Origin of the sequence: Anaerostipes faecis, assembly GCF_910574135.1 — a bacterium.
GTDB lineage: Bacteria > Bacillota > Clostridia > Lachnospirales > Lachnospiraceae > Anaerostipes > Anaerostipes hominis.
Window position 1 is genome coordinate 1 of sequence record NZ_CAJSYK010000011.1, and the last position, 57671, is coordinate 57671.

The following is a 57671-nucleotide window of genomic DNA, read 5'->3' on the forward strand; positions in this document are numbered from 1 at the left end:
AATACTCAAAACATCAAGCTCACCTTCTGTTGATTGTTCTAAATTTAATATTCTCAAACCAATTCGTGTTAAATTTTCAAGGTACAAACAAAATCAGATATTTATTAATGTGTCTTTTGACACCCTAATCATAGGAAAGTTCTACGACCTTCCCTATGAAATAAAAACGCTCCGCGGGCTGTGCACAGATGCATAAGGAAATTATTTGACTGCGTCAAATCGCATCTGGCACGCAAAGTTGCCAAGCCCCTCAAAGAGTGAGGGGTTGGGGAGATAATGTGGGCTTGCACAATTTGTCACTCGATTTCTTCTGTCTCGATCATAAATTTGACACTGCCTTTTGTGCCTTTTGCTTTTTTGGTGAAAGTCTGGTATTTATCTCCCTGTTTTACCGTGTCATTGATCCGGTCCAGAGTATTTTGGACGTCATGGTCCATGATGTTTACCAGACGCTGGATGCCGTCCTGGTTAAACTGAATCAGGCCCGTATTGAGCGTGTCGGCACCTGTGTACAATGCGTCTGTGCCGGAGGAAAGTTTGCTGCCGCCGGATGCCAGCGTGCCGGTGGCAGAGCTTAACTTTTTGCCGCCGGATGCTGCAGTGTGGATTCCCTGTCCGAGCTGGTTTGTTCCGGATACCAGATTACTCTGTCCGGATGACAGATCTCCGGCGCCTTTATTCAGTTTCACTGCCGCCGAACGGAGGCTGGATGCAGCAGTGGTCAGTTCTCTGGTGTCCAGGCTGTTTAATTTTTTAAAGGATGCCTGAGTGGACGGATCGCTCAGTTTCTGGATCAATGCCTTTGCGGGAGCTAAGGAAGAGGATAAAGCCTTGCTCTGCTGGTCGATGGTATCATTCTCATCCTTCATTTTGCCCTGGATGGCCTGCATGGTTCCAATTGCTGTTCTAATATCACCAACATCAGCGGAATCAGAAACTGTTCCTCTGCCGAGCATAGCGGTGAGGCTGTCGATCTGTCCCTGAAGTGCCTGGCTGTACTGGATGTTGGCGCTTTTGATAGTTTCAAAAGAGGAAGTAATGGAGTCCAGTCCGGAAGCAAGCTCCTGAAGTTTTTGCCGGCTCGGAAGGCTGCCGGTCAGAGACTTTATGTTTTCCAGTCCGGAGGCGAGCTCCTTCATCATAGATGGAAGAGACTTTGTTTTCTTCTCCAGTTCGCTGGTCCCTGCCTTTAGATCCTTGGTGCCTTTGCTGAGCTTTTTGGCACCGGAAATAAGATCATCCTTTTTATCATCCAGAGTATTTAAGCCTTTGGACAGTTCTTTGGTTTTCTTGTTGAGGACTGCGGTGCCGTTTTTCAGAGTTTTGGAAGCATCCCTCAGCTCCTTAACTCCTGAGAGCAGTTCCCCGGAACCGTTTACCAGTTTCTCTGAGGCATTGGAGAGGGTGGTCAGAGAATCATTCAGTTCATCAATCGTATCAACTTTATCCAGGCCGAACTCTGAGAGAGTGTCGGCAGAAGCCACGGTTGCGGTCACTGTCATCTGAAAGTCCTTCACATCTGCGGTAAATTCAAAGGAATCCGGAATATCAAATTTTTGGCCGATGGCACTGTCTTTCAGCTTCAGGCTGTCTGACAGTCCGGGGAATGCCACGCCCATGAGAATGTGTTTGCTGCCGTCGGAAATATCCCTGGCGTTTTCCATTTTTACGTTTGAGAAATGCTCTGTGGGCAGTATAACAGCGGTGATCATGGTAAACGGCGTATAGATCCCGTTATGTACATCATGGTTTGTAAACTCATAGCGCACCCGAACTTTTCCGCTCTTTCCTATCAAATCCTTCGGGCTGATTTCTCTGCCGTCCAGGTAATAAGTCACCTGCATGGAGACCGGAAGTTCTTTGTCAGTCTTTCCCTGATAATAGATGTCATTGCCGTTGGCGTCCCAGGTGATGCTGTGTTTGCTGCCCTTCTGAAAAGTCTCGTCGCCTTTCACATTTTCAATGTCATTTAAATCGGTAGCATCTTTGAGTTTTGCCGATTTCTTTTTGTTTTTCAGCCAGTCGCTGACAATGACAGTCTGTGTATTGCCTTCTGCGTCTGCCTTTACATAGACAGTTTCCTCTTTTTCCTGGGAATCGGCCGCATATACCGGAGCTGCGGCCATTGAAGCGCACAAAACCAGTGAAGCCGCCATGGCCAAAGCCTTGCTCAATGTCTTTTTCCTCATGTTTAGTCCTCCTTTATTTCCTGAATATGGCCCATGCCAAATGTTGTCCTGCAAATCAATTTATCAAATATCATAAACATCGCCGGAAGGATGCACACAACGCTGACCGTACTGATGACGGCTCCTCTGGCGAGCAGAGTGCAGATAGAGCTGATCATATCGATCTTGGAGTAAAGCGCTACTCCGAACGTTGCTGCAAAAAAGCTGAGTCCGCTTGTAATAATAGAAAGCATGGATGTCTCATGGGCGATACGGATGGATTTTCGTTTGGTATTCCCACGGATGCGTTCTTTCTGATAGCGGCTGGTCATAAGGATCGCATAATCGACGGTTGCACCCAGCTGAATGGTGCCTATGACAATGCTTGCCACGAAGGGCAGTTCCTCTCCCGTATAATATGGGATCGCCATATTGACGCAGATGGCAAATTCAATGACGGCTACCAGAATAACCGGAAGAGATGCCGATTTAAATACGATCATAATAATGATAAAAATGGCTGCGATCGATGCGATGTTGACATTGCGGAGATCCACATTTGTCACATCGGCAAGATCTTTTGTAAGGGGAGCTTCCCCGATCACCATAGATTCTTTGCTGTAACTTTTTACGATGGTATTGATCCTGGCGATCTGCCGGTTGACCTGATCGGTTGCTGTTTTGTAGTCAGAACAGATGAACTCCATCTCATAATGGGGGCTGATCAGATTCTCACTCACTGTGCCCGGGATCATATCGGTCGGGACTGCGGAACCTACCACGGAATCCATGCCCAGGACCCATTTGACTCCGTCTACCTGTTCGATCTTTTTCTGCATCTGAGACTTTTCCTTTGCAGACATGCCGGATTTTAGCATGACCATATGGATATTGCTCATATGAAAATCGTCGCTCAGTTTCTTATTTGCAACGTTGCTCGGAAGAGACTGGGGCAGTGATTTATCAATGTTATAGTAGATCTGTGTGTTGTTATTTCCGTAAACGGCAGGAAACAAAAGGATCAGAAAGATCAAAACCGCTGCTTTGTAATGCTTCGTGATAAAGTGGGAGGCATTGGACAGGTCCGGGATGATGGACTTGTGTGTCGTCTTGTCAATCCATTTATCAAAGATCAGGATCAGGGACGGCAGAAGCGTTACACAGCAGACAACACCGATGACCACACCTTTGGCCATGACAATACCGATGTTCATGCCGAGGGCAAAGGTCATAAAACAAAGTGCGGCAAAACCTGCAATCGTCGTAACGGAACTGCCCGCAACTGACTTAAAGGTGTTGGAAACCGCATGAGCCATGGCTCTTTGCTTATCATTGTCAAACCGTACCTTGTTATCTTCATAGCTGTGGAGCAGGAAGATGGAATAATCCATCGTCACCCCCAGCTGAAGGATCGCCGTCAGTGCTTTCGTTATGTATGAGATCTCCCCGAGGAAGATGTTGCTTCCAAGGTTATATAAGATCGCGATGCCGATGCTTGCCAGAAACAGAACCGGCGTCAGCAGGGATTCCATCGTGAGGCACAGCACGAGCAGAGACATCGCCGCAGCGATTACCACATAGATTGGCATCTCTTCCAGTGCCAGGTTTTTAATATCCGTGACGATTCCGGACATGCCGCTGATAAAACACTGTTTGCCTACTACGTGGCGCATCTGGCTGACCGCTTCCATCGTTTCGTCGGATGACGTGGTGTTGTCAAACAGGGCGATCATCATCGTCGCATTCTTGTTAAAGAAAACATTCCGGATTTTTTCCGGCAGCATTTCCTTTGGAAAAGTGGTGTCTGCCAGGTCGTCGTACCAGAGAACCTTTTTTACATGGTCCACTTTTTCAATTTTGTGTTTGATCTTCTGGACGTCTTTTACCTTGGCGTCTTCCACGACGACCATGGAGAAAGCCCCGGTTCCAAATTCATCTACCATGATGTCCTGACCCTTGACTGTCTCCAGTGAATTGGGGAGATAGCTCAGGATGTCATAGTTGATCCTGGTTTTGGAAATGCCGATCAGTGATGGGATCAACAGCAGAACGGAAAGCAGAACGATCAATTTCCGATGCTTTGCGATCCATTTTCCAAATTTAATCATAATCAGTCCTCCTAAATGAATGACCAAAAGTCATTTTTCTTATTAATGGTATACTATAGAAATGACTAAAAGTCAATAATTATCCAGAATAATCTTTCGGTTTTTGAAAAATATTGACTTATGGTCAGTTTAAAGTATAATTATGTTATAAGAAGGCAAAAGCAAAAGGGGGATACAAGCCAATGAGTAAAGTAGAAGAAAATAAAAAGAGAAAGAAAACAGCGCTTCTTGACACGGCATATCACCTTTTTACACAAAATGGTTATCAGAAGACATCGATCTCGGATATCGTGAGTCAGGCAGGGGTCGCCAAGGGGACATTTTATCTTTATTTTAAGGATAAGACCGATATCCGGTATAAGCTGATCGCACACCGGGCCGGACTGATTTTTAAAAAGGCTTACAGGGATCTGGAGAGAGCAAAGATCCGGCTGTTTGAAGACAAGATCGTGTTTTTGGCAGATAATATTATTGATCAGCTGTACCGGAATCCCACGCTCCTGAAACTGATCTCCAAACATCTGGGATGGGGCATCTTTAAAAATGCGATCAATGAACCAATGGACGGAGACTATGAAAATATATATGAAGCTTATATGAATCTGATGAAGGAATCCGGAAGGGAATTTGAGGAGCCGGAAACAATGATCTACCTGATCGTGGAATTGATTTCCGGAAGCTGTTACAATGCGATTCTGTTCGGACAGCCCGTTACATTGGAGCAATTAAAGCCGTTTTTGTATAAAACGATCCGCAGTATTATAAAAAATCATCAAAAATAGTACGATGTACGTTATTTTAAGCAAACAACCACAGGAAATCATGATATAATGAGGGATACGAAAACTGTTAATCAGATGATGAAACCCTCATCAGTAGTTATAAGGAGTAATGAATGAAATCTTGTGGTATTTTGCTGCCTATCTTCAGCCTGCCGTCTTCGTACGGCATCGGGTGCTTTTCTAAAGAAGCCTACCAGTTTGTAGACTTTCTGAAATCAACAGGCCAGTCTTACTGGCAGATCCTGCCTTTGGGTACGATCGGGGAAGGGAATTCTCCATATTTATCCTATTCAAGCTTTGCGGGAAGCGTCTTATATATTGACTTAAAGCAGCTCCAGGCAGAAGGCCTCCTGACTCCTGAGGAATGTGACAGCTGGGACTTTGCCGACGGCGAGGACAAAGTAGACTACGACAGAGTCTTTATGTCCAGGGAGATCCTGCTTTGGATCGCATACAGTCGGTTCCGGGGAGGAAAAGACTACGAAGATTTCAAACATGTCCATAAAGAGTGGCTGGATGATTTCTGCAGATATATGGATTTAAAACAGCCGGGAAAAGGGAGAGAGTATTTTTGCTTTGTCCAGTACAAATTTTTGAGCCAGTGGCTGAAGCTGAAACAGTACGCCAATGCAAACGGCATCAGTATCATTGGCGACCTGCCGTTCTATGTGGCAAAGGAAGGTGCCGATTTTCAGGCACATCCGCAAATGTTTCAGCTGGACGAACAGGGAGAGCCGAGAGTCCAGGGAGGATGCCCGCCGGATGCCTTTGCAGAAAACGGCCAGCTCTGGTCAAATCCTGTCTATGACTGGGACTATCACAGAAGTACAGGATTTGACTGGTGGCTGAAGCGGTTAAGCCACAATTTCCTATTGTATGATGTGCTGAGACTGGACCATTTCCGGGGCTTTGACGAATACTTTGTCATTCCGGCAGATGCCGAGACAGCAGCAGGCGGCAACTGGGAAAAAGGGCCGGGCCTAGATTTTTTCAAGACATTGAAAGAGAGGCTTGGGGATGTGAAGATCATTGCGGAGGATCTCGGTTTTCTCACAGATTCTGTGAGAGAGCTGCAAAAGGAGATCGGCTATCCGGGAATGAAGATACTGGAATTTGCCTTTGGGGCATGGGATGACAGTGCGTATCTGCCGCATAAATATGAAGAAAACTGTGTGGTTTATACAGGCACCCATGACAACGATACGGTCCTTGGGTGGTATGGAGACATGTCGGAGGCAGATAAGAATTTCCTGCATCACTATTTAGACCACAGCACGATCGTGCGCACCGGAGAGGTGAACCTGGATCTGATTTCTCTGGCTCTTGAGAGCAGGGGAAATACGGTGATCATTCCGCTTCAGGATTACCTGGGACTCGGGAGCCGGGCCAGAATCAATACGCCTTCCACTGTGGGGGACAACTGGGAATGGAGAGTCACAAAAGAACAGCTGAACAGTGAACTGAGGAAAACGATCCTCACGCTGCATGACCGATACCGGTCAGAAGAAACTATCGGAGGAAACTCATAAGGAGCAGAAACCTATGGCGAAAGTATCCAAAAGAGTAACAAAGGAACGAGTGAGAAAAATCTGTGATATTCTGAACGAGACTTATACGACAGAATACAAATGTTATTTAAACCATGAAAATGCATGGCAGCTTCTGATCGCGACCATGCTCAGCGCACAGTGTACAGATGCCAGAGTCAATATCGTAACAGAAAAGCTGTTTAAAAAATATACGAGTTTGGAGGCATTTGCCCGGGCAGATATCAAAGAACTGGAGAGAGATATTTATTCCACAGGATTTTATAAAAATAAAGCAAAAAACATCATCGGAGCCGCAGGTCAGATCATAGAGCGGCACGGAGGAGAAGTGCCGGAGAGCATTGAGGAGCTGACGGCTCTGGACGGAGTGGGAAGAAAGACCGCCAATGTGATCCGGGGAAATATCTTTCATGAGCCGAGCATCGTGGTGGATACTCATGTAAAAAGGATCTCCAAAAAATTATATCTGACGAAGAACGATGATCCGGTGAAGATTGAGTATGATTTGATGAAGGTGCTGCCGAAAGAGCAGTGGATTCTCTACAATATCCAGATCATTACCCACGGAAGAAACATCTGTATCGCCAGACGGCCGAAATGCGGAGAATGTACCCTTAAGAGTGTCTGCCCGTCATGTGAGGTATAGCCTATGAAAGAGTACGTTGCCTTTGATTTGGAAACCACAGGACTTTCCGTGGAGGAAGATCAGGTGATCGAGATCGGTGCGGTGAAGGTCAAAAATGGTAAGATTGCCGGAAAATACAACTGCATTATCTATCCGGAACGGGAAGTGTCGGATTTTATTATCCGGCTGACAGGGATTACCAGGAAGATGCTGGACGGCGGAATCCCCATGCGCGAAGGCGTGGAGGGCTTCCTCGCATTCAGCGAGGGTTATCCGGTGCTGGGACATAATCTGATGTTTGACTACCGGTTCATGAAGACTGCGGCAAAGAGATTCCATTATGCTTTTGAAAAAGAAGGGGTTGATACCCTCAGGGCCGCCCGACTGCTGCTTCGCGGGCTGGAGAGCAAAAAGCTTTCGAGCCTCTGTGAGCATTATCACTATGTCAATCAGGCGGCTCACAGGGCCTATGACGATGCATTGGCAACAGCAGTCGTATTTGAGTCCATGAAGAGAGAATTCGGAGAGGACCAGAAGGTCTTTGTTCCGGAACCGCTTCAGTACCGTCCCAAAAAACTCCAGATGATCACGGCAAAGCAAAAACGGTACTTGAACGAACTGAGGAAATATCATAAAATAGAGGATAACGGCAGCATAGACGGACTGACAATGAGTGAAGCTTCCAAGACAATAGACGAGATTATTTCAAAATATGGGGTGATGCGATGAAAAAGAAAAGAATGATCGCCGGGATCATAGCAATCCTTTTGGTGATTGTAATGGTCGGCACGACAGTGGCCGGTTATTTAATGGTGTAATAAGGACAACAATTTTGCAGACGCGAACATTTTAGGAAGGATAGGTATGTCAAAAAGAATGAAAGCCGGCATTGCTGCCGGGATTTTAGCCGTAATCTGCATTGGTGTATTTGTATATATCAGTCAGACGGTAAAAGGGGCTACCAAAGATAATAAAATAGTCCGGGGGGTTATATTTGAAGGAAAATCCCTTGGAGGAATGACGAAAGAAGAAGCAAAAAAAGAGATTGAAGATTATATACAGAAGGAACAGGCAAAAGATATTACATTTTATGTGGACGGCAAGAAAGCAGTGACGAAACTTTCGAAGACAGGCGTTACATGGGATGTGGAGAAAACAGTAAAAGATGCCTATGACGTGGGACGTTCGGGAAGCATTATAAACCGTTATTCCCAGGTAAAGAAAGACAGGACAGTCGTAAAGACCGAGCGCAGATACGACCAGAAGACATTTGACAAGGAACTGGATTCTGCCGCGAAAAAGATTCTCTCAGAGCCTAAAAATGCATCTTTAAAGAGAAAGAATGGAAAGTTTGTCATCATTAAAGAAAAGACAGGGTATGCGCTGGACAAAAAGAGTACGTTTAAGGCATACAAAAAGCAGGTTGAGGCGGAAAGCTTCAAAGTACCTCTGAAAGTCACAAGAAAAAAGGCGGAGTATACCAGCGAAGACATGGCGAAAGTCAAAGATAAGCTGGGGACAAAGACGACCTATTACGGATCTTCGGCACCGGGAAGAAAAGGAAACGTTGCCAACGGCGCAAAGATGATTAACGGAACGGTCGTGTATCCGGGAGAGACTTTTTCCGTGTACAAAGCGGTTTCTCCGTTTACGAGTGAGAATGGTTATTATCTGGCAGGTTCTTATGAGAACGGTCAGACAGTCCAGACTTATGGAGGAGGGATCTGCCAGGTATCTACGACACTTTACAATGCGGTGATCCGGGCAGAGTTAAAGATCAAAGAACGCCATCCTCACTCTATGACGGTATCCTATGTGCCGAGATCTGCCGATGCAGCCATCGCGGGAACCTATAAGGATCTGAAGTTTGAGAACCAGTATGATTTCCCTGTATATATAGAAGGAATTGCCGACGGTTCTAATATCACTTTCAGCGTCTACGGACAGAAAACCAATCCGGACCGACACGTGGAGTTTGTCTCTGAGACAACTTCTGTGAGAAACAGTTCCGGGGAGAAAGTGATCAAGGACCCGACACTGGAAGAGGGTAAACGGATCGTAGAACAGGTCGGACACACCGGCTACACTGCCAAGCTTTGGAAGATCGTCAAGGAAAAGGGCAAGAAGACACAGAAGATTCTGTTTAATACGTCCAGCTATATGGCGACTCCGAACACGGTGAGAGTAGGAACCAAAAAGAAGGATAAGGACAAAGACAAGAAGAAAAAAGACGCGGATAAGAAAAAGAAAGACAGCAAATCGACTGAAAAATCAACGGAGAAATCTACAGCAAAGAAAAAGACTCCTGCGAAGAAATCAACAGAGAAGAAGAGTACTCAGGCAACTCAAACATCCAAAGAGAATTGATCAGGGGAAAATCATGAAGATAGGAAAAATTCCGGAAGCCACATTAAAAAAAGTTATATTAGAACAGCTGGGAACGAAGCGGGGCGAAGTCCTGATCGGTCCCGGCATTGGAGAAGACTGTGCGGCATTGAAGCTTGAAGAAGGAGAGGTATTCGTACTCTCCACTGACCCGATCACAGGAGCGGCCAAAGAAGCGGGCAGGCTGGCAGTGCATATCACCGCCAATGACCTGATTTCTTCGGGAGCCGAACCGGTGGGACTCATGCTCACAGTCCTGCTCCCTCCGGAGACGAAGGAAAAAGAACTCAGGCAGCTGTCGGCCGAGGTACAGGAAGAGTGCGTAAAGCTTGGCATTGCAGTGATCGGGGGGCACACAGAGGTGACCGATGCGGTCAGGCAGCCCCTTATTTCTGTCACCGGAGTCGGCAAGGTGAAAGAGGAAGAACTTGTGTCCACCAGTGGCGCCGCGCCGGGGCAGGATATCGTGGTGACCAAATACATCGGCCTGGAAGGAACCGGTATCATAGCCAGGGAACGGGAGGAACTGTTAAAAGAACGTTTTCCGGAAGAGTTCCTTGACGAGGCGAAGGCCTGTCTTGAACAGGTTACGGTTGTCCCTGAGGGGAAGATTGCGCGGAAGTATGCCTCCTCTATGCACGATATTACAGAGGGCGGAATTTACGGTGCTCTCTGGGAAGTGGCCCAGGCCTCGGGCGTGGGACTGGAAGTTTCTATCGAGGATATTCCGGTCAGGCAGCATACGATCGAGCTGTGTGAGTTTTTTGATCTGAACCCGTACCAGCTGATCTCCAGCGGTTCCATGCTGATCGTTACGGATCACGGGAATGCTCTTGTGAGAGAACTGGAACAGGAAGGAATCAAGGCCTCGGTGATCGGCCGTACCACAGATTCTAATGATAAGATCATTTACAGACAGGGTAAGGCGGCAAGCCTGGAAGCTCCGAAACAAGACGAATTGTATAAGATAGGAGAGAGATCATGGATCAAGAGCTGAGAGAATCAATATTAAAATTAATAGAAAAGAACAGCCGTCTGGACTTAAAAGAGCTGGCGGTTCTTCTTGATTCTACGGAAGTAGACATAGCCAATGAAATTGCCGAGATGGAAAAGGAACACATCATCTGCGGTTATCACACGCTGATCAACTGGGACCACACGAGCCGGGAACAGCTGACTGCCATGATCGAGGTAAAAGTGACACCGCAGAGGGGAGAAGGCTTTGACAAGATCGCAGAGCGTATCTACAATTTCCCGGAAGTAAAAGCGCTGTATCTGATGTCGGGGGCCTATGATTTCATGGTCATGCTGGAAGGAAAGACAATGAAGGAGATCTCTATGTTTACTTCATCAAAGCTGGCTCCTCTGGAGGCGGTATTAAGTACGGCCACTCACTTTGTCCTTAAAAAATATAAGGACCACGGAACGGTGCTGGAGGCAAAAAAAGCAGATAAAAGACAGGCGGTGACTCCATAATGAAAGATATGCTGTCTAAAAAGGCCGTGATGCTGGAACCCTCCGGCATCCGGAAATTTTTTGATATTGTGAGCGAGATGCCGGAAGCGATTTCACTGGGTGTTGGAGAGCCGGATTTTGACACTCCGTGGCGGATCAGGGAAGAAGGTATTTATTCTCTTGAGAAGGGCAGGACATTTTATACATCCAATGCCGGACTTGTTGAACTCAGAGATGAGATCTGCAGATATTTAAAAAGAAAATATCACATGCGCTACCGCAATGACGAAGTGATTGTTTCAGTGGGCGGAAGCGAAGGGATCGATGTGGCTCTGAGGGCAATTTTAAACCCGGGTGATGAGGTGATTGTGCCTCAGCCATCATTTGTCTGCTATGTGCCGTGTGTCATTATGTCCGACGGGATCCCGGTCACTGTGGAGCTTAAAGAGGAAGATAAGTTCAAGCTGACGAGAAAACAGCTTGAGGAGGTGGTGACAGATAAGACAAAAGCCATTATCATGTCGTTTCCGAATAATCCTACAGGCGCTATTATGACGAAAAGAGATCTGGAGCCTATCGCCGATTTTGCGAAAGAACATGATCTGCTGGTGATTTCCGATGAGATCTATTCCGAGCTTACATACGGGCACAGGCATGTCAGCATCGGTGCGCTTCCGGATATGAAGGAAAGGACCATCGTCATCAACGGTTTCTCCAAAGCATTTGCCATGACCGGATGGAGGCTGGGCTATGCTGCGGCTCCGAAAGTCATCATGGAGCAGATGGTGAAGATTCATCAGTACGGTATCATGGCGGCGCCGACTACGAGCCAGTACGCAGCGGTGGAGGCACTCCGAGCCTGTGATGATGAGGTGGAGGAGATGAAAAATTCCTATAACCAGAGGAGACGCTATCTGCTTCACCGATTCCGGGAACTGGGACTCGATTGTTTTGAGCCGGAAGGGGCATTCTATGCATTTCCGTGCATCAAGGAATTCGGTATGAGTTCGGAGAAGTTCGCCGAGGAACTGCTGAAGGAACAGAAGGTGGCCATCGTGCCGGGAACAGCTTTCGGCGCCTGCGGAGAAGGATATTTGAGAGTATCCTATGCGTATTCCATCGACGAGCTGAAAGAAGCCCTGAACAGGCTTGGCACATTTATTGAGAAGCTAAGGAGATAATCATGCTGCATATTGTTCTGCATGAGCCGGAGATGCCGGCCAACACTGGAAATATCGGAAGGACATGCGTTGCCTGCGGCGCGGTCCTGCATCTGATCGAACCGCTGGGATTTAAACTGAATGAAAAGATGATCAAAAGGGCAGGGCTGGACTACTGGGAGCACCTGGATGTGAGGACCTATGTGAATTTTGAAGATTTTCTTGAGAGAAATCATCATCCTAAAATTTACATGGCAACTACGAAATCCAGGCAGACCTATGGAGATGTTACTTATGAGGGAGCGGATGAAGATGTCTTTCTGATGTTCGGCAAGGAGAGTGCCGGCATACCGGAAGAAATCCTGCTTGATTACAAGGAGACGGCAGTCAGGATTCCGATGCTTCCTGAAATCCGTTCTCTGAACCTGTCAAACTCTGTGGCGATTGTCGCCTATGAGGTGCTGAGACAGCAGGGATTCGGCCATTTCCAGAGAGAAGGACAGCTGCACCGCTACGAGTGGTAGGAAAGAATGAAATTCAGGGATATTTGGGAATTAGCGAAGACAAGGGCGAAAGACAGCCTCTACACTTTGGTTATAATTGAAGTCATTATTATAATGATCGTCATGGGTCTTCAAACATGGAAAATAGGCTTAGTAATGTTGTTCCCTTTTCTGGCGCCTGCATTGCTGATACAAATTTCAAAACAGCTGCTGATGTTCATTTTTTGGACAGGAAATATTTTTGCTTGTATGATGACAGCTATGGGTGTGGAAGCGAACGTAGAATATATCTTTTATGTATTTCAGAATAAGTCAAAAGGAATCTTATGGCTGCTTCTGAGAAAAGTTTTAATGATGAATGTGTATTTGCTTTTGTTTTCTTGTACTGCCGATATTTTAAACATAACACTATATCTGAAGTCATCATATTGGTCATTAATTGAACTCATACTGGCTGTCATCGTCGTAGAGCTGCGTTATTTTCCCGCATTATATTTACTTCTGGACGGGGAAGAGCAGAACTGCGGTCCGGCAGTGCGGCGGGGAATCAGCATGATGCATGGTAATTACTTGAGATTAATCACGTTTTGGCTGTTTATCGGTCTGCTGTTCCTGGGAGTGGGCGTTCTGGTGGTCGCTCCATGGGTTCAGGTTTCTCTGGCCACTTTTTATATGGAATTAAAGCAGCAGGAAAAGATAAGAATACGCAGTAAGACGGAAGATGACATCAGACAGGGCAGTACATGAGAAATAAAAAGATATTTTAAATAAATTAAGAGATAAGAAGGAGATCAATCACATGGCAAAAGAAAAGAAGCTGGTGGAAGCCATCACTGCAATGGATGAAGACTTTGCACAGTGGTATACCGACGTTGTAAAAAAGGCAGAATTAATTGAATATTCCAGTGTAAAAGGATGCATGATCCTCCGCCCGAACGGTTACGCTATATGGGAAAATATCCAGAAGGTGCTGGATACCATGTTTAAAGAAACCGGGGTGGAAAATGTGGCAATGCCGATGTTTATTCCGGAAAGCCTTTTGGAGAAAGAAAAGGACCACGTGGAAGGCTTCGCGCCGGAAGTGGCGTGGGTGACTCACGGAGGGAATAAGAAGCTCGAGGAGCGTCTCTGTGTAAGGCCGACTTCTGAAACTCTGTTCTGTGATTTTTACTCTAATATCATCCAGTCTTACAGGGATCTTCCGAAACTATATAACCAGTGGGTTTCCGTAGTACGCTGGGAGAAGAGTACCAGACCGTTTCTGCGCACCTCTGAGTTTTACTGGCAGGAAGGACACACGGCCCATGCGACGGCGGACGAGGCTGAGGAGCGCACAGTCCAAATGCTAAATATGTACGCAGATTTCTGTGAAAAATATCTGGCAATTCCGGTTGTCAAAGGACAGAAGACGGAGAAAGAAAAGTTCGCAGGAGCCAATGCGACTTATACGATCGAAGCACTGATGCATGACGGAAAGGCTCTTCAGTCAGGGACAAGCCATAACTTCGGTGACGGGTTTGCAAAGGCATTCGATATTCAGTATACTGATAAGAATAACAAACTTCAGTATGTCCATCAGACATCATGGGGCATGTCCACACGTATTATCGGGGCAATCATTATGGTCCACGGCGACGATTCAGGGCTCGTGCTGCCTCCGAAAATCGCGCCGGTTCAGACGATGATCGTGCCGATCATGCAGAAGAAGGAAGGAGTTCTTGAAAAAGCAGAAGAGATCAGAGAACGTCTTTCTAAAAACTATAAAGTAAAAGTAGACGATTCCGACAAGAGTCCGGGATGGAAGTTCAGTGAACAGGAAGTTCAGGGAATCCCGACCAGGATTGAGATCGGACCGAAAGATATCGAAAAGAACCAGGCAGTGATTGTGCGCCGCGATACGAGAGAAAAAGTCTTTGTTTCCCTTGACGAGATCGAAACAAAGCTTTCAGAGGTGCTTGACCAGATGCAGAAAGACATGCTGGAACGGGCTAAAAAGCATTTAGAGGAGAATACTCACGAGGCAGGAAACTGGAATGAGTTTACGGAGATCATTGAAAAGCAGCAGGGCTTTGTTAAAGCAATGTGGTGCGGGGAAACCGAGTGTGAAGAAGCCATCAAGGACGAGACAGGAGCTACAACCAGATGTATGCCTTTTGTACAGGAACATCTCGGGGACGTGTGTGTGCACTGCGGAAAACCGGCTAAGAAGATGGTTCTTTTCGGAAAAGCATATTAAAGGAATTTTATGTTTAAGATTGTGATACCTGAAAAAGCAAAACAGATCATAAATCAGCTGGAACAGGCCGGCTACGAAGCATATGTCGTAGGCGGCCCGGTCCGGGACTGCATTTTGGGGAAATGTCCTATGGACTGGGACATTACCACATCCGCATCTCCTTACCAAGTAAAGGAGATTTTTTCATATACGATCGATACGGGAATTGCTCACGGTACGGTGACAGTCATGATGGGAAAAGAACCATTTGAAGTGACCACTTACCGGGTGGATGGAGAATACAAAGACCACAGAAGGCCGGAGGAAGTCTGTTTTACTAAATCCCTGAAAGAAGATCTGCTGAGAAGAGATTTCACCATCAATGCCATGGCATACAATGACAGGGACGGACTGATCGATTATTACGGCGGAGCGGAGGATCTCAAAAAGAAGACCATCCGCTGTGTGGGGGATGCCCGCAGACGTTTTGATGAGGATGCGCTCAGGATTTTGAGAGCACTGCGTTTTCAGGCACAGCTTGGATTTGTGATAGAAGAAGAGACAAAGCAGGCCATACAAAAACAGGCGAAGTTCTTAAAAGAAATCAGTGCAGAGAGGATTCAGACGGAGCTCACAAAGCTTCTCCTGTCCGATCACCCGGAAACGATCCTTGACGCATATGATCTGGGAGTTACAAAAGTGGTGCTCCCGGAATTTGACCGGATGATGGAGACACCTCAGAACAACCCCCATCACTGCTATAACGTAGGAGTTCATACGGTGGAGGCTTTAAAAAATACTGAGCCTGACCATATTCTGCGGTGGACTATGCTGCTCCACGATGTGGGAAAGCCTGAAGCCAGAGTCGAGGGAAAGGTAAAAGACAGCTTTCAGGGGCATAATATCATCGGAGAAGAGATGTCCAGGAAGATTTTGAGAAGGCTGAAATTTGACAACCAAACGATAAAGCAGGTGACCAGACTTGTATACTGGCATGATGTACGGTTCGCTTCTTTGGGTGAAGTCAATAAAAAGACTGTGAGACGCTGGGCCAGCAGGATTTCTGTGCCGCTGTTTGAAAAGCTTGTAAAAATCCAGCAGGCAGATATATCAGCCCAGAGCACTTTTATGCAGGAAGAAAAGCAGCGGATCCTTGACAGTACGAGACTGCTGTTTGAGGAAATCAAAGAGGAAAAGGACTGTCTTCAGGTGAAGGATCTGGCCCTTGACGGAAAGGATCTGATCAGTCTGGGAATGAAACCCGGCAAAGAAATAGGAGAAATGCTGACAGGACTCTTAGAACTTGTGCTGGAAGATCCGGCCCAAAATAAAAGAGAAGTATTGGAGCAGGCTGTCAGGGAGAAGAGAGGAGAGCTATGATCATACTTGTGATTCCGTTTTGTATTTTTCTTTACCTGTATATGATCTATCCGGGGAAGCCGAGAAAGCATCCGGTGCTGGAAACAAAATGCTTTGCACACCGGGGACTCCACGGTTTTGACGGGATACCGGAAAACTCCATGGCGGCTTTCAGGAATGCGGTCGTTTACGGATACGGGATTGAACTGGATGTACAGCTTACCAAAGATGATGTGATGGTGGTCCATCATGATTACGATTTGAAAAGAACCTGCGGCGTCAATAAAAAGATCCGTGATCTGACTTATCGGGAGCTTAAGAGATATTCTCTGATGGAGACAAAAGAACGGATTCCACGGTTTGCGGATGTGCTGGCTTTGGTAGACGGAAAGGTGCCGCTCCTGGTGGAACTGAAAATGGAGCACTGCGACCGGAAACTCTGCCGGCTGGCGGCGGAAGCACTGGATCAGTACCGGGGACTTTACTGTATGGAGTCCTTTCATCCGTTTGCACTGTTCTGGTTCAGACTAAACCGTCCGGAAGTCATACGCGGGCAGCTGTCCATGAATTTCAGAAAAGATCGTCATAGGGGGAATCAGCTTGCCTTCTGGGCAGAGCAGAATCTTTTGACGAATTTTGCGGCCAAACCGGATTTTATTGCATACAAATATATTTACTGGGAGGAGCCGTCCCTGAGGCTATGTCGGAAGATTTCCGGTATTCCGGTCTATGGATGGACTTTCCGGAGCAGAGAGGAATATGAAAAGTACCGCAGAAAGTTTTATGGATTTATTTTTGAAAAGTTTATGATATAATGTACGCGGAGCGTGAATATGATAACATTGCGCACTCGGAAGGAGATGTAAGTCAGATATGAAGAAAAATATCGCTGTGATCTTCGGGGGAAGATCCTCCGAACATGAGGTATCCTGTGTTTCGGCTGCCACAGTCATACGAAGCCTGGATGAAGAAAAGTATAATGTGATTTTAGTGGGGATAACAAAAGACGGCCGCTGGCTGCTTGTGGATAAATTAAAAGATATTGAGGACGGAAGCTGGAGAGAATCCAGGGTGAATGCGATCATCTCTCCGGATACGGAAGACAGGGCATTGGTACTCCTCGCAGAGGGTACATACCGGCTGCAGCCTGTGGATGTAATTTTCCCGGTGCTTCACGGTTTAAACGGAGAGGACGGAACGATCCAGGGACTGTTTGAGATGGCCCGGATTCCGTATGTGGGATGCGGAGTATTGGCTTCTGCAGTATCGATGGATAAGGTTTATACAAAGATTATCGTGGAGGATCTTGGAATCCGGCAGGCCCGGTTTGTCCATATCCGCAGGAGCGATCTGGACCAGATGGAGGATGCTCTTGACAGGGCGGAGGCAAAGCTTTCTTATCCGATGTTTGTGAAACCTTCCCGTGCAGGGTCTTCCGTGGGAGTTTCCAAGGCTGAGGACAGGGAAGGGCTTTCAAAGGCACTGTTAAAGGCCGCTGAACATGACCGCAATATTTTAGTGGAAGAGACTATCGTGGGAAGGGAAGTGGAATGTGCAGTCCTCGGAGGAAAAGAGATAAAAGCTTCCGGTGTGGGAGAAATTCTGGCCGCTGCCGATTTCTATGATTATGATGCTAAATATAACAACGAAGAATCAAAGACCCTGATCGATCCTCCGATGTCGGAAGAAACGAGAGAGGAGATCCGGAAATCCGCAGCTGATATTTTTAAGGCGGTGGACGGATACGGGCTTTCCCGTGTGGACTTCTTTATTGCAGAGGACGGGCAAGTAGTATTTAATGAGATCAATACCCTTCCCGGCTTTACGTCCATCAGCATGTATCCGATGCTCTGGGCGGCACAGGGAATCACAACTCCGGCCCTTGCAGACGAACTGATCCGTCTTGCGGAAGAAAGGTTTGAATAGAAATGAGCAATGTACATGACAATGCACCCATCGGAGTGTTTGACTCAGGGGTCGGGGGGCTTACCGTAGCCCGGGAGATCATGAGACAGCTCCCCGATGAGAGCCTGATCTATTTCGGCGATACGGCCAGGGTGCCCTATGGTACGAAGTCGAAAGATACGGTCATCCGTTATTCCAGGCAGATCGTGAATTTCTTGCTGAGCAAAAATGTAAAGGCTATCGTGATAGCCTGCAATACGGCCAGCGCCCTTGCCATGCACAAGCTCCAGCAGGAATATATCGTTCCCATGATCGGCATGGTGCGTCCGGGGGCCGTTGCGGCTGCCAGGGCCACGAAGAATCACCATATCGGCATCATTGGGACCAATGCCACTGTAAAGAGCGGCCAATATGGGAAGTATTTAAGGGAACTGAATCCGGATGTAACAGTGGTGACAAAAGCCTGTCCTCTGTTCGTGCCTCTCGTGGAAGAGGGACTGATCGACGACAGGATCACAGAAGATATGGTATCCAGATATTTGAGGGAGTTTGACCAGTATCAGATCGATTCCCTGATCCTTGGATGTACTCACTATCCTCTGCTTCAAAATCCTATCAAAAATTTTGTGGGCGACGATGTGACTTTGATTAATCCTGCCTACGAGACGGCAAAATCCCTGAAGGAACTGCTGAGAGAAAGGGAGATGGAAGCGGAAAGCGGCCATACAGCTGAGTATCATTATTATGTCAGCGATATGGAAGACCAGTTTTTGAGTTTTGCGGACCGGGTTCTGCCCTGTCATGTGGAAAAAGTACACCCTATAGATATTGAAAGGTATTAGAGGAGACAAATGAACAAAGAAGTGATTATCAATATTTCCGGTCTTCAGCTGGATGCCGGCACGGAAGAACCCATCGAATTGATGACGACAGGGGATTATTATCTGAAAAATGGAAAGCACTATGTCATATATGATGAGCTGACCGATGATTCCCAGGTCGTAAAAAACCGTCTCAAGATCAGCCCGAAAATCGTGGAAGTAACAAAAAAGGGAGCCAGCAGCTCCCATATGGTATTTGAGCGGGGAAAAGAAAACCTCACTTATTATGACACTCCTTTCGGAAGTCTTCTGCTTGGGATTAACACAAGCAAGATCGACTTTGAGGAGAAAGAGGACAGTATGGCGCTGCACATCGACTACGGACTGTCCATCAACTCAGATCATGTTTCAGACTGCTCCATCGACGTGTCCATTGCGTCCAAACAGCCGGAAAACAGAGACTGCACAGACAGTGCCCAGTAGGATTCCGCCGAGGACATCGGTTGGAAAATGTACATACAGATAGAGCCTGCTGAACGCGATCAGTGCTGCCAGGACAAAAGCTGGGATTCCCAGCTTTTTGTTGTATAAAAACAAGTATACGGCGGCACAGAAAGAAGAAGCCGTGTGACCGGACGGGAAAGAATACTGGCCCGGAGGCGGGATCAGCAGTTCGATATCCCGGTGAGTAAAAGGTCTCGCCCGGCCTGCGAGAGGTTTGATGATATGATCTCCCAGTATGTAAGTGACCAGCATGGCAATGAGCATGCCGACACCCGCTTTTCTGTATTTTTTTGTGAACGAAAGGATAACCGCGATCAGAATCCATATCGTGCCCGCGTCGCCTAAATGTGTGATCCTGGAGAAGAAATCATCCAGGAACGGGGTTCTTAAATGTGTTTGTATAAAGTTGAGTATTTCAAAATCCATAAAGTCTCCTCACTTTTTTACTAAATTATATCACAAAACCCGGCTTCGTGTTATAATATCAAAATGAATTACAACAGATAGAAGGAATGAAGATGATTACACTAGTTGCAAATAACATCGGAGTGGATACCTACCTTTGGCTCAGGGAAGCTGTAGGCTTTAAAAAGCTCTCAAGAACTCAGGCCGTGAAGGCGCTGAAAAACAGTCTTTATGTGGTGGCGGCCTATGCGGATGACAGGATCGTCGGCATGGGAAGGATCGTAGGGGACGGAGCGGTCATCTGCTATATTCAGGATCTCATGATACACCCGGACTACCAAAAGGCCGGAGTGGGGAGCAAACTGATTGAGAATCTGGTTGCTTTCGTGGAGAGTATCAGGGAGGATGATACGGAGATGATGCTGGATCTGATGTGTGCAAAGGGAAGAGAAGCCTTTTATGAGGCCCATGGTTTTATTTCCAGACCCAACGAGAGTCTGGGACCCGGCATGATAAGATACCTAAATGAAAGGAGAGCATAAAATATATGGAAGAGAAGAGATATGACCCTTATACGGGAGAAGAGATCAAACAGCCGGCGGAGGAAGAGTGCATTCAGGAAGAGACTGAGGCCGGGAGTGCAGCCGAAGCGGAGCAGAACCAGAATCAGACTGCTTCATCCGATACGATTGTAGTCGGTGAGAGCGGATACTATTATCAGGAGAACCGGCAGGCTGATTACCGATATCAGGGAGGCCAGACCGGCGGACCGGCATATCAGAGTCAGGAAGAGCCGCCTCAAAACAACTATGCAACGGTCTCTCTTGTACTTGGAGTCTTGGCGATAGCCCTGGCCTGCTGCTGTTTCCCGGTGTCATTTGTCCTCGGCATCGTTGCGATCGTATTATTTTGTATTTCCCCGAAATACATGGGAAAGAAGGACGGCAAGGCTGTGGCAGGTCTGATCTGCGGCATCTGTGGGCTGGTCCTCTCCATCATGATCACTGTCTTTGTGGCTGTAAATCTTGCAAGCGACGATTACGAAAGCTACATCAACAAGTATGATACCCATGACACCAATTCTGACGATGATGATATCTGGGATGATACGGACGATGTAGATACAAGCGACAACTGGGACGAAGAAATCTAAATGATGCAGAAGATCTGGAGATTCATCCCAACATTTCCATGTATATTTAAACTGGCCACCAACCTTTACTGCCCCGCCTGCGGAGGGACCAGGGCAGCACTGGCTTTTTTAAGACTTGATTTTTTGACATCGCTGAAATGCAATCCAACGTTTACCTATCTTGTCTTAATTGCAGGGTGGCTTGCCGTCGGGGCAGCGGTCAGGAAAACCGGAAAGGGAACCGGAGAGATTTTTCGGTTCCGTATGTGGATGCTGTATGTGGGACTGGCGATATTTTTTGGATTTGGAATACTCAGAGATATCGGACTGTATTTTTATCATTATGATTATTTGGGAGATTTTTATTAATTAAACTTGTGGTATATCGAAAGCAGTGCGGATACGAAAAAGATTCCGGCACTGCTTTTTTTATTTGTTTATGAATGATGTATACTTAGAAATAGACAAGAGACGGCAAAATCATCAATTTTTATATTCTAAAAGACAAAAATGAAGTGGTCAAGTTAAAATTTCCAGAAAGTTTAATTATGAAATAAAACTTAGAAGTTATTAAAAATTGTAATAGAAGATTAAAATAATAATACATTTTAGACGATTAAAATATTATCTAAATTACAGAAATATAAAAAATTGAATATAAATAGAAAATATATTGACAACTACATATATAGATGATAATGTTCAGATATATTAGGAGGAGGATAAATATGGATAGAAAAAGCTTAGGGAATCATATATGTTGGAGTTTCGTATTTATTATATTTTGTTATGCATTTGGTAGATTATATTCATTTATTGCAGATGGATTCTTAATAGAAAGGAAACTACAATATATTACAATTGCAATGATTTCTAAACCGGTTATGTATCTTATATTAGGGTTAATGTTTGGGATTTTGCTATATTTGGAGATATTAAAACCCGTTTCAAAAAAGCAAATGGTGATTGAAATGTTTATTGTAGAAATTCCAATTTTAACAACGGTATTAAACGAATTTGTAAGAGACATATTGGTAAATTATGGAATTCAAGTTGGGCGTGTTTTAGATAAACCGTTTCGTTCTGCAAGGTTAATTGCTGTAACATATGTTTTTTTATTATTCATTGTAAGAAGAAAACTGTTGTCCCGAAAGGAGGAATTATGCGATTGAGGAAAAAGAGTTGGTGTGTAGTGATGTTAAATGTTGGAATGTTATTCCCAACAATGGTGTATGGCAATGATAATTGCTTAACTAAAGATAATATTGAGACATCAGAAGTAGTCTCAGTTGAAAGAATTGAGAATGATAGGTTCTTAAGTGAAGTAAATTCAATACAAAAAGTGACTTCTGAAAAACTGAAATATCTTAGTCAATTTGCAGACATTCAAATTACAGAGTATGAAGACAATAGAGTTGAGTATTCTCTTATTCCCAAAAGACCTGAAAGAATAGAGACTTACAATAATGGGGAGCAGTTAAGCGAGTATGAAATGGTGAAGTTGACAGCAGTACCCAGCAATCAAAATGTAGAGATTGATTTAAATAGTGCAAAAAAAGCTTCTTATAGCTTTCAAGAAGGTGATGATGTACAAGAAACTATTACAAAGAAGCATTCAGATGTCAGATTAAGAGGAACATATAATTATACAGAAGGTATAGCAAAAGAACCAGGAGCTAGAGTTAAAGTTGCGTAGTACTCATATCTCCTTGTTTATACTAAATAAATATCCCGAATTTTCAAAATGTTTCATAAAGCAGATATTAAATAAATAAAATTCCAATTTCCTATTGACTTTATATGAAATGCTTTTTATAATACAACAAAACAATTCATAGCAATCATATAGGAAAAGGAGACAAAACCATGTATCAGAAGAAATCCAGAGAGGAAAGAAATTTAAAATTTGAAACACTGCAGCTGCATGTTGGGCAGGAGCAGGCTGACCTGACCACTGATGCCAGGGCGGTTCCCATTTACCAGACGTCCTCTTATGTGTTCCACAACAGCGAACATGCGGCGGCCCGGTTTAACCTGAGTGATGCGGGAAACATTTACGGCAGACTGACCAATCCAACCCAGGATGTATTTGAACAGCGTGTAGCAGCCCTGGAAGGAGGAACGGCGGCACTTGCTACCGCATCCGGCGCAGCAGCTATTACATATACTATCCAGAACCTTGCACAAAATGGAGATCATATTGTTGCGGCAAAAAATATTTATGGCGGAAGCTATAATCTTTTGGCCCACACGCTGCCGGAATTCGGAGTGGAAACAACCTTTGTGGACATTTTTAAGGACGGAGCCGTGGAAGCCGCCGTCAAAGAAAATACAAAGGCAGTCTTTATTGAAACATTGGGCAATCCCCATTCAGATGTGGCGGATATTGAGAAGATGGCAGAGATTGCACACAGACATCGGATCCCACTTGTGATTGACAATACATTCGGGACTCCTTATCTGATCCGGCCTATCGAGTACGGAGCTGACATCGTTATACATTCGGCAACCAAGTTCATCGGAGGACATGGAACTGCCATCGGAGGAGTCATTGTAGACAGCGGCAATTTTGACTGGGAGGCATCCGGGAAATTCCCTTCCCTAACAGAACCAAATTCAAGCTATCACGGAATCAGCTTTACGAAAGCAGCGGGCAGAGCCGCATTTGTCACAAAGATCCGTGCTATTTTGCTTAGAGATATGGGGGCAGCACTGTCTCCGTTTCATGCATTTTTGTTTCTCCAGGGATTGGAGACCTTGTCTTTGAGGGTGGAGCGGCATGTGGAAAACGCGCTGAAAACAGTGGAATTTTTGAGCCGGCATCCCCAGGTAGAAGCAGTGCATCACCCGTCTGTCACACAGGACAGAGAACAAAAGAGATTATATGAAAAATATTTTCCAAACGGAGGAGGTTCAATCTTTACATTTGAGATCAAGGGGGATGACAGGACGGCGAAAGAGTTTATCGACAATCTGGAGATCTTTTCCCTGCTGGCCAATGTGGCCGATGTGAAATCCCTGGTGATCCATCCGGCGTCCACAACCCACTCACAGCTGAATGAGGAAGAATTGAAAGAACAGGGATTAAAGCCCAATACTATCCGCCTTTCCATCGGAACGGAGAATATAGACGATATCCTTGAAGATTTGAGTGAAGCTTTTAAGGCAGTTCAAAAATAGAAAAATCTGCAGAAAACGATGTCTGCTCAGGCTTTATAAAGCCATGCAGGCATCGCTTTTTCTGTATAGACAGAGAAAATCGAACATGATAAAATTGCTTTAATGTATTACAGGAATAAAGGAGAAGCAGATGAAGATATCAGAATTACTAAAAGAAAAGGCTACCATTTCATTTGAAGTATTCCCGCCCAAGAGCAAAGAAGGGGATATTTCTTCCATCTATTATACCATTGAGGAACTGGCAAAACTTGACCCGGATTTTATCAGTGTTACATACGGAGCCGGTGGGTCTTCCAAGGGAAAGACCGTGGAGATCGCATCGGTCATTAAAAATAAGTATCAGATCGAGTCCGTAGCCCACCTAAGCTGCATCACATCCACAAAAGAAGATATTCTCACGGAATGCAGGGCATTAAAGGAGCACAATGTCGATAATATCCTGTCACTGAGGGGAGACTATCCTGTGGGAGAAGAAGAAAAATACCGGGGAATGGATCTGGAGTTTCACTATGCCAGCGAACTGAACAGATTTATCAGGGAGAATTTCGGGGAATCTTTCTGCCTTTCCGGGGCATGTTATCCGGAGGTCCATCAGGAAGCGGACTGTTTCCGGGATGATCTGGAGGCACTGAAAAAAAAGGTGGATGCAGGAGCAGAATACCTGATTACCCAGATTTTCTTTGACAACAGCTATTATTACCGGCTGGTGAAAGAAGCGAGAAAAATAGGAATCACTGTTCCGATCCTTGCAGGGATCATGCCGGTGACGAATGCAAAATCTCTTTTGCGCACGGCCAAACTGTGCGGCTGCTCCATTCCGTTCCAGCTTTCCACAATGATTGAGACTTATTACAATTATCCTGAAGCGATGAAGGAGATCGGGATCAACTATGCAGCCCACCAGATCATCGATCTGATCACGAACGGGGTGGACGGGATTCACATTTACACGATGAATAAGCCCGAAATCGCGCAGAGGATCTTCGGAAATATTCCGACGGTGTTAAAAGAGCTGAATCATGATTAAAGAAAATGCACTGAAATACTTAGGGCATACGGGGCAGCAGATCACGGATGAGATGGAAAGCCTGCTGGATGAATGTATCCGGGAGGTGAAACAGGTTTCCCAGCCCAAGGCTGTTTCCCGCAGGTTTGAACTGTTCGGAGCTCTGCCGCAGATAAAAGAATTGGGACTGTCTCTTCCCGGGGATCAGATCCGGGAGGCTTTTTTGCAGTGCAGCCACTGCCTTTTTATCGGAGCAACTCTTGGAGTCACCCTAGAGCGGAAGGTAAAATACTACGAAAAGAGCAACATGACAAAAGCGGCTGTTATGGATGCGGTGGGAAGCGCTTATCTGGAAGCTTACTGCGACGAGTATGAAGAAGGGCTGGGGTATCCAAACAGATCATACCGCCTCTGTCCGGGCTATGGTGATATTCCGCTGTCCCTCAACCGGGAGATCGCAAGAGTGCTCGATGTCGGGAAAACTCTTGGGGTCACGCTTACGCCCGATCATCTGATGATTCCCCAGAAATCCATGCTGGGTCTCATAGGTATCGGCACGCCTGAGAGGAAGAAACAGTGCGGACAGTGTGTGATGAGAGAAGACTGTGTATTTAGAAAGAGAGGCCAGAGATGTTACTAGACAGAATCGGAAAAGACTTACTCATATTTGACGGAGCCATGGGGACCCAGCTTCAGAAGGCGGGGCTCCGTGCCGGAGATATCCCTGAAGAATTAAATATTGACAGGCCGGAGCTGATCATTTCCATCCATGAAAAATATCTTGAGGCCGGAGCGGACTTTATCACGACCAATACGTTCGGATGCAATGAACTGAAAATGCAGGAGTCAAAGTACGAATACCGGGATATGCTGCGTGCCGCGGTTTCCAATGCAAATGAGGCAAGAAAAAATGCAGGACGTGAGCATGATGCCTATATCGTACTCGACATCGGTCCCATCGGACAGCTTCTGGAACCCATGGGTACCCTTACGTTTGATGAGGCCTATGACATTGTTCTTTCGCAGGTGGAAACGGTGAAGGACGATGTGGATGCAGTCCTTTTTGAGACGATGAGCGATCTGTATGAGGTGAAGGCAGGTATTCTGGCGGTGAAAGAGCATACGTCCCTGCCGGTCTTTGTGACTATGACCTTTGAGCAGAACAGGCGGACGCTGTCCGGAAATGATCCGGTCACCTTTGTAAATACGGTGCAGGGGCTGGGAGCGGATATGCTGGGTGTCAACTGTTCTTTAGGACCGGCAGAACTCGGGCCGATCATTGAAGAAATTTTAAGTGTATCTTCTGTGCCTGTGATGATCCAGCCCAACGCAGGTCTTCCGTGTCTGGAACATGGAGAGACTCATTATCATGTGACCGGCGATGAATATGCCCGGCTGATGCAGGGATATTTACAGGACGGAATTTCCGCTGCGGGAGGATGCTGTGGGACGACTCCCGAATTTATCAGGAAGTTAAAAGCCGCAGCTCCGAAAAAAGCGGCTCCGAGAAAGATTGAAAAGAAGACAAGAGTATCCAGTCAGACAAAAACCGTCACATTCGGAGACCGGGTCATTGTCTGCGGGGAACGGCTGAATCCGACGGGAAAGAAAAAATTGAAGCTGGCCCTGAAAGAAGAACGGTATGATGAACTCGTATCGGAGGCGATCAAACAGGATGAGGCGGGAGCCGATGTGCTGGATGTAAATGTGGGCCTGCCGGGCATCGACGAACCGGAGACGATGAAACATGTGGTAAAACTTCTCCAGGAAGTGATCACCCTTCCGCTTCAGATCGACAGTTCCAATGCCCGGGCCATTGAGCTGGCATGCCGGTATTACAACGGGAAACCGCTGATCAATTCTGTCAACGGAAAAGATGAAGTCATGGAAGCTGTTTTTCCTATTGTGAAAAAGTACGGGGGCGTTGTAATCGGTCTGACTTTAGATGAGGGGATTCCTCTGAAAGCAGAAGAGCGGTTTGAGATAGCACAAAAAATCATTGCGAAGGCGGCTGAATACGGCATCGGGAAAGAAGAGATCATCATCGACTGCCTGACCCTGACGGCTTCTGCACAGCAAAAGGAAGTAAAGGAAACGTTAAAAGCCATCGAGATGGTAAAGAAGCTGGGAGTCCATACTGTTTTGGGCGTCTCCAACGTCTCCTTCGGCCTTCCGAACCGTCCGCTCTTAAACCGGACATTTCTCGCACTTGCCATGCAGGCCGGACTGGATCTGCCGATCATCAATCCGCTGGACAGGGAGCTGATGGGCACCATCGATGCGTTCCATGTATTGTTTTATAAAGATATCGACAGTGAAAGCTACATCAGGAATCAGTCAAATACGGCAGAGACGAAGACAGCGGTTCAGACGGAATTCTCGCTCCATGACATTATCATCCACGGACTGAAGGAGGAAGTGGAGGCAAAGACGAGAAAAGAACTGGAAAAGAAAGAACCGCTGGAACTGATCAATGAGGTGATCATTCCTGCACTGAATGTAGTTGGAAAGGATTATGAGACCGGAAAGATCTTTCTTCCTCAGCTGATCCAGTCGGCAGAGACGACAAAGAAAGCCTTTGAGGTTGTAAAGAAGTGCTTCAGCGCCGGCGCAAACGAAGAAAAAGGACCGGTCCTTATGGCTACCGTAGAAGGAGATATTCACGATATCGGGAAAAACATTGTCAAAGTCGTTCTGGAAAGCTACGGATACCGTGTTATCGATCTGGGCAAAGATGTGAAGATTGAAAAAGTGGCGGAGGCATGGAACAAGTATCAGCCGAAAGCCATCGGTCTGAGCGCACTGATGACAACCACGGTCGTATCTATGGAAAAAACCATTCAAAGACTCAGGGAGGAAGACTGTACCTGTCCGATCTGGGTGGGAGGAGCAGTACTCACGGAAGATATTGCAAAAAATATCGGAGCCGACTACTATGCGGAGGATGCCATGGCATCTGTGGCCCTCCTGGAAAGGATTATTTAATGCCTGGAAGGGTAGAAACAGTGAAAAACACGAAAGAATATTTCAGATATGCAGTCAAAAAATCCATACCGGTATTCTTCGGATATATATTTTTGGGCATTGCTTTCGGCATCCTCATGGCAAAGACAGGATACGGGCCGTTCTGGACACTGGCTGCAAGCCTGTTTATTTATGCCGGATCTATGCAGTTTGTATTAGTGTCTTTTCTTGCAGCCGGAGCGCCCCTGGGCCTTGCGGCGCTGACAACACTGTTTATCAATGGCAGACATATGTTTTATGGTCTCTCATTCGTGGAACGTTTCCGGAAAATGGGCAGATATTATCCTTATATGGTATTCTCTCTGACAGATGAGACGTATTCGGTCCTCTGCTCCATTCCGGACGAAAAAGCAGAGGCGGAACCCAGGATCATGTTCTGGATCTCAGCGCTGGATCAGACTTATTGGGCAGCTGGTTCCCTGATTGGGGCGCTGGCCGGAGGGCTGCTTCCGTTTGATTTTAAGGGCATCGAATTCTCTATGACAGCACTGTTTTTGGTGATTTTTCTGGACCAGTGGAAAAATTCCAAAAAGCACGGGGCAGCGGCAGCAGGACTGGCCGTTTCAGTATTCTTTTTGATTCTGCTGGGACCGGACCGGTTTTTACTGCCATCGCTGCTTGTTCTTGCGGCAGTCATGTGCCTTGGTTTTATAAGAGAGGAGCAAAAGGGGGAATTGAAGGAATGATGAAGACGATTTCTATTATGGCAATAGTAGCATTTGTGACACTTTTTACGAGAGTACTTCCGTTTGTATTATTTGGAGGAAAGAAGGGTATGCCTAAAATGATCGGATATCTGGGAAAGGTACTGCCTGCGGCCATCATTGCGGCTCTTGTAGTATATTGTTTCAAGGAACTGACGATCCAGCCTGCCCTTCAAAAGCTGTGGAGTCTGTCGGCAGGAGCGGCAGTCATTCTCCTGCACCTTTGGAAAAGGAACACCCTGGTCAGCATTGCCGGGGGAACAGTGCTGTATATGCTGCTCATACGGATATAAGAGATGGAACAGCTGGAACAAATGCAGTACGTTTTGCCTGTAAGCCCCGGCTTTTTTGGGGACCCTGTGACTTGCGCAACTTGGTCAAATAGGATATAATAAGTTTGATGTGAAAAAAATAACAATTCATTAAAGAATTATGGAGGATTTATCATGTTAGTATCAGCAAAAGAGATGTTAAATAAGGCAAAAGCCGGACACTACGCTGTAGGACAGTTTAACATCAACAATCTGGAGTGGACAAAGGCAATCTTATTGGCAGCAGAAGAGACAAGATCCCCGGTGATCTTAGGTGTTTCTGAAGGTGCCGGAAAATATATGACAGGATATAAGACAGTGGTTGGAATGGTAAATGGAATGTTGGAAGAATTAAATATTTCCGTTCCGGTTGCCCTTCACTTAGACCATGGTTCTTATGAAGGATGTAATGCTTGTATCGAAGCAGGATTTTCTTCTGTTATGTTCGACGGATCACACTACCCGATCGAAGAGAATATTGAAAAAACCAAGGAATTGGTTCAGGTAACAAGAGGAAAGGGAATGTCTATCGAAGCTGAAGTAGGCTCTATCGGCGGAGAAGAAGACGGAGTTATCGGAAAAGGTGAATGTGCTGATCCTGAGGAGTGCAAGGCGGTCGCTGACTTAGGTGTTACGATGCTAGCAGCGGGAATCGGAAACATCCACGGAAAATACCCTGAAAACTGGGAAGGCTTAAGCTTCGAGACATTGGATGCGATCCAGAAGCTGACAGGAGACATGCCTTTAGTACTGCACGGTGGTACAGGAATCCCTGATGACATGATCAAAAAAGCAATAACTCTCGGAGTTGCAAAGATCAACGTAAACACGGAGTGCCAGATTGCATTTGCCGAAGCTACACGCGGATACATTGAAGCAGGCAAGGACAGAGAAGGAAAAGGATTTGACCCACGTAAATTACTCGCTCCTGGTACAGAGGCGATCAAAGACATGGTGATCACAAAGATCAAGTTATTCGGATCTGAAGGAAAAGCAGACGAATAAAAATAATATATTAGGAAAGCGCGTCTCTAAATGAGATGCGCTTTTTGTGTATGAAAAATTCCAAATTAAAGTTTCTGGCAGTATTTTCTTTGTCTCATGGATCAGGAAAAAACTGGTAAGAGCATTGGAGTTCATGGAAGACGGAACAAAGAATATTTTCCTGATCTTCAGTCTCAGCTGGTTTTTTACCATGGTATTGTTTAATGTACAATTTACTTATCCCCAAAACCGGATTCTGAAGCTCCTGTGTCTGCTTGTGCTGGCGCTGAATGTCACCTTGAATTTTATTATTATTTACTATTTGGTAGTAAATTATAAAAATATAAATGATTTTATTTAATTTATTGACAAAAAAATGTCGCCGTATTATAGTATTCCTATAAAGGAACACGAACGGAGGCGCAGAATGGAAAATGTTGAATGTCTGATGAATTTCGGACTGACCAGGCAGGAAGCGAATCTCTATGTTCTTCTGGTCTTGGAGGGAGAACTGAATGGATATGAGGCAGCGAAAAAAAGCGGCATCTCCAGGTCCAACACCTACAATGCGCTGGCAGGACTTGTGGAAAAAGGGGCCGCCTATATGTCCGAGGAAGACACTGTGAAATATCAGGCAGTGCCTGTGGAAGAGTTCTGTGACAATAAGATCCGGGACTTGAAAAAAAGCAAAAAAGAACTTGCTGCAAAACTTCCGAAACAGAGGATTAATAAGGGGGCATATCTGACCATTAAAGGGGAAAGACAGATCCTTGACAAGTTTACGAATATGCTGAGGGAGACAAAAGAACGGGTCTATGTGTCTGCTTCCAACGAAAAGCTGAACATGTTCCGGGAGTATTTTACCGATTTAGTCGGCCGCGGCATCAAAGTAGTGATCATTACCAATGAGCCTTTTGAGCTTAAAGGGACCATCATCTATCTGACGGAACATAAGAAAGAACAGATCCGCCTGATCACAGACTCTACCTATGTGCTCACGGGAGACCTTGTGGACCGGTATAATGCAGCCTGTCTGTATTCCAGCAATCATAATCTGGCAGAGGTATTCAAAGACGCTCTCGCCAATGAGATAAAACTATTAGAAATCAAGAAAGGGAATCAATAAAATGGCAAAAAAACCGTTTGTAACAAAAGAGCAATTAGATGACATCGTAAAAAAGTATCCGACACCGTTTCATTTATATGATGAAAAAGGAATCCGGGAGACTGCACGGAATTTAAATAAGGCATTTTCCTGGAACAAAGGATTTAAAGAATATTTTGCTGTAAAAGCGACACCGAACCCTACGATCTTAAAGATTTTAAAGGAAGAGGGATGCGGAACTGACTGTTCCTCACTGACAGAACTCATGATGTCTGACCGCTGCGGATTTGATGGAAGTGAGATCATGTTTTCTTCCAACGACACACCGGCTGAAGAATTTGTGCTTGCGAAAAAACTGGGAGCCACGATCAATCTGGATGACATCACTCATATTGACTTTCTGAAAGAAGCAGCGGGAATCCCGGAAGTCATTTCCTGCCGGTACAATCCGGGCGGTGTGTTCTCTCTGGGGACAGATATCATGGATAACCCTGGAGATGCCAAGTACGGCATGACCAGAGCTCAGATGACAGAGGCGTTTTTGAAACTCAAAGAACTGGGCGTCAAAGAATTCGGAATTCATTCTTTCCTGGCCAGCAACACGGTAACAAATGAATATTATCCGACCCTTGCAAAACAGCTGTTTGAACTGGCAGTGGAACTTCAGAAAGAGACCGGTGTGCACATCGGATTTATCAATCTCTCAGGCGGCGTTGGTGTCCCTTATCTTCCGGATCAGGAGGGCAATGACATCGCAGTGATCGGTGAAGGAGTACACAAGGCTTTTGATGAAGTGCTTGTCCCTGCGGGCATGGGAGATGTGAAGATCTTTACGGAACTGGGCCGCTATATGCTGGCGCCGAACGGTCATCTGGTGACAAAGGCGATCCATGAAAAGCACACCCACAAAGAATATATTGGCGTGGATGCCTGTGCGGTCAACCTGATGCGCCCGGCGATGTACGGAGCTTACCACCACATCACTGTCATGGGAAAAGAAAATGAGCCGTGTGACCACATGTATGACATCACCGGATCTCTCTGTGAAAATAACGATAAATTCGCCATCGACAGAAAGCTTCCCGAGATTGAGAACGGAGACCTGCTGGTGATCCATGACACCGGAGCACATGGTTTTGCCATGGGATATAACTATAATGGAAAATTAAAATCAGCGGAGATTTTATTGAAAGAGGACGGAAGCACGGAGATGATCAGAAGGGCTGAGACGCCGGAAGATTATTTTGCTACGATTGAAGGGTTTAACTTCTAAAATCCCATAAGATAGAAAGTGAACTGCTCCCAGACAAGTATATAACTAAAAAATATTAAATTTTCACTGCCAGTAGCTAATACTACTGGCAGTTTTTATGCTATAAACAAAAATTGTTATGTTATTAAAGTAAAATTAAAATCTCAAGAATATTTACAATTTTTTCTAAAAGCAATTTCTATCTAATATCAAACGATTTATTGGGATTTTTATATTTTTCTGAAATTATTGTATGATTTATACTGGAAAATGTCTGAAATATAAAAGCGTTGTGTTATAATGGCTATATTAATAGTTTTAATTGCTGCATTAGTTATTAAGAGGAGAGTGATAAATTTAATTATGAAAGCTCAATAAAATAACTAGTAGGGATAGATTTTTAACGCAATAAGGAGAAGAAGCCTATGAAGAAATTATTACATTTATTGTTTTGCTTATCACTAATATTTAGTTTTTCTGTGACTGTGCAGGCTGAGGATAGTAATAAAATTTATTATGCAGATAAAATACCAGATTATATGCTTCCATTAAGTGAAATTGAATTTGTTAACAAGGGGTATAGTTCCTACGGTATATACATGGGGAAAGCATAAAAACACAATAGCAATCTCAAATGGAGTTGTCATGGGAGCAGGACGAGGCACAACTTTTACTGATAAAATTGGACAAAAAAACTGGAAATTGAGAAAAGGTGACGTGGCGACAAAGGCAAAATATGATAATGTCAGATTCGGATTAGATGTAACAGTTGAAGCAAATCATAAAAAGACGAAAAAGAAAGTCAGAAAAATATTAAAAAAACATGATATTGGAGGAATGCCGGATGCAGTGGTTGATATCTGGAAAACTGGGTGTTCTTATTGGGGATATACTTATAGTGCCAGTACATCAATTAATAAAGTGACGATTGCCCATGCAGCGATTTACTAAGGGTTTAAAAATAGTTCCGGCATTAGTACTGATTATTTTACTAACCGGCTGCCAGAAACATCAGCCGTCAAAAAATAATCCGGAGGATGAGCTGGCAATTTCAATCATGACAACCAGGAACGGACAAAAGGCAGGTACATTTGAGAGTGATATTTATCTGTTTGACATAAAAACTGCGAAAACAAAAAAGATAGCGACAGTTCCGTATACCTCTCAATATCCGCTTTCTGTATATGATCCTCAGAAAAAGCTGCTCTATTATTCATCCAGGTTAAAAGGGACACATGAGGATGAAGTCTTTGTATATGACTGCAGGACAAAGGAAACAAGGCAGCTGACCGACTGGTGTGATGTCCTGAATTATATGTTTATCAAAGAAGATAAGCTGTATCTTGCTGCAATGGATACGAAAAAAACAATCATTACATCATACTGGTGTGACAGAGAGACAGGAAAGCCAACAGATTTAACATGGGATCACGATCTCTTTGTGGATTACGTGACATACAATCCTTTGACAAAGGGTTTGTACTGTAATCTTTATTCCGACAGAGAATCATATAAAAGGCTCAATGAACCTGAAAATGGGATCAGACAAAGATTCTATCAAATCAAACCGGATGGATCTTTCAGACTGATCACAGAAGAGAAAAGGAAGATCATTGGTTCTCTTGTGGCAAACAGCCGAAAGATGCTCTACATAAGGAAAAATACAAGCGTGCCCAATGTTCCCGAAATGAAAGGCTTAAAAGAACAGATCATAGAAGTGGTGTCCTATAATTTTCAGTCAAAAAAGAAAACGGTTTTATCAGAGAAAGATAAATCATTGTACCGGATGGGTTTTATCTACCTGGACAAGAAGGGAACGACTCTCTATGGGCTGAAAAAGGGGCTGGGACTGGGAGATCCCGATAAACTGGTATCCTATGATCTGAAAACTCACAAAGAAAAAATTTTGTTTCAATATCCCGGCACAGAAGGTGCCATCAATAATGCATGTGTCGTAAAAAAATAAAAGGCTTGCAGGAGGTGTATGAATGTTAAAGAGAAAATTATTATGGTGTTTAGTAATCTCCTGTTTTCTTCTGCTGATGTTTGGTACCGGCAGTCAGGCAAGGGGACGAGAACAAATAATAGAATCAACCGAGATACCTGAACCAATGCAGCCGGGCAGTGAGATTGTGTTTGTAGACAGCAGTCATTATAAAATTTTAAAAGGGGGACTTCCGCCCAAAAAACTGAGAGAAGAAGATAAAAATCTTTCAAAAGACTCGGAGTTAGAAGAAGGACTTGTGATCAGAGAAGAATATCCAGTTCCCAAAAAAGGGGTAAAAGTAACTTATGCAGATGATGGATACATTAACCGGATTTTATATCATGGAGAGGACTACGAAGGTTCCGATCATGTAGAAATAAACAATGTTGATATAGGAGAGATATTTTCAAAATGGACTGCTCCTGTTCTTTTGTTTTTCTTTGAGAAGGTATAGTCATCGGCCGTTATTCACTCTGTCAGAGCCGTTAATCACTGGAAAAGCATTTACATCATAAAAACCTCCTGTTATATTTGCGTCATAAAAGAAACCGGATGAAAAGCAAAGACAGGAGGTTTTTATGGGTACATATCGAAGATTTGCATTTAAAGATGGAGTTTATATTAATAAAAATGCAGGGCGGGAATTTGATGAGGGAATCAAAGATTTGTTTCCGGATGTGTCGGCAGTGTGTCATAATTTTAGCTTTTCTCAGATAGAAAAAACAATTTTTTATACACTGTCAAACTTTTCTGATAATCCGGAAGCCGCAGCAGCGAATCTGCATAACCTTTCTCTTGCAGTTGCACATTTAGATCAAAACTCGGATGCCTATCTAAATTCAATAGAATTGATAAAAATTATTGCAGTTAGCCTTGAGCCTCAAAGTCCGGAACAGGCGGAGAGCCTATGTGATTGTTTGAATAAGCTTCTGTATATCTTAAACAGTGCTCCTGAAAATCTCAGGTATGGAAACAGCAGGTGGAATTCTTCCATCGGAGAGGAGTTTGACCCGCAGTTCTGGTGTTATGTGAATAATGAGGGTAATCTTCTTTCTTCAGATACCGGAATACAGGATTCAGAGGATATTCAATTACCGGATGATCCCATAGAGGAAGGATTTTATCTCTATGATGAGGAAGAAGGATCGGTATTAGATTATATTATTGAGCAAGTAAAACCTGAGTCCCAGATCAGTATTTATACTGCATTAAATGAACTGTATGATAAACCGTTTATTTATTCTTCTTCTAATCTGGGAGAAGAGTTTTATCCGTCAACACATTCTAAGATCAAGCCATCTGACAAGCCGATCTATCACTGGGGAGTGACAAAACGTGATTCCCAAGGGACAGAATTAGAATGGGGATGGAAAAAGCTGTAATCTATGAATTAAAAATTTGGTGATGCGGAACTGATTGACAATACGGGACTCCATGTGTAAGATTAACTCGTTACAGAGAAAGAAGTATTTTTGTAAAAAGAGAGGTCATCATGGGTCATATTCCTGTCTACGGAATGGAACATACATTTTTGGATGAAAAAACCGGGCTCCTGTATCGGAATTCCCGGTTCAAAGAGACGGCGTCTATCCATACTCACACCTTTTATGAATTTTTTATCGTCGCAGAAGGGAGTGCCCTGCACCTTGTCAATGATTCCATCCAGACGATCACACAGGGGGATCTTGTCTTTATACGGCCGAAAGATACCCACAGCTATCAGTTCTACTATTCGGATGACTTCCGTATTATAAATATCGGATTCAGTGAACAGCTGCTGCAGAATATACGGTTATTTCTGGATCACACGGCCATGCTCCGGACGCTGACGGAGTCGGAGCTGCCGCCGTGTGTCCGCTTAGATAAATCCGGCAGGGAGGAAATCAGTGTGCGGTTTGAGGAGATCGGCGCCCTCATGGACACACCAAAGATCCAAAAGACCGTATTTTATGCGAAATGCTGTCTTGCAGACGTATTCACAAGGTATTTCTTTTCCTATGACACGGAGGAGATTCCCACAGTCAGCTGTCCTTCCTGGTTTCAGCCCATGCTGAACGAGATGCAGAAATTTGATAACCTGAGGATCGGGTTTTCGAAAATGATCGAATTGTCCTCATGTTCTTCCAATCATCTGTGCAGAGTCTTTAAGTCTGTTATGTCCGTGACTCCAACTGAGTATATCAACAATAAGCGTCTGGAATATTCGGTTTATCTTCTCACACAGACCTCCAAAGAGATCATAGAGATCAGCATGCTGTGCGGCTTTTCTTCCCTGAGTCATTTTTATCATCTGTTTAAAAAGAAATACCAGTGTCCGCCGTCCAGGTTCCGGAAAATGAACGGGAATTACATTCAGGATTCCAGTCCTAAAACAACAGGAACGGATTTGTAGCCCACACCCATTCTGTCGATTCCCATATCGATCAGCTGTAAGAAATGTTCTCTTGTGCGGATGCATCCGCTTCCCTTGATCTTACACTTCTCACCTACTTCGTCCATCATGAGCTGTATGACATCCGGCGCCGCTCCCCGCAGTTCATATCCGGTGAGGAAACCTGTACTTGTCTTTACAAAATCTGCACCTGCCTCCATACAGCAGCGGCAGGTTTTTTTGATCTGTTCTTCTGTGAGAGCATCAGTCTCAAAGATCACTTTTAATTCCTTGCCGTATTTGTGTGCGGTATCGGCACAGGCTTTCAGGTCCGCAGTGACCTTTTCATATTCTCCTGAGCGGATCAGGCCAAAGTTTGCCACAACATCGATCTCCGTCACGGTATCGTATCCGGCCGCGATCTCGACCTGTGCGGTTTTGGATTCGGTAGCGCTGGTTCCGAAAGGAAAATCCGTGACCGGACAGAGGCCCGTTTCAGTGCCTTCCACATACGGGGTACAAAGTTCAATATAACCCGGATTGATGCAGATGGTGGCACATCCTAATTTCACTCCGTCTTTTGTCAGTTCTATGATATCTTTTTCATAGTATATCTCCTGTATTTTCATTGTTTATCACTGTAATTGCAATATATCATCATTTCAGGTGCATTTCTTGTCTTATAAAATCATTATATTGTAATATATTGATATGATGAGGCGGCTTTCCTGTTTCTGGAACAACTTAAGAACTTCTTCATATGTGGAAAGCTTTTGGCATAGCTTTCAGGCTTGCGGATGTGCTACAATTTTAATAAGCTTCAGTAGAAGGAGAGAGGACATTGTTGACAGAGAGACAGTTGCAATTAGTAAAATACCTTCAGGAATGTGACGGTTATACGACGGCGGGAAAACTGGCAGAGGTGTTTCATGTCAGCAGCAGATCGATCCGCAACGATCTGGATGCGGTTCAATATTATTTGAAAGGACTGCCGGTGGAAATCGAACGCACACCTAGGCTCGGTGTCCGTCTCATTGTCAAAAAGGGATTTGATATCACAAGCCTTTATTTCAGCAATGAGATCAAAGTCTATTCCAGGGAAGAGAGAGTGGTCATCATCACTGTGCTGCTGATGATCTCAGAGAAAGTGACCATCGAGCAGCTGGCCGAGAAGCTTCAGGTCAGCAAGAACACGGTTGTACAGGATCTGAGGCCGGCAGAAGAGTTTTTGAAAAAGCACGAAGTGCGGCTCATCAAAAAGTCCTACTACGGGATGTCCCTGAAAGGTGACGAAGAACAGATACGGAATACATTGTTTAATCTATACATAAAGACGGTCAGTGAGGGCTCCCTGAACATTCTTCCTATTCTGAAAGAGTATGGGGCAGCGGACCCGGATGAAGGGATGCGCATGATCCGGAGAGTGGAGGCAGCCATGGGCATCCGGTTTGCGGATGAATCCATCGGGGAACTGGAAAGCATGATTCTTGCGTCACTGTGCCGGATTCGGTGGGGGTTTCATGTCCGGGGAGGCAGCTTGGACGACGCGGACGGCATTTACAGAGAAGCGATCCTTTCCGGACTCCCCGGTTTTCAGGTGACAAAAGGGGATCTGGACTATTTTGTCATGCTGTTCCAGAGTACGAAACGGATGGACGGGGAGAGTCTTGAAAATTGGGATGAGGACGGCAGGGTGAGGCAGGCCACAGAGCAGCTGATCCGGAAGTTTTGCAGTGATTTAAAGATCAGCAGTGAGATTGACCCGGAGATTCAAAGACAGATTATGATGCATTTAAAAGTGGCGGTGTTCCGGCTGAAAAATAAAATAAAGATCAAGAATCCTCTGCTGGAGGATATAAAGTATTCCCATTCCTTTATGTATGAGCTGACGGAACGGCTGCTCAAAGGGCAGGAAGAGATGCTGGGCGTGGTATTTCCCGACGCTGAGATCGCTTATACGACCATGTATTTTGAAGTGCTGTTCCAGGAAAACTTCAGCCTGAATCTGTCACCGGAGGTCGTGCTCGTCTGCGGGGGAGGCACGGCGACAGCAGTGCTGTTAAAACAGCGGATTTCAAAATATTTTCCGGAACTCCGGGTCAGAAAAATCTGCAGGGTCAGCGATGTGGAGGAGGAAACTGAAAGAAGCCGGCCGGACTTTATCATCAGCACAGTTCCGCTGAGTCTTAAAAATCAGCAGGTCATTCACGTAAATCCACTCTTAAATTCTCCTGATATTGACCGGGTGAAAAATATTATTTCCGTCCTCGCATACAACAGAAAGAACCAGTATCTGGTCCACAGAATCCACCAGACGATGCAGAGGGGGATCGGGGACCTTTTAAAAGAAGAATACTGCCGGTTTGATGCAGAAACAGATGACTGGAAGGAGGCCATCGCCATGGCCTGTAAGCCGCTGATCAAAAACGGCCTTGTGAAGCCGGAGTATGTGGAAGAGATGATCCACATTGTACAGAACCTGGGGAACTATATGGTATTTATTCCGGAGATTGCTTTCGTCCACGGGAGGAAAGACAATGTCCGGGAAAACTGCATCAGCCTGATGAAGCTAAAACATCCCATTGATTTTGGGAGCAAGGCAAAGGTAGATGTGAAAGTCATCATTGTCCTCGGAAATATCACCGAGAACGAGAATCTGGCAGATTTGGTCCGGATTCTGGCGTGGGAGAACAACATGGAAAGAATTAAGCATATCAGTTCTTATGAGGAACTTCTTTCTCTTAGATCTGAAGAGGGAGGCGGCAGCCTATGATTTGTGCCGAAATCTTGGAGGAAGTCAGTGAATATACACAGGCTATCAGAAAAAGCTGTGAGATACTCGAGCGGTATGGCATGGTGACCGGGGAATATTACCGGGGGATCATTGACAATATCGGAGAATACGGTGGATATTTCTATCTGGGGGAAGGGGTGTGCATGCCCCACGCAAAACCGGAGACGGGTGTTTTGTCCACGGGACTGTGCATCATAAAACTAAACACACCGGTGGATTTTGAAGGGAAGAAAGTCCGCATTTTTTTTACGCTGGCGGCCAGGGATGAGGCGGCCCATTTTGTACTGATGAAGCAGATCGCTGGCATCTGTTCGGAAAAGCAGAGCCTGAAAAAGATGCTGGAATGCAGAAGCAGTGAGGAAATGCTTATGATGATGGAGAAAGAACAATGAAAAGGATCATGACAGTCTGCGGCACCGGCCTCGGGTCAAGCTTCCTGGTGGAAATGAATATACAGAAGATCCTGAGAGAGCTTGGGAAAGAGCAGGAGTTTGAGACATGCCATTCCTCAGTATATGAGATGAGTGCCATGGACGCAGACTATTTTATCGTGGCAAACGATTTAAAGGACAGTATTCCTCCTGTGGAACATTTGATCGTACTGGAATCCCTGATTGACGAAGATGAATTGAGAGAGAAACTGACAACGTTCTTGTCTTAAAGATAAAAGAGGGATATATATATGTTAAAAATGCTGAGAGACCTGGTACTGGAACCGTCCATCGTGGTCGGAGGCATCGTCTTTTTAGGTCTGGTGCTGCAGAGAAAAAGTCTGGAGGCCACGGTAAAGGGAACTCTTAAATCGGTCATAGGGTTTATGGTTATCCGGATCGGGGGAAATATCATCACAGAAAGTGTGGAACCTTTTGGAAGGATGTTTCAGTACGGATTTCATGTATCCGGAGTGATCCTGAGTGTGGAAGGAGCCGCGGGAATTGCCGTGGGCAAGTACGGAATGGAGATTTCCGTTGTCATGCTGCTTGGGATGACAGTCAACCTGATTCTGGCCAGGATCACCAGATTCCGCTATGTGTTCGTGACCGGGCATCAGACGTTATTCATGGCAGGCATGATCGTCGTATGTATGAAAGGCGCGGGGATCAGCGGATGGATTTTTTATGCCATCGGAGCCCTGGCTCTTGGGATTCTGATGGTATTTTCGCCTGCCATCCTGCAGAAATATACGAGGCAGATCTGTAAAAACGACTCGGTGGCTTTGGGACATTTCGGAGGAAGCGCTTATTTTCTGTCTGCGTGGCTGGGAGGAATATACGGAGAAAATTCAAAGTCCACAGAAGAGATGCGCATTCCGAAAAAACTGGCGTTTCTGCGGGATTCTTCGGTTACCGTATCCATTACGATGATTGCCATGTATGTGGTGGCGGCTCTGGCCTGCGGCAGTGAATTTGTAGAACAGAATCTGTCAGAAGGAAAAGATTATCTGGTCTATGCCATCGTCCAGGGGCTGACCTTTGCCGTGGGATTTACTGTGGTCATCACCGGTGTGCGCTGGTTTATTAATGAGATCGTGCCCGCGGTGAAGGGGATTGCGGATAACTGGATTCCCAATGCCAAACCGGCAGTGGACAGCCCCGTCGTCTTTCCGTATGCACCCAATGCCCTGATTGTGGGATTCATCTCGTCTTTTTTGGGAGGGCTTATTTCCCTCGGTATTATGATCGCATGTAATCTCACCGTGATCCTTCCGGGGGTCGTTCCGCATTTTTTCTGCGGCGCCACGGCAGGAGTCTATGGAAATTCCACGGGAGGAAGAAGGGGAGCCATTCTGGGCGGTTTCCTAAACGGAGTGCTGATTTCTTTTCTGCCGGTGATTTTTCTGCCGCATTTGGGGGAACTGGCAAACGCCTCTGTCACATTTCCGGATGCGGATATGGGCTTTGCGGGAGTGTTTCTGGGAGACTGGCTGAATCGGATCGGAAGCTACGGGACTCTGACGATCCTGATCGGCATTGTAATCATCATGATCCTGATCCCCGAAATGATGGATGACATGGAAGAAAACCAGGACGAATGGTTTACATTTGACACCGATGAGATCTTAAAAGAATCAAAAATGACGAATAAGAAATAACAGGGAAAAGCGGGGATCTGCGTTGGGCAGGTTCCCGCTTTTCCGCATTTCAGGAAATTAATTGGTATGGCGGCAGTTTTCTTATGCCGGTAGACTATACTTATCAGATAACAGAAAAGGAGGAAAGTATTATGTTAATTTCAGCAATCTTAGTCGCGCTGATCGCCATTGGAAGCCAGTGGTGGTTCAGCCACACAATCACCCGTACATGGCTGTATCCAATCTGGGCGGGATTCCTTGTAGCGGTAGCTATGGGAGAACCGGTCCTCGGAATGAAGGCCGCAGCCTATATCCAGCTCACATACCTTGGATGGATCACAGCCGGAGGTACCATGCCGGGCAACCTGATGGTAGCGGGAGTGTTCGGAACGGCGCTGACCATCATTTCCGGGGCATCACCGAATCTGGCACCAACCTTTGCGGTGCCGTTCAGCCTGCTGGGAATTCTGATCAACCAGGCCTACATGACCATCAACAGTTTTTGGGTACATAAGGCAGATCAGTACTTGGAGAAAGGAAATATCCGCGGATTAAGGCTTATGAACTACCTGCCGTCCGGAATCACTGCCACAGTTCTCTACGGAATTCCGGCATTTGCCCTCGTGTATTTCGGAGGAGATTTTGCAACCAACGCCTTAAAGGCAATACCGGAGCCGATGATCGCAGCGTTAAATGTGGTTGGGGCACTGATGCCGGCACTTGGAATCGCAATGCTGTTAAGCTTTCTCGGCAAAAAGAAAATCGTGGCATTCTTTTTTATCGGTTACTTCCTGACCATCTACGCAAAAGTTGATACCATGGCGGTGACTGTATTTGCGGCGGCTGTAGCAGTCCTGATCTATCTCTTTACGGGAAAATCAGAACAGGCCGCAGAGGCGGAACAAATCGAAACAGTCTCCCCGGAGGAGACCGATGTGCAGACCGGCGGCAAAAAACTTTTAAAAAAAGATCTGGTCAAACATTTTCTTCTCGGATATTCCAGCGAGACCTGTTATAACTACGAGCGTCTCCAGGCACTGGGTACGACCAATGCCATGGTGCCGATTGTAAGAAGGCTCTATGAGACAAAAGAACAACAGGCAAAAGCGTTAAAGAAGTATATGGTATTTTTCAACACGGAACCTTCATGGATTGGAACCGTTATTCACGGAGTTACAGCATCCATGGAAGAACAGTCTGCCAACGGAGCAGACATTGACGCAGAAGACATCAATGCGGTTCGTACAGGATTAATGGGACCGATGGCGGGAATCGGGGACACAGTTTCCCAGGGTATCGCTTATCCGATCTTAGCCGGAATCGCCTGCAGCCTGGCGCTGGCCGGAAATGTAGCCGGACCGATCCTGTTTGAGGTTGCGTACAAAATTCTGATGATCGGTATGGGATATGCCATGTATATGATGGGATATAAGCAGGGAAAAAGTGCCATCGTAAAAATCTTAAGTGCAGGAACTTTAAACAGAATCACTGAAGCATTCAGTATCGTCGGACTGATGGTTGTCGGAAATATGGCGGCTACCAGAGTTAATATCAAGACTCCGATCGCATTTAAAGTCGGGGAAGTAGGAATCAATCTTCAAAATATCTTAAATTCTCTGCTGCCTGGAATGCTGCCTCTGATCGCGACGCTGCTTGTGTGGAAGCTCCTGAGCAAGAAGGTGAAGCCGACCTATATCATCGTTATCATCTTTGTAGTAGGCGTTATCACTTCACTGATCGGCCTGCTGGCCGTGGCATCATAGCAGACGGAGGAATGAGACATGGTTGGAGTTTTATTAATCAGTCACGGACTGCTCTGCCGGGGACTTGCTGACAGTGTCTCCATGGTAGCAGGAAACATAGAACAGTCAGAATGTATTTCCCTGAAGCCGGGCCAGGACCCCGGAGAGTTTAAGGAAAAGGTGAGGCAGGCAGTGGAAGAACTGGACACCGGCATGGGGGTCCTTGTGCTGACGGACCTTTTAGGAGGGACTCCGTTTAACAGCATCGCCATGCTGTGCCAGGAATATCCGGCAGCAGTCATCACCGGAGCCAATATGGCCATGGGGATTGCCGCAGCGCTTCAGAGGGAGGAGGACACGACGCTCTCAGAACTTGCAGAGATCTGTGAACAGGCGGGACATGATGGCATAAAGAGGCTCGACATTCAGGAGAAAGGAACGGCGTGAAGATGAAAGCAGTGAGACTAAATAAAATCGGAGATTTCCGGATGGAAGAAGTGCCCCTTCCGGAGATAAAGGGAGAAGAACTCCTCGTGAAGGTGGAGGCCTGCGGGATCTGCGGCTCCGATCTTCCCAGGGTGTTTGAGCTGGGAGCACATGTTCACCCTATCACCATAGGACATGAGTTCGCGGGGACGATCGTAAAAGCAGCAAGGGAAGAGGACCAGGAACTGGTAGGGAAGACGGCGGCCGTCTTCCCGCTCATCCCATGCGGAGAGTGTGAATTTTGTAAAACTGGGCACTATGCTCAGTGTGCGAATTATAACTACCTGGGGTCCAGGTGTGACGGCGGATTTGCGGAGTACTGCGTCATCCCGTCCCGCTGGAATCTGGTATTTTCAGAAAACCCCGAAGTTACAAAGGAAGAACTGAGTCTGGTGGAACCGGCCACAGTGGCACAGCATGCGGTGAGAAGATCAGGGATCAAAGCCGGACAGACCATTGCTGTCTTCGGGGCAGGTCCCATCGGTATCATGGCGGCCCGATGGGCAGAACTTTTCGGCGCCGGGAAAGTGGTCTTGTTTGATATAAATGAAGAAAAAATTGAATTTGCCAGAGAGCGGGGACTGACCATCTTAAATTCTATGGAAGAAGATCCGGGAGACGGACTCGCAAGAGTGCTGGGAACGGATCATGTGGATGCAGTCATCGAGGGAACCGGGACTTCTGCAGCCCTTAACCAGTCAGTGGAGATCGTAAGAACTTTCGGACGGATCGCCATGCTCGGAAATCCCCACAGGGATACTTCTTTAAAGCTTAAGAATCACAGCAGCATCCTGAGAAAAGAAGTCGATATCGCAGGCGTGTGGAATTCCTATTACGCACAGATGCCTCTCAATGAATGGCAGTATACGGCAGAGATGATCGACGCGGGCAGACTCAAGGTGAATGACCTGATCACCCATACGTCCGATCTGGAACATTTGAGTGAGCTGTTTGAGCAGATTTATCATAAAGAAATCACGATCTGCAAGGCAATTTACAGCTCTAAGGCCTGAGAGAAAGGGGACAATTTTATGAAAGAGAAGTTTTCTGTCTCCCTGATGTGTATGGATTTTCTGAATGTCGGGGAACAGCTTAACATATTAAATGACTGGGTGGGAATGTACCACGTGGACATCATGGACGGTCATTACTGCAAAAATATCACCCTGTCACCGGATCTGGTGAAGAGTTTTAAGAAGGTCTCCAAAGTTCCGCTGGACGTACATCTGATGACGACCAATCCGGAGGACTGGATTGACCCGGTGGCAGAGGCAGGTGCGGATATCATATCTCTGCACGCTGAGACGATCAACGGGCAGGCATTCCGGCTGTACAACAGGATTGAGGAACTGGGATTAAAAGCAGGGCTTGTTTTAAACCCGGCAACTCCTCTTTCTGAGGCGGCTCATTACCTGAACCGGATTGACCTGCTGACCATCATGACCGTGGATGTTGGCTTCGCCGGGCAGCCGTTTATCGAAGAAATGCTCGTCAAGATCCGGGAGGCAAAGCGGATAAGGGAAGAAAAGGGATACCACTATCAGATACAGATCGACGGGTCCTGCAAGTCTTCTACGTTTAAAAAACTCACCGAGGCAGGTGCGGACATTTTGATTCTCGGAAGCTCCGGGCTGTTCGGACTGGACAAAGACCTGAAAACAGCCTGTGTGAAAATGACGGAAAGTTATAAAGCAGCTCTGGAGTGACAGGGAGGATAAAGTGGAATATAAAGATTTTAAAGAATTGATTCTGGGAGAACTTGACCAGTCACTGGCAGCGGTAGACGGACAGGAGGTCCGGGCACTGACGGAGATGATACTTCATGCGGAAAAGATATTTGTCACAGGTGTCGGAAGAGTCTTCATGATGATGGAAGCTTTTGCCAAGAGGCTGAATCATCTGGGTATCGATGCATTTTGTGTGGGAGATGTGAATGAGCCCGCGATCACCGAGAAAGACGTGTTAATCGCCGGTTCCGGCTCAGGAGAGAGTCTGATTCCTCTGGGACTTGTGAAAAAGGCAAAACAGTTCGGCGCGTCGGTGATCCATATCGGTTCCAATGCGGAAAGCTCCATGGCTCCCTATGAGGATCTGTTCGTGAGGATTCCGTGCAGGACAAAGCTTGGCCTGCCGGACGAGATCGAGTCCGCACAGATCATGAGCAGCCTGTTTGAGCAGAGTCTTCTTTTGCTCTTGGATGCGGCGGCGCTGATGATCATGCAGGAAGAGCAAATTGACGACGTGGATTCTCTGTGGGAGAAGCACGCAAATCTGGAATAGGAGGATACAAAGATGGAACAATTATTGCTTGCAAGGGTAGATGACCGGCTGATTCACGGACAGGTGATGACCGCGTGGATGAAGCTTCTGCCTGCAAAAGAAATATTAATCGCAGATGATAAGGTGGCAAAGGACCCGTTTATGACACAGGTGCTCACCATGGCGGCTCCGGCAGGGGTAAAGGTGAAAGTCTATTCTGTAGAGGAGGCGGCAAAAGCGCTGAAAGACGGTCTGAAAGTCCCATCCATCATACTGGCAAAGACACCGCTGACCTATGAAAAGATCGTGGACCTGGGGGCTCATATTCCTGAGATCAACATCGGAGGCATGGGAATCAGCGGCGAACGAAAGACTTTGTATAAAAATATTGCAGCTGATCCGCAGGAACGGGATGCCATCAGAAAGTTTCTGGATCAGGGAATCCAGGTGAAGATTCAGGTGATTCCTGCCGACAAGGTTGTGGATGTTGCCGGTCTCTTATAGAATGGGGGATACAGGGATGAAAGCTATGAGACTTCATGAAATAGGGAAATTTACACTGGACGAAGTGGAAGTTCCAAAGCCGCAGGGACACGAGATCCTTGTGAAGGTGGAAGCCTGCGGGATATGCGGCTCCGACATTCCCAGAGTCTATGAGCTGGGAACAAAGGTTTATCCGGTTACCCTCGGACATGAATACGTGGGCACGGTTGTGAGTGCCGGAAGTGAGGAGGATCAGGAACTTATTGGGAAAACCGGAGCAGTCTATCCGGTGGTTCCGTGCATGGAATGCCCCAGCTGCCGGATCGGCCAGTATGCCCAGTGTGAGAGCTACAAGAATTTGGGTTCCAGAACGGACGGCGGCTTTGCCGAGTACTGTCTGCTACCTTCGAGGAAACACCTTATATTCCCTGAAAATACAAAGGTATCTGCCGAACAGCTGGCTCTTGTGGAGCCTGCCTGTGTGGCCCTCCATGCGATTCGCAAGGGGGAGATCAAAGGCGGAGATACGGCAGTGATCTTCGGTGCAGGGCCCATCGGCATCCTGACGGCCCGCTGGTGCGGACTGTTCGGCATCCAGGCCGTATTGGTGGAGATCAGTGAGGAAAAAACAGAGTTTGCCAGGGAAAAAGGACTGGAAGTCATAAGTCCTGCGGACGGAGAGATACCGGAACAGATCCGGGCAATGACCGGAGGACACATGGCGGACGCGGTTATCGAAGGGACCGGAAGTTCTCCGGCGTGGAATCAGGCAGTGGAATGTTTAAAACCTTTTGGAATGCTGGTGCTTCTTGGAAATCCTCATCAGGACACAGTGCTCAAACTTGACAGCCACAGCCAGATACTGAGGAAAGAGTTACGGCTTACCGGGGTGTGGAATAATTACTATAATGACCTTCCGTTCAACGAATGGCAGTATACCGCGGACAGGATCGCCGATAAAAGTCTGAAAGTAGACGACCTGATCACCCACAGCGCCGATCTTGAACACCTGAAGGAATTGTTTGACCAGATATATAACAGAGAAATAACCATATGCAAGGCCGTCTGCCGGCCTTAAAAATAAAAGTCTGTATCACTCCTATAGTCGGAGGAGGATACAGACTTTTTCATTTCAGTAGGAAAGTTCTGCGACCTTCCCCATGAAATAAAAACGCTCTGCAGGTTGTGCACAGATGCGTAAGGAAATCATTTGACTACGTCAAATCGCATCTGGCACGCAAAGTTTAAAAGCCCCTCAAAGATTGAGATTATTCATAAAATCGGAAAAACGAAACATACTGATGAAAAGTAAAAAACAAACAATGGAGATAAACACATGAATTTGTATGACATTATGGGGCCGGTTATGGTAGGCCCGTCCAGTTCCCACACGGCAGGAGCTGTCAGGATTGGCCTGATTTCCAGGAAGCTTTTAGGAGAGAAAGTTCAAAAGGCCGAGATTTTATTTCACGGTTCCTTTTTTGCCACCGGTACCGGACACGGCACAGACCGGGCAGTCATCGCGGGACTTTTGGGAATGGCACAGGATGACCTGAGGATTCCGAAAAGCCTTGAGCTGGCCCGGAAACAGGGAATGGAATGGACGTTTGGAAGAGCGCACTTGAAAGATGTTCATCCAAACAGTGTAAAGCTGTGCCTCACAGGAGAAAGCGGAAGAAAACTTGAAATCGTGGCGAGCTCTCCCGGAGGCGGAAGAGTGGAGATCTGTCAGATGGATGGTCTTTACACGTCTTTTTCCGGTGATATGCCTGTACTGATCGTTCACAACCAGGACAGCCCCGGACATGTGTCTGCGGCTGCATCTCTGCTTGCAGACGCAGGAATAAATATAGCGTCCATGCGGCTCTCCAGGGATCGGAGAAACGGCAGTGCGGTCATGGTGCTGGAATGTGATCAAGAGATACCGGAAAAAACGGTGAGACAGATCGAAAAGATGAAAGGAATCCAAAAAGCCGCCAGTCTGGCGGGCATGGATTGAGGTGAAGGAACATGGGCTTTGGATCGATGGCGGATATGGAAAAGGCGGCAGCAGCTGCGGGGATTCCTCTCTGGAAAGCGGTCATGGAGGAAGACATGAAAGAGCGCAGTGTATCAATGCAGGAGACAATGGATAAGATGAGGGAGCGTTATCATGCCATGAAACAGGCAGATGAGGACTATGAGGAGAATTTAAAATCTTTCAGCGGCCTGTCCGGCGGTGACGGTGCAAACATGCATCGGTTTGTCCGGGAAGGAGAAGCCGTCTCCGGCGGCTTTATGGGGATGGTCGTCACAAGAGCATTGAAAATGGGAGAATCCAACGCCTGCATGAAACGGATTGTGGCCGCGCCCACGGCAGGAGCCTGCGGCGTGGTGCCGGCAGTCTTTCTGACGTATGAACAGTTTTATCGGATACCGGAAAGAACGATGATCGAGGGGCTTTTCATGGCCGCTGGAGCCGGTCAGGTCATTGCCCGCAGAGCCAGTATTTCCGGTGCACAGGGCGGCTGCCAGGCGGAGGTTGGGACCGCGTCTGCTATGTGCGCGGCGGCGCTGACCTCCATTCGGGGAGGAAGTAATGAACAGATCCTTTCGGCAGGAGCATTTGCCATGAAAAGCCTGCTCGGACTGGTCTGCGATCCCCTGGGAGGACTGGTGGAAATACCGTGCATCAGAAGAAATGTGGCGGGAGCCGTCAGCGCAGTGGCCTGTTCGGACATGGCGATGGCTGGAATTCTTACGAGAGTGCCATTTGACGAGGTGATCGATGCCATGGGAGAAATCGGAGAAATGATGCCGGGAGGACTCAAAGAGACAAGCCAGGCAGGGCTTGCCGTCACAGAGACCGGAAAAAGGGTCGCTCTCGATCTGGCCCAGAGGAATCAGACTCCCCAATGTTAAAAAAATACCCGGCCTGTAAATGTTAAGGCCGGGTATAAGTATCTTTATTTTAATTTAGTAACGGTTCTGGCTGTTGCACATCTTGATCTTTTCTTCCACAACAGCTGCCATTGCTTCTTTTGCTTCCTTTGTGTAAATCCTTGGATCGTTGGCATCCGGATTTTCAACCAGGGTCTTTCTCAGTTCCCGAGAGTAAGGAATTTTTAATTCCGTAGCAATGTTGACCTTACAGATTCCAAGCTCGATCGCACGTCTTACAGCGTCGCCCGGGACACCGGATGCACCGTGGAGCACAAGCGGTATAGATACTTCCTCACGAATCTCTGCCAGACGGTCGAAGTCAAGCTTTGGCTCCTCTTTATATAAACCGTGGGCGGTACCGATGGCTACAGCCAGGGAATCAATGCCCGTGCGGGCTACATAGTCGGCAGCCTGTGCAGGATTTGTGTACATGGAGTCCTTTTCGTCTACCACAAGGTCATCCTCGCGTCCGCCTAAACGTCCGAGTTCTCCCTCTACGGTAACATCATGGAGATGAGCATAAGCCACGACTTTCTTTACTTTTTCTATATTCTCTTCATATGGAAGGCTGGAAGCGTCGATCATAACAGATTTTGTGCCAAGGTCGATGGATTCTTTGATACCGTCAAATTTTTCATGGTGGTCCAGGTGAAGTGCCACCGGAACATTATATTTTTTAGCAGTTGTCTCGACGATCGCCTGAAGATAATCACGGTTTGCATAAGAAAATGTACCCGGAGTGCCTGCCAGAATGATCGGAGAGCCAAGCTTTGCAGAAGTCTCTGCCACTACCTGAATCGTCTCTAAGTTGTGAATGTTAAATGCCGGCACGGCATATCGTTTTTCCTGTGCATCTAATAACATATGTCTGGTTGATACCATCTTACTCATATTCATCCTCCTAAAGCTTTCCTGCTTTTTGTCTTAGTTTAACCATTTACATTATAAAAAAACCGGGGGTGAAAATCTTTTCAGGTTATGAAAACGGATGAAAATCATGTATAATAAAAAAGATCTTTCACACAGACAGGAGGGACGAGTGATGATTATTGAAATAAACAGCAAGATTGCAGAAAATCTGTCCAAGACCGAATTGGGAGTTGTCAACTATATCAATGACAATGAGGACAAACTTTCAGACCTGTCCATAGTAGATATTGCTTTTGAAACATTTTCCTCCCCGGCAACCGTGTCCAGAGCCATCCGCAAATGCGGGATCAATGGGTTTAACGAGCTGCGGTATAAATTAACGGCAAAGACGGAAGATACAGAAGTGAAAGACTTGAATGAAATCATGAACAAGTCTCTGATCGAGGCGACTTCCGTGATTGAGCATATGTCCATTCCCAATGTGCTGGATATTCTGCATGCCATGAAGGATGCCAAAAGGGTTCTGATCTTTTCCAGGGGGCCTACACACTTGGTGGCGCAGGAGCTGAGCATGAAGCTTCAGGTGCTGGATTTTTTTGTGGTGGATGTGGAAGACCCGCAGATCATGAGGATCATGTCAAAGAACTTACAGGAAGATGAGGTTGTGATCATCCTGTCGTTAAACGGGGAGACCAAGGAGCTGATCGACTCAGCCAGGAACGCAAAACTCAGAGGCTGCAAGGTGATCACGCTCTGCTGCAGCAGTACCAGTGAGCTATTTGAGTATTCAGATTATACATGGCTCGGATACAAACACTCTCACATTGCAATAAGAAACTATGAGGTGACGTCCAGGCTTCCGCTGTACATTATGTGCCGGATCCTCGTAGACTTTTTAGTCGAGAATATAGAACATAAAAAATAAGGCCCAAAGAGGCCTTATTTTTTTGTCCATTCTTGTATTCTATTCATGATATCCCGGGGAAGAAGACTTCTTCGGATAAGGTGTGACAGCATCTGTTCGGTCCATCAGATAATCCAGGCTGGTATTATAAAAATCTGCTAAAAGCAGCAGATTTTCAACTGTAGGGATGGATTCCCCTGTCTCATATTTTGAAATAGTACTTTGGCTGATTCCGGTCTCCATTTGTACTCTTAATTGGGTGATATCCCTGGAAACCCGGATGAACTTTATATTCTTCATTTATGTTACCTCCATACTATGATTCTCTCAAAAAAAAGATATATAATTTATGATAGGATGATATAAATTATTCCAATATTGAATATTAAGGCTAAGGGTACAGAATCACTTGGTTTTCTTACATTGTAATATTTCTCAGAGGAGGTAGAAAAACTTGACATTTATTCTTATTAAGAATAATATATTCTTATATCGAATAAACAGATATGAATTGAAACAAAACAATGTAAACAACAGGAGGTACGTAGTATGAAAAAGAAGCTTACGGGGAAACGTCTTCGTAAATCGGCAGTGAGCCTGGCATTATCAATGGCAATGGTGTGCTCGACAGGGGCACCGGCTTTTGCTGCAGGACCAGTCTCAAATAAGGCAGTAAATGAGGCAGTGAAAAGAGCGACGGAAGGACTGAGCTTCTCCGTTGGGGGAGCAGCCTATGAGAATGGGGCTTCCATTCCTTGGGGAGCAACTGTCAAAGTGGAGGGAACTACAGATGAAAGTACATACAGCTGGAAACAGGATGGAGAAGCCATTGAGGGTGAGGAGTCTTCTATAGATATCTCTGGGAAAGAAACGGTAGGACACACTTATACAGTGACGGAGACGTCAGAAGACGGAGAGACCACGTCAGAGGCATCCTTTACTGTAGGAAAAAAAGAGGTCAAAAAATTATCGTTTTCCGATGAAAAACAGACTTATGATGGAAAAAGCCATGAGCTCTCCATCAAAAAGATTGACGGTCTTGATTTTTCTGAGGAAGAGTTTGGAACTGTAATACCGGAATACAGTGAGGATACAGTAAATGCCGGAACTGTGACGGTGACGGCGGGTGTGAACAATAAGTATTATGAAGGAACAGCTGCGGGAAGCTATGAGATAGAGAGAGCAAGTTTAACAGGGAAAAGCCCGGAAGTAAGTGTCTCAGGTGATTTCACTTATACAGGGGAACCTGTGGTGCCCGGCCAGTCTTCGGTAACCGTAAAAGTAAACGGACAGATTCTGAGGGATAAAGATTATACAGTGGAGTGGTCCGACAATACAAAAACAACAGATACACCAAAGGCCGTGATCACAGGCATAGAAGGCGGAAATTATGCTGGCAGCAGTGAACAGGTTGAGGTTTCCGGCTTTAAGATTTCATCAAAAGCGGATGAGAGTCTGACAGCCGATCAGACAGCAGATCTTACCTATACCGGATCAGCTCTGACTCCAGTACTGAACGTCATGTCCGGCGATAAGGAGCTGTCAGGTGACACAGATTACACTGTTACTTACCACAAAGGAGAAACAGCAGAGGGAGATACAGTAGAGCCGGGAGAGTTGATCAACGCCGGAACCTACACAGCCCAGATCACCGGAACCGGCGATTATGAAGGATCAAAGGGAAGCGTGACATTTACCATTGCTCCGAAAAAAGTAGGAGAAATGACCGTAAAGCTGGAGGATGAAAGTCAGGATATCACTTATGACGGAACGGAAAAGAAGCCTGGCATTAAGGTTACATATGAAGACGGAGAAGAAAAGACATTAGAAGCTGCAGATTTTTCAGTAGAATATAAAAATAATGTCAATGCTGCGCAAGCAGATGCTGAAGCGGCTCCTACTGCAGCCGTCACCGTCGGGGGTGGAAATTATGAATATACTGGCAGTGATCCTCTGGAGGTAAAATATACAATTGAAGCATGTGATATCAGCAGCTATAAAGTGGCATTCGTAGAAGGTGCAGAGACATCATTTGTATACAATGGAAAAGCCCAGGCTCCGGCCGCAAAAGATATCATCGTGAAAGAGGGGGATGACAGCACACCATTAACTTCAGATGATTTCACAGTAAAACCGGAGGAGTTAAAAGGAACCAAAGCGGAAAACGGCATCAAGGCCGTGGTAGAAGGAGCGGGAAACTATAAAGGAACCGTGGCAGGTGAGACAGCGGAGGCTCTTACCTACAACATTACTCAAAAATCCATCGCAGATGTTTCCATTGAAGGCATCCAGGATAAATACCGCCAAAAGGACGACGGTTCAGCAATTGACGAACCAGAGGTCGTGGTAAAAGACGGTGATACACAATTAGTTCTAGATACTGACTACACTCTGGAATATCAGACGGAAGACGGAACAAAATTAGAAAATGGTGCGGCTGACCTAAAGAATGCAGGACAATATAAACTCGTGATCACTGCAAAGGAAGGCGGCAACTATAAAGATTCAGCGGTGAAATCATTTGAGATCACAGCGGCTGTGGATATCTCAGATGAAGCTGTAAAAGGTGAAGTCACCACTTCCTATATTTATGACGGAACAGCCAAGAAACCGGCTGCAGAAGATATCCAGCTGACAGACGGAAAAGGCAGTGTGATCCCGAAGGATGCCTACCGTATCAGATCTTATAAAAATACAACAAAGGCGGGAGACAATGCAAGTGTCACCGTAGAAATACTGGATTCCTGCGCGGACTATAAAGGTACAAAAGAGATTAAGTTTACCATCACTCCGCAGGATATTTCTGAAAACTACAGTGACAAAGTAACAGGATTGGATGCCGTAACCTATAACGGAAGCGGGCAGACACCAACAGTAGAGGTAACGGGACTGACGGAGGAGGATTATACCGTCGTATTAAATTCCGGAATTGAGATGCTGAATGCACAGACATATGATGTCGAGATCAATGGAATCGGCAACTATACAGGAACCATTAAGAAGACATTTACAGTAAATCCTGCCAATGCCGCTGGAAAGCTGACGGTTCCGTATATGCTGGAGGATCAGGTGTACACAGGTTCAGAGATCAAACCGGCCGTAAACTTAAGCGCCATAAACGAGGAAGATGAATCTACATATCCATCAGTAAACCGTTATGCCGACAATGTAAATACGGGAATGGCAGTTGTATACACAGATGCAGTAGGAAATTATACAGGTACATTTGTGACTGTATTTAAAATCACTGCAAAGGATCTGAGGGATGCAAAGATCACAGCTGCGGATCAGACCTACACAGGAGGTGAATTAAAACCTGCTGTGACAGTTACAGACGGGTCAAGAGTTCTAAAGGCAGGCACAGATTATGATACAGCTTATACAGGAAATATCAATGCGGGAACTGCCAAAGTGACAGTGACCGGCAAAGGTAATTACAAAGGAACAGCAGAAAAGACCTTTAAGATCTCAGCGAAATCCATCGCAGGTGCAGAAGTGACCGCGGCAGATAAGACCTATACCGGAAAGAATCTGACGACTTCTGTCACAGTAAAAGACGGCAGCAGGACTTTAAAATCCGGAACAGACTACACGCTTTCATACAAAAACAACAAAAACCCGGGAACGGCAACAGTGACCGTGACTGGAAAAGGAAATTATGCTGGAAGTGTATCAAAGACATTCAAAATCACAGTAAAGGTTTCCAAAGCTTCCCTGACAAGCGCAAAGAAAACATCCAAGAAGGGCCAGCTGAAAATTAAATGGAAGAAGGTTTCCGGTGCGACAGGATATCAGGTATATGCTGCACAGAATAAAGGCTTTACCAAAAAGGTGAAGAAGGCTACCATCAAATCAGGAAAAACAGCAAGCACCACATTAAAGGGACTCACAAAGAAGAAGACTTATTATGTACGCATCCGTGCAACAAAGAAAATTGCAGGAAAGACATACTACGGTGCATGGAGTACGGTAAAGAAGACAAAAACAAAATAATAAATCCATGAGGATATGAAATCCCGGAGGCTTTACAGGCTTCCGGGATTTTTCTAATTTTATGGTATTTGGTCCACTTTGTTCCGTTTTCAGGATATGAAAAGATTTTCATGGAATACTTGTCTATAATAAAGACTGTAAAAAGAGATTGTATTCTATGGAGGAGCAGTATGATTTATACGTTAACTACAAATCCTGCCATCGATATGAACATTTCCACAAAAGGAATGGAACGTGCAAAAGTAAACCGCACATTCGATACGGTTTACACTCCCAATGGAAAAGGTGTCAACGTCACGTTGACATTAAAGCATTATGGGGTAGATTCCACGGTTACTGGATTTTTTGGAGGATTTTCGGGAAAATATATTGTAGAGGAACTGGAAAAAAGACAGGTGGCGGTCAAGCCGGTCTGGGTCGGTGACACAACAAGGATCAATATATTTTTAAATGATGGAGAGGGCGAATTCAAATTTGTCAACAGCGGATCGTTTGTAGGAAGAGACCAGCAGGAAGAAATGCTGAATCTTTTTGAGACAGCCGAAGATCTGAGCTGCCTTGTGATCAGCGGCAGTCTTCCGCCTGGAATCGAACCGAGTTATTATGAAAGTATTTTGTCAATCTGTAAAAAGAGGGGCATTGATGTGGTGCTGGATATCAGCTCCCCGAAACTGAAAGACTTATTAAAATACCAGCCCTTGCTGATCAAACCAAACGATGAAGAGATTGAAGAGATCTTCGGGATCAAGATCAAGGACGAAGAAGACATTCTGCATGTCCTTACCTTCCTGAAAGAACAGGGGGCCAGGAATGTACTGCTGACGCTCGGAAGCAAAGGAGCGTATTTTTGCAACGGAGAAGATGTGTATTATTCATCTTCCCAGCCGGTTAAGTTATTAAGCTCGGCGTGTGCGGGAGATGCCGCATTGGCAAGCTTTTTAAGCCTTTGGCTCGATCATCCGGAAAATGTGGAGGATGCATTGAAGCGTTCGGCTGCCACAGGGGCAAATGTGGCGGAGAGCAACGCACTCGGTGATTTTGCCAAAGTAGATACTTACTTTCACAATATCAAAATAAGAAAGGTGGAGAAATGATATGAAAAAACTATTAGGTGTTACAGGGTGCCCAACCGGGATCGCCCATACTTACATGGCGGAGGAAGCTTTGAAGGAAGCTGCCGAAAAGCTGGGCGCTGAAATGAAAGTTGAGACCAACGGAGCTGTTGGTGTCGAGAATGAATTGACTGCTGAGGATATTGCTGAATGTGACGGAATTATTGTAGCTTGTGATAAAAATGTAGACATGGACCGTTTTAACGGAAAACCAGTCATAGAAGTGCCGGTCTCAGACGGGATCAGCAAAGCGGAAGAATTAGTGCAAAAGATGCTTGATGGAAACGTTTCAGTAAGAGGCGGGGAAGTGAAGGCAGCCGGAAGCGAAAAGAAAGCAGAAGAAGGAAAAGATTCTATTGGACATCAGATCTATAAGCATCTGATGAACGGTGTCTCCCATATGCTTCCGTTCGTTGTAGCCGGTGGTGTATTGACAGCCATCTCTTTCTTATGGGGTATTTATTCAGCAGATCCGACCAATGAGCAGTATAATGTGATTGCTGCTACTATCAAGACAGTCGGCGGTACATCCATGGGAATGATGGTTCCTGTACTTGCGGCATTCATCGCACAGTCCATCGGTGACCGTCCGGGAATGATCGCAGGTTTCGTAGGCGGAATGATTGCCAACACCACTGGTTCAGGATTTATCGGGGCAATCATCGCAGGTTTCTTTGCGGGATACTTATGTAAGTTTGTTGTAAACGCTTTAAAAGGACTTCCGAGAGCATTGGAAGGATTAAAATCAATCTTTTTTATTCCGATTATTACAGTAGCAATTGTAGGAATAGTAATGCAGGTAACAGCAGATCCAGTTTCAAGTATTAATAAAGGAATGATGGATTTCTTAGCTGGATTGCAGAATTCCAGCCCGATTATCTTAGGACTTGCGGTAGGATGTATGTCTGCATTCGACATGGGAGGTCCAGTTAATAAAGCAGCTTATGTAACAGGAACTGCGCTTCTAGCACAGGGGAACTATTATTTTATGGCTGGTGTATCTGCAGCGTGTATAACACCTCCACTTATTATTGCAA

General features: G+C 45.8%; 60 protein-coding genes (1 of these 60 running past the window's edge). 54 read left to right on the top strand and 6 right to left on the bottom strand.

Features of this window, described 5'->3' with window-relative positions; genetic code table 11:
- Positions 1-296: 296 nt before the first annotated feature.
- Together QGT46_RS08810 and QGT46_RS08815 are read right to left on the bottom strand one after the other, a co-directional pair.
- A complete protein-coding gene (locus QGT46_RS08810; protein WP_148459285.1) occupies positions 297-2189 on the bottom strand; it encodes an X-X-X-Leu-X-X-Gly heptad in 1893 nt (630 codons plus the stop codon).
- 2 nt (positions 2190-2191) lie between these two features.
- Positions 2192-4276, bottom strand: a complete 2085-nt coding sequence (locus QGT46_RS08815; RefSeq protein ID WP_024728636.1) for an efflux RND transporter permease subunit — start codon at positions 4274-4276, stop codon at positions 2192-2194.
- Positions 4277-4458: 182 nt separating this feature from the next.
- Between QGT46_RS08815 and QGT46_RS08820 the strand changes: the two genes are divergently transcribed.
- The 16 genes from QGT46_RS08820 to QGT46_RS08895 all read left to right on the top strand — a co-directional run bounded on the left by QGT46_RS08820 (position 4459) and on the right by QGT46_RS08895 (position 19516).
- Positions 4459-5058, top strand: a complete 600-nt coding sequence (locus tag QGT46_RS08820) for a TetR/AcrR family transcriptional regulator (RefSeq protein WP_024728635.1) — start codon at positions 4459-4461, stop codon at positions 5056-5058.
- Positions 5059-5171: 113 nt separating this feature from the next.
- Positions 5172-6587: a 4-alpha-glucanotransferase gene (gene malQ, locus QGT46_RS08825; RefSeq protein WP_301590414.1), complete on the top strand. Its 1416-nt coding sequence runs from the start codon at positions 5172-5174 to the stop codon at positions 6585-6587.
- A gap of 13 nt (positions 6588-6600) precedes the next feature.
- On the top strand, positions 6601-7251 hold the full coding sequence (gene nth, locus QGT46_RS08830) for an endonuclease III (protein WP_024728633.1): 651 nt from the start codon (positions 6601-6603) through the stop codon (positions 7249-7251).
- A gap of 3 nt (positions 7252-7254) precedes the next feature.
- Positions 7255-7959: a PolC-type DNA polymerase III gene (locus QGT46_RS08835; protein WP_024728632.1), complete on the top strand. Its 705-nt coding sequence runs from the start codon at positions 7255-7257 to the stop codon at positions 7957-7959.
- A gap of 135 nt (positions 7960-8094) precedes the next feature.
- Complete coding sequence (locus QGT46_RS08840) at positions 8095-9597, top strand: VanW family protein (RefSeq protein WP_270431083.1); 1503 nt, start codon at positions 8095-8097, stop codon at positions 9595-9597.
- Positions 9598-9610: 13 nt separating this feature from the next.
- The gene (locus tag QGT46_RS08845; protein ID WP_301590418.1) at positions 9611-10612 is read left to right on the top strand and encodes an AIR synthase family protein; all 1002 of its coding nucleotides are present in this window, start codon (positions 9611-9613) and stop codon (positions 10610-10612) included.
- Positions 10609-11091 carry an Lrp/AsnC family transcriptional regulator gene (locus QGT46_RS08850; RefSeq protein ID WP_024728629.1) on the top strand — a complete coding sequence of 161 codons (483 nt, stop codon included), beginning with the start codon at positions 10609-10611 and terminating at the stop codon, positions 11089-11091. Before QGT46_RS08845 ends, QGT46_RS08850 begins: the two co-directional genes overlap by 4 nt.
- A complete protein-coding gene (locus tag QGT46_RS08855) occupies positions 11091-12251 on the top strand; it encodes an aminotransferase class I/II-fold pyridoxal phosphate-dependent enzyme (RefSeq protein ID WP_024728628.1) in 1161 nt (386 codons plus the stop codon). Before QGT46_RS08850 ends, QGT46_RS08855 begins: the two co-directional genes overlap by 1 nt.
- Before the next feature lie 2 nt (positions 12252-12253).
- Entirely contained in the window at positions 12254-12754 is a 501-nt protein-coding gene (locus tag QGT46_RS08860) for a tRNA (cytidine(34)-2'-O)-methyltransferase (RefSeq protein WP_287519929.1), read from the top strand.
- Positions 12755-12760: 6 nt separating this feature from the next.
- Entirely contained in the window at positions 12761-13480 is a 720-nt protein-coding gene (locus QGT46_RS08865) for a hypothetical protein (protein ID WP_301590421.1), read from the top strand.
- A 52-nt stretch (positions 13481-13532) separates the two neighbouring features.
- Positions 13533-14969, top strand: coding sequence for a proline--tRNA ligase (gene proS / locus QGT46_RS08870; RefSeq protein WP_301590423.1), 1437 nt, complete (start codon positions 13533-13535; stop codon positions 14967-14969).
- A 9-nt stretch (positions 14970-14978) separates the two neighbouring features.
- On the top strand, positions 14979-16328 hold the full coding sequence (locus tag QGT46_RS08875; RefSeq protein WP_301590426.1) for a CCA tRNA nucleotidyltransferase: 1350 nt from the start codon (positions 14979-14981) through the stop codon (positions 16326-16328).
- On the top strand, positions 16325-17122 hold the full coding sequence (locus QGT46_RS08880; RefSeq protein ID WP_148459291.1) for a glycerophosphodiester phosphodiesterase family protein: 798 nt from the start codon (positions 16325-16327) through the stop codon (positions 17120-17122). Before QGT46_RS08875 ends, QGT46_RS08880 begins: the two co-directional genes overlap by 4 nt.
- A 58-nt stretch (positions 17123-17180) precedes the next feature.
- Positions 17181-18233 carry a D-alanine--D-alanine ligase family protein gene (locus tag QGT46_RS08885; RefSeq protein ID WP_301590428.1) on the top strand — a complete coding sequence of 351 codons (1053 nt, stop codon included), beginning with the start codon at positions 17181-17183 and terminating at the stop codon, positions 18231-18233.
- A 2-nt stretch (positions 18234-18235) separates the two neighbouring features.
- Positions 18236-19054, top strand: a complete 819-nt coding sequence (murI, locus tag QGT46_RS08890) for a glutamate racemase (protein ID WP_024728621.1) — start codon at positions 18236-18238, stop codon at positions 19052-19054.
- Positions 19055-19063: 9 nt separating this feature from the next.
- The gene (locus QGT46_RS08895; RefSeq protein ID WP_024728620.1) at positions 19064-19516 is read left to right on the top strand and encodes a DUF1934 domain-containing protein; all 453 of its coding nucleotides are present in this window, start codon (positions 19064-19066) and stop codon (positions 19514-19516) included.
- Here the strand turns inward: QGT46_RS08895 and QGT46_RS08900 are convergent.
- Entirely contained in the window at positions 19442-19963 is a 522-nt protein-coding gene (locus QGT46_RS08900) for a phosphatase PAP2 family protein (protein ID WP_301590432.1), read from the bottom strand. The two genes, QGT46_RS08895 and QGT46_RS08900, sit on opposite strands and share 75 nt — an antisense overlap.
- 92 nt (positions 19964-20055) lie before the next feature.
- Here QGT46_RS08900 and QGT46_RS08905 point away from each other — a divergent pair, with 92 nt between their 5' ends.
- The 21 genes from QGT46_RS08905 (at position 20056) to QGT46_RS09005 (ending at position 37019) form a co-directional block, all read left to right on the top strand.
- Positions 20056-20484 carry a GNAT family N-acetyltransferase gene (locus tag QGT46_RS08905; RefSeq protein ID WP_330625702.1) on the top strand — a complete coding sequence of 143 codons (429 nt, stop codon included), beginning with the start codon at positions 20056-20058 and terminating at the stop codon, positions 20482-20484.
- A gap of 5 nt (positions 20485-20489) precedes the next feature.
- Positions 20490-21095 carry a DUF4190 domain-containing protein gene (locus QGT46_RS08910; protein ID WP_024728617.1) on the top strand — a complete coding sequence of 202 codons (606 nt, stop codon included), beginning with the start codon at positions 20490-20492 and terminating at the stop codon, positions 21093-21095.
- Complete coding sequence (locus QGT46_RS08915) at positions 21096-21443, top strand: DUF2752 domain-containing protein (protein ID WP_024728616.1); 348 nt, start codon at positions 21096-21098, stop codon at positions 21441-21443.
- 359 nt (positions 21444-21802) lie between these two features.
- The gene (locus QGT46_RS08920) at positions 21803-22246 is read left to right on the top strand and encodes a hypothetical protein (protein WP_301590436.1); all 444 of its coding nucleotides are present in this window, start codon (positions 21803-21805) and stop codon (positions 22244-22246) included.
- Positions 22237-22770 (top strand): hypothetical protein, encoded by a 534-nt coding sequence (locus QGT46_RS08925; RefSeq protein ID WP_301590438.1) that lies wholly within the window; start codon positions 22237-22239, stop codon positions 22768-22770. The genes QGT46_RS08920 and QGT46_RS08925 overlap by 10 nt, the downstream gene beginning before the upstream one ends.
- 170 nt (positions 22771-22940) lie before the next feature.
- Entirely contained in the window at positions 22941-24254 is a 1314-nt protein-coding gene (locus QGT46_RS08930) for an O-acetylhomoserine aminocarboxypropyltransferase/cysteine synthase family protein (RefSeq protein ID WP_301590440.1), read from the top strand.
- A 130-nt stretch (positions 24255-24384) separates the two neighbouring features.
- Positions 24385-25281 carry a methylenetetrahydrofolate reductase [NAD(P)H] gene (gene metF / locus QGT46_RS08935; protein ID WP_301590442.1) on the top strand — a complete coding sequence of 299 codons (897 nt, stop codon included), beginning with the start codon at positions 24385-24387 and terminating at the stop codon, positions 25279-25281.
- A complete protein-coding gene (locus QGT46_RS08940; RefSeq protein ID WP_024728603.1) occupies positions 25274-25900 on the top strand; it encodes a vitamin B12 dependent-methionine synthase activation domain-containing protein in 627 nt (208 codons plus the stop codon). The genes metF and QGT46_RS08940 overlap by 8 nt, the downstream gene beginning before the upstream one ends.
- Complete coding sequence (locus QGT46_RS08945; protein WP_301590444.1) at positions 25891-28245, top strand: homocysteine S-methyltransferase family protein; 2355 nt, start codon at positions 25891-25893, stop codon at positions 28243-28245. The genes QGT46_RS08940 and QGT46_RS08945 overlap by 10 nt, the downstream gene beginning before the upstream one ends.
- Entirely contained in the window at positions 28245-28970 is a 726-nt protein-coding gene (locus QGT46_RS08950) for an AzlC family ABC transporter permease (RefSeq protein ID WP_301590446.1), read from the top strand. Before QGT46_RS08945 ends, QGT46_RS08950 begins: the two co-directional genes overlap by 1 nt.
- Positions 28967-29281 (top strand): branched-chain amino acid transporter permease, encoded by a 315-nt coding sequence (locus QGT46_RS08955; RefSeq protein WP_024728600.1) that lies wholly within the window; start codon positions 28967-28969, stop codon positions 29279-29281. The genes QGT46_RS08950 and QGT46_RS08955 overlap by 4 nt, the downstream gene beginning before the upstream one ends.
- Before the next feature lie 153 nt (positions 29282-29434).
- The gene (gene fba / locus QGT46_RS08960) at positions 29435-30304 is read left to right on the top strand and encodes a class II fructose-1,6-bisphosphate aldolase (RefSeq protein ID WP_024728599.1); all 870 of its coding nucleotides are present in this window, start codon (positions 29435-29437) and stop codon (positions 30302-30304) included.
- A 46-nt stretch (positions 30305-30350) separates the two neighbouring features.
- Entirely contained in the window at positions 30351-30644 is a 294-nt protein-coding gene (locus QGT46_RS08965) for a hypothetical protein (RefSeq protein ID WP_301590450.1), read from the top strand.
- Between the two features lie 66 nt (positions 30645-30710).
- Complete coding sequence (locus QGT46_RS08970; protein ID WP_148459303.1) at positions 30711-31409, top strand: TrmB family transcriptional regulator; 699 nt, start codon at positions 30711-30713, stop codon at positions 31407-31409.
- Between the two features lies 1 nt (position 31410).
- Positions 31411-32661: a diaminopimelate decarboxylase gene (locus QGT46_RS08975; RefSeq protein WP_301590455.1), complete on the top strand. Its 1251-nt coding sequence runs from the start codon at positions 31411-31413 to the stop codon at positions 32659-32661.
- Between the two features lie 404 nt (positions 32662-33065).
- Complete coding sequence (locus QGT46_RS08980) at positions 33066-33254, top strand: hypothetical protein (RefSeq protein WP_148459308.1); 189 nt, start codon at positions 33066-33068, stop codon at positions 33252-33254.
- A 31-nt stretch (positions 33255-33285) separates the two neighbouring features.
- Positions 33286-33591, top strand: a complete 306-nt coding sequence (locus QGT46_RS08985) for a hypothetical protein (RefSeq protein WP_054335144.1) — start codon at positions 33286-33288, stop codon at positions 33589-33591.
- The gene (locus QGT46_RS08990; protein WP_148459312.1) at positions 33575-34606 is read left to right on the top strand and encodes a hypothetical protein; all 1032 of its coding nucleotides are present in this window, start codon (positions 33575-33577) and stop codon (positions 34604-34606) included. The genes QGT46_RS08985 and QGT46_RS08990 overlap by 17 nt, the downstream gene beginning before the upstream one ends.
- Before the next feature lie 22 nt (positions 34607-34628).
- Entirely contained in the window at positions 34629-35081 is a 453-nt protein-coding gene (locus tag QGT46_RS08995; protein WP_148459313.1) for a hypothetical protein, read from the top strand.
- Between the two features lie 124 nt (positions 35082-35205).
- Positions 35206-36009, top strand: a complete 804-nt coding sequence (locus QGT46_RS09000) for a hypothetical protein (protein ID WP_148459315.1) — start codon at positions 35206-35208, stop codon at positions 36007-36009.
- 110 nt (positions 36010-36119) lie between these two features.
- Entirely contained in the window at positions 36120-37019 is a 900-nt protein-coding gene (locus QGT46_RS09005) for an AraC family transcriptional regulator (RefSeq protein ID WP_148459317.1), read from the top strand.
- On the opposite strand, the gene deoC is transcribed toward QGT46_RS09005, so the two are convergent.
- Positions 36980-37627, bottom strand: coding sequence for a deoxyribose-phosphate aldolase (gene deoC / locus QGT46_RS09010; RefSeq protein WP_301590462.1), 648 nt, complete (start codon positions 37625-37627; stop codon positions 36980-36982). The two genes, QGT46_RS09005 and deoC, sit on opposite strands and share 40 nt — an antisense overlap.
- A gap of 215 nt (positions 37628-37842) precedes the next feature.
- On the opposite strand from deoC, the gene QGT46_RS09015 reads away from it, so the two are divergent.
- The 13 genes from QGT46_RS09015 (at position 37843) to sdaAA (ending at position 49734) form a co-directional block, all read left to right on the top strand.
- Positions 37843-39771 (top strand): BglG family transcription antiterminator, encoded by a 1929-nt coding sequence (locus tag QGT46_RS09015; RefSeq protein ID WP_024728591.1) that lies wholly within the window; start codon positions 37843-37845, stop codon positions 39769-39771.
- Entirely contained in the window at positions 39768-40184 is a 417-nt protein-coding gene (locus QGT46_RS09020; protein ID WP_024728590.1) for a PTS sugar transporter subunit IIA, read from the top strand. Before QGT46_RS09015 ends, QGT46_RS09020 begins: the two co-directional genes overlap by 4 nt.
- Positions 40181-40453 carry a PTS sugar transporter subunit IIB gene (locus QGT46_RS09025; protein ID WP_024728589.1) on the top strand — a complete coding sequence of 91 codons (273 nt, stop codon included), beginning with the start codon at positions 40181-40183 and terminating at the stop codon, positions 40451-40453. Before QGT46_RS09020 ends, QGT46_RS09025 begins: the two co-directional genes overlap by 4 nt.
- A gap of 21 nt (positions 40454-40474) precedes the next feature.
- A complete protein-coding gene (locus QGT46_RS09030) occupies positions 40475-41884 on the top strand; it encodes a PTS ascorbate transporter subunit IIC (protein ID WP_148459321.1) in 1410 nt (469 codons plus the stop codon).
- Between the two features lie 131 nt (positions 41885-42015).
- A complete protein-coding gene (locus QGT46_RS09035; RefSeq protein WP_148459322.1) occupies positions 42016-43626 on the top strand; it encodes a PTS system mannose/fructose/sorbose family transporter subunit IID in 1611 nt (536 codons plus the stop codon).
- Positions 43627-43644: 18 nt separating this feature from the next.
- A complete protein-coding gene (locus tag QGT46_RS09040; protein WP_148459324.1) occupies positions 43645-44052 on the top strand; it encodes a PTS sugar transporter subunit IIA in 408 nt (135 codons plus the stop codon).
- A 2-nt stretch (positions 44053-44054) separates the two neighbouring features.
- Positions 44055-45104 carry a galactitol-1-phosphate 5-dehydrogenase gene (locus QGT46_RS09045; protein ID WP_148459377.1) on the top strand — a complete coding sequence of 350 codons (1050 nt, stop codon included), beginning with the start codon at positions 44055-44057 and terminating at the stop codon, positions 45102-45104.
- An 18-nt stretch (positions 45105-45122) separates the two neighbouring features.
- The gene (gene alsE / locus QGT46_RS09050; protein WP_148459326.1) at positions 45123-45797 is read left to right on the top strand and encodes a D-allulose 6-phosphate 3-epimerase; all 675 of its coding nucleotides are present in this window, start codon (positions 45123-45125) and stop codon (positions 45795-45797) included.
- A 13-nt stretch (positions 45798-45810) separates the two neighbouring features.
- Positions 45811-46371, top strand: a complete 561-nt coding sequence (gene hxlB, locus QGT46_RS09055; protein ID WP_301590466.1) for a 6-phospho-3-hexuloisomerase — start codon at positions 45811-45813, stop codon at positions 46369-46371.
- 12 nt (positions 46372-46383) lie between these two features.
- Positions 46384-46854, top strand: coding sequence for a PTS sugar transporter subunit IIB (locus QGT46_RS09060; RefSeq protein WP_148459329.1), 471 nt, complete (start codon positions 46384-46386; stop codon positions 46852-46854).
- Between the two features lie 16 nt (positions 46855-46870).
- Positions 46871-47911: a galactitol-1-phosphate 5-dehydrogenase gene (locus tag QGT46_RS09065; RefSeq protein ID WP_024728582.1), complete on the top strand. Its 1041-nt coding sequence runs from the start codon at positions 46871-46873 to the stop codon at positions 47909-47911.
- Positions 47912-48169: 258 nt separating this feature from the next.
- Entirely contained in the window at positions 48170-48832 is a 663-nt protein-coding gene (gene sdaAB / locus QGT46_RS09070) for an L-serine ammonia-lyase, iron-sulfur-dependent subunit beta (protein ID WP_148459331.1), read from the top strand.
- A gap of 11 nt (positions 48833-48843) precedes the next feature.
- Entirely contained in the window at positions 48844-49734 is an 891-nt protein-coding gene (gene sdaAA / locus QGT46_RS09075; protein WP_148459333.1) for an L-serine ammonia-lyase, iron-sulfur-dependent, subunit alpha, read from the top strand.
- Between the two features lie 54 nt (positions 49735-49788).
- Here sdaAA and QGT46_RS09080 read toward each other — a convergent pair whose 3' ends face one another.
- Positions 49789-50646: a tagatose bisphosphate family class II aldolase gene (locus QGT46_RS09080; protein ID WP_301590472.1), complete on the bottom strand. Its 858-nt coding sequence runs from the start codon at positions 50644-50646 to the stop codon at positions 49789-49791.
- A 151-nt stretch (positions 50647-50797) separates the two neighbouring features.
- Here QGT46_RS09080 and QGT46_RS09085 point away from each other — a divergent pair, with 151 nt between their 5' ends.
- Positions 50798-51550 carry a MurR/RpiR family transcriptional regulator gene (locus tag QGT46_RS09085; RefSeq protein ID WP_148459335.1) on the top strand — a complete coding sequence of 251 codons (753 nt, stop codon included), beginning with the start codon at positions 50798-50800 and terminating at the stop codon, positions 51548-51550.
- 39 nt (positions 51551-51589) lie between these two features.
- Here QGT46_RS09085 and QGT46_RS09090 read toward each other — a convergent pair whose 3' ends face one another.
- The gene (locus QGT46_RS09090) at positions 51590-51829 is read right to left on the bottom strand and encodes a helix-turn-helix domain-containing protein (RefSeq protein ID WP_024728577.1); all 240 of its coding nucleotides are present in this window, start codon (positions 51827-51829) and stop codon (positions 51590-51592) included.
- A 249-nt stretch (positions 51830-52078) separates the two neighbouring features.
- On the opposite strand from QGT46_RS09090, the gene QGT46_RS09095 reads away from it, so the two are divergent.
- From QGT46_RS09095 to QGT46_RS09105, 3 genes are all read left to right on the top strand, one after another.
- Positions 52079-55522 (top strand): hypothetical protein, encoded by a 3444-nt coding sequence (locus QGT46_RS09095; protein WP_301590473.1) that lies wholly within the window; start codon positions 52079-52081, stop codon positions 55520-55522.
- A 170-nt stretch (positions 55523-55692) separates the two neighbouring features.
- Positions 55693-56616, top strand: a complete 924-nt coding sequence (locus tag QGT46_RS09100) for a 1-phosphofructokinase family hexose kinase (RefSeq protein WP_301590475.1) — start codon at positions 55693-55695, stop codon at positions 56614-56616.
- Between the two features lies 1 nt (position 56617).
- Positions 56618-57671: the 5' portion of a PTS fructose transporter subunit IIC gene (locus QGT46_RS09105; protein WP_148459340.1), read on the top strand. Its footprint extends 332 nt past the window's final position; the window shows 1054 of its 1386 coding nt (coding positions 1-1054); the start codon lies at positions 56618-56620; its stop codon lies off the right edge, out of view.

Excerpts from the sequence above, each read along its gene's own strand:
- QGT46_RS09035 (WP_148459322.1), top strand. The coding sequence starts at position 42,016 with ATGTTAATTTCAGCAATCTTAGTCGCGCTGATCGCCATTGGAAGCCAG.
- QGT46_RS08930 (WP_301590440.1), top strand. The coding sequence starts at position 22,941 with ATGTATCAGAAGAAATCCAGAGAGGAAAGAAATTTAAAATTTGAAACA.
- QGT46_RS08855 (WP_024728628.1), top strand. The coding sequence starts at position 11,091 with ATGAAAGATATGCTGTCTAAAAAGGCCGTGATGCTGGAACCCTCCGGC.
- QGT46_RS08875 (WP_301590426.1), top strand. The coding sequence starts at position 14,979 with ATGTTTAAGATTGTGATACCTGAAAAAGCAAAACAGATCATAAATCAG.
- QGT46_RS08945 (WP_301590444.1), top strand. The coding sequence starts at position 25,891 with ATGTTACTAGACAGAATCGGAAAAGACTTACTCATATTTGACGGAGCC.
- fba (WP_024728599.1), top strand. The coding sequence starts at position 29,435 with ATGTTAGTATCAGCAAAAGAGATGTTAAATAAGGCAAAAGCCGGACAC.
- QGT46_RS08925 (WP_301590438.1), top strand. The coding sequence starts at position 22,237 with ATGCGATTGAGGAAAAAGAGTTGGTGTGTAGTGATGTTAAATGTTGGA.
- QGT46_RS09020 (WP_024728590.1), top strand. The coding sequence starts at position 39,768 with ATGATTTGTGCCGAAATCTTGGAGGAAGTCAGTGAATATACACAGGCT.
- QGT46_RS08910 (WP_024728617.1), top strand. The coding sequence starts at position 20,490 with ATGGAAGAGAAGAGATATGACCCTTATACGGGAGAAGAGATCAAACAG.
- sdaAA (WP_148459333.1), top strand. The coding sequence starts at position 48,844 with ATGGGCTTTGGATCGATGGCGGATATGGAAAAGGCGGCAGCAGCTGCG.
- alsE (WP_148459326.1), top strand. The coding sequence starts at position 45,123 with ATGAAAGAGAAGTTTTCTGTCTCCCTGATGTGTATGGATTTTCTGAAT.
- QGT46_RS09065 (WP_024728582.1), top strand. The coding sequence starts at position 46,871 with ATGAAAGCTATGAGACTTCATGAAATAGGGAAATTTACACTGGACGAA.
- QGT46_RS09060 (WP_148459329.1), top strand. The coding sequence starts at position 46,384 with ATGGAACAATTATTGCTTGCAAGGGTAGATGACCGGCTGATTCACGGA.
- QGT46_RS08950 (WP_301590446.1), top strand. The coding sequence starts at position 28,245 with ATGCCTGGAAGGGTAGAAACAGTGAAAAACACGAAAGAATATTTCAGA.
- QGT46_RS08995 (WP_148459313.1), top strand. The coding sequence starts at position 34,629 with ATGTTAAAGAGAAAATTATTATGGTGTTTAGTAATCTCCTGTTTTCTT.
- QGT46_RS09080 (WP_301590472.1), bottom strand. The coding sequence starts at position 50,646 with ATGAGTAAGATGGTATCAACCAGACATATGTTATTAGATGCACAGGAA.
- QGT46_RS08970 (WP_148459303.1), top strand. The coding sequence starts at position 30,711 with ATGGAAAATGTTGAATGTCTGATGAATTTCGGACTGACCAGGCAGGAA.
- QGT46_RS08975 (WP_301590455.1), top strand. The coding sequence starts at position 31,411 with ATGGCAAAAAAACCGTTTGTAACAAAAGAGCAATTAGATGACATCGTA.
- sdaAB (WP_148459331.1), top strand. The coding sequence starts at position 48,170 with ATGAATTTGTATGACATTATGGGGCCGGTTATGGTAGGCCCGTCCAGT.
- QGT46_RS08905 (WP_330625702.1), top strand. The coding sequence starts at position 20,056 with ATGATTACACTAGTTGCAAATAACATCGGAGTGGATACCTACCTTTGG.
- malQ (WP_301590414.1), top strand. The coding sequence starts at position 5,172 with ATGAAATCTTGTGGTATTTTGCTGCCTATCTTCAGCCTGCCGTCTTCG.
- QGT46_RS08815 (WP_024728636.1), bottom strand. The coding sequence starts at position 4,276 with ATGATTAAATTTGGAAAATGGATCGCAAAGCATCGGAAATTGATCGTT.
- QGT46_RS09045 (WP_148459377.1), top strand. The coding sequence starts at position 44,055 with ATGAAAGCAGTGAGACTAAATAAAATCGGAGATTTCCGGATGGAAGAA.
- QGT46_RS08845 (WP_301590418.1), top strand. The coding sequence starts at position 9,611 with ATGAAGATAGGAAAAATTCCGGAAGCCACATTAAAAAAAGTTATATTA.
- QGT46_RS08810 (WP_148459285.1), bottom strand. The coding sequence starts at position 2,189 with ATGAGGAAAAAGACATTGAGCAAGGCTTTGGCCATGGCGGCTTCACTG.
- proS (WP_301590423.1), top strand. The coding sequence starts at position 13,533 with ATGGCAAAAGAAAAGAAGCTGGTGGAAGCCATCACTGCAATGGATGAA.
- QGT46_RS08920 (WP_301590436.1), top strand. The coding sequence starts at position 21,803 with ATGGATAGAAAAAGCTTAGGGAATCATATATGTTGGAGTTTCGTATTT.
- QGT46_RS08990 (WP_148459312.1), top strand. The coding sequence starts at position 33,575 with ATGCAGCGATTTACTAAGGGTTTAAAAATAGTTCCGGCATTAGTACTG.
- QGT46_RS09005 (WP_148459317.1), top strand. The coding sequence starts at position 36,120 with ATGGGTCATATTCCTGTCTACGGAATGGAACATACATTTTTGGATGAA.
- QGT46_RS08985 (WP_054335144.1), top strand. The coding sequence starts at position 33,286 with ATGGGAGCAGGACGAGGCACAACTTTTACTGATAAAATTGGACAAAAA.
- metF (WP_301590442.1), top strand. The coding sequence starts at position 24,385 with ATGAAGATATCAGAATTACTAAAAGAAAAGGCTACCATTTCATTTGAA.
- QGT46_RS08940 (WP_024728603.1), top strand. The coding sequence starts at position 25,274 with ATGATTAAAGAAAATGCACTGAAATACTTAGGGCATACGGGGCAGCAG.
- QGT46_RS08980 (WP_148459308.1), top strand. The coding sequence starts at position 33,066 with ATGAAGAAATTATTACATTTATTGTTTTGCTTATCACTAATATTTAGT.
- QGT46_RS09040 (WP_148459324.1), top strand. The coding sequence starts at position 43,645 with ATGGTTGGAGTTTTATTAATCAGTCACGGACTGCTCTGCCGGGGACTT.
- QGT46_RS09100 (WP_301590475.1), top strand. The coding sequence starts at position 55,693 with ATGATTTATACGTTAACTACAAATCCTGCCATCGATATGAACATTTCC.
- QGT46_RS09025 (WP_024728589.1), top strand. The coding sequence starts at position 40,181 with ATGAAAAGGATCATGACAGTCTGCGGCACCGGCCTCGGGTCAAGCTTC.
- QGT46_RS08835 (WP_024728632.1), top strand. The coding sequence starts at position 7,255 with ATGAAAGAGTACGTTGCCTTTGATTTGGAAACCACAGGACTTTCCGTG.
- QGT46_RS08860 (WP_287519929.1), top strand. The coding sequence starts at position 12,254 with ATGCTGCATATTGTTCTGCATGAGCCGGAGATGCCGGCCAACACTGGA.
- deoC (WP_301590462.1), bottom strand. The coding sequence starts at position 37,627 with ATGAAAATACAGGAGATATACTATGAAAAAGATATCATAGAACTGACA.
- QGT46_RS08820 (WP_024728635.1), top strand. The coding sequence starts at position 4,459 with ATGAGTAAAGTAGAAGAAAATAAAAAGAGAAAGAAAACAGCGCTTCTT.
- QGT46_RS09030 (WP_148459321.1), top strand. The coding sequence starts at position 40,475 with ATGTTAAAAATGCTGAGAGACCTGGTACTGGAACCGTCCATCGTGGTC.
- QGT46_RS08900 (WP_301590432.1), bottom strand. The coding sequence starts at position 19,963 with ATGGATTTTGAAATACTCAACTTTATACAAACACATTTAAGAACCCCG.
- QGT46_RS08885 (WP_301590428.1), top strand. The coding sequence starts at position 17,181 with ATGAAGAAAAATATCGCTGTGATCTTCGGGGGAAGATCCTCCGAACAT.
- QGT46_RS09085 (WP_148459335.1), top strand. The coding sequence starts at position 50,798 with ATGATTATTGAAATAAACAGCAAGATTGCAGAAAATCTGTCCAAGACC.
- QGT46_RS08880 (WP_148459291.1), top strand. The coding sequence starts at position 16,325 with ATGATCATACTTGTGATTCCGTTTTGTATTTTTCTTTACCTGTATATG.
- murI (WP_024728621.1), top strand. The coding sequence starts at position 18,236 with ATGAGCAATGTACATGACAATGCACCCATCGGAGTGTTTGACTCAGGG.
- QGT46_RS08840 (WP_270431083.1), top strand. The coding sequence starts at position 8,095 with ATGTCAAAAAGAATGAAAGCCGGCATTGCTGCCGGGATTTTAGCCGTA.
- QGT46_RS08955 (WP_024728600.1), top strand. The coding sequence starts at position 28,967 with ATGATGAAGACGATTTCTATTATGGCAATAGTAGCATTTGTGACACTT.
- QGT46_RS08915 (WP_024728616.1), top strand. The coding sequence starts at position 21,096 with ATGATGCAGAAGATCTGGAGATTCATCCCAACATTTCCATGTATATTT.
- QGT46_RS09090 (WP_024728577.1), bottom strand. The coding sequence starts at position 51,829 with ATGAAGAATATAAAGTTCATCCGGGTTTCCAGGGATATCACCCAATTA.
- nth (WP_024728633.1), top strand. The coding sequence starts at position 6,601 with ATGGCGAAAGTATCCAAAAGAGTAACAAAGGAACGAGTGAGAAAAATC.
- QGT46_RS08865 (WP_301590421.1), top strand. The coding sequence starts at position 12,761 with ATGAAATTCAGGGATATTTGGGAATTAGCGAAGACAAGGGCGAAAGAC.
- QGT46_RS08895 (WP_024728620.1), top strand. The coding sequence starts at position 19,064 with ATGAACAAAGAAGTGATTATCAATATTTCCGGTCTTCAGCTGGATGCC.
- QGT46_RS09000 (WP_148459315.1), top strand. The coding sequence starts at position 35,206 with ATGGGTACATATCGAAGATTTGCATTTAAAGATGGAGTTTATATTAAT.
- QGT46_RS09095 (WP_301590473.1), top strand. The coding sequence starts at position 52,079 with ATGAAAAAGAAGCTTACGGGGAAACGTCTTCGTAAATCGGCAGTGAGC.